This window comes from Microbacterium sp. JB110, from assembly GCF_003335195.1.
Lineage (GTDB): Bacteria > Actinomycetota > Actinomycetes > Actinomycetales > Microbacteriaceae > Microbacterium.
This window is the reverse complement of the sequence record NZ_QPGM01000009.1, coordinates 1-56148: the sequence shown is the minus strand read 5'-3', so window position 1 is coordinate 56148 and position 56148 is coordinate 1. Positions and strand designations below refer to the sequence as shown.

The window sequence follows — 56148 nt, the reverse complement described above, 5'->3', positions numbered from 1 at the left end:
AGCTCGACGAGTGCGACTGCTTCCTTATCTCGGTTCCCAAGTTGCCGAAGGCAGCCCGGATCAGGCACGGTGGCGGACCGTTCTCTACCTTGGATGTCTCGCGCGCCGGAGAAGGGCTTGGCCAGCTCGATCTATGGGTCGTCGACGGTTACCTGCACTCCGTTGACTACATGACCTACGACGATCACGAGATGCTGCCTGACCTCGAAGATGACACTCTCGAGCCGCTCTACTGAGCCGTTTAGGCGAGCCTGCAAGCACGAAGTCGTTCGCGGCTGCTCAGCCAGTCAAGGACCTGGCGTGGACGTGTGTTGATCTTGTTCGCGATCTGATCGAGTTCGTCTTGAGTGAAGCGGTACAGGTCGGCGTTCTTCGCCAGGTACTGGCGTAGGAGCCGGTTGGTGTTCTCGTTCGAGCCTCGTTGCCACGGTGAGCGAGGATCGCAGAAGTAGACGTGGATGCCGAGGTCGTGGGCGAGTTGTTCGTGCTCTGACATCTCTCGACCTCGATCCCAAGTGATCGACCTCAACAGTGATTTCGGCATGCCGCGGAGGTTCTGGACGAGCGCGGCGCGGACGTCTGGGCCCTTGATGCCATCGAGCTTGACGAGGCGAACGATCCTGGTGGTGCGTTCCACGAGGGTTGCCACGGCGCTGGGGCGTCGCCCCATGACGAGGTCCCCTTCCCAATGCCCTACCTCGGTCCGGGTCTCGATCTGCTCTGGTCGATCATGGATAGAGACCATGTTCCGCAGCCGGCCCCGCCCGTGCCCGGTACGACGCGCTTTCCTCGAGGTGCGCATGCCGCGCCCCGACCGCAGATGCGTCTTCAGCGTCGAGGGGAGCGACAGGCGCGAGCTGATGTAGAGGGTCCGGTAGATAGCCTCGTGCGAGATCCGTACTCCCTGTGCTGAAGCCGGAGTCAGTCGGAGCCATGCCGCGATCTGCTGCGGCGACCAATCCGCCATCAGCTTCTCCTGCACGATGCTCCGCAGGTCATCGTGCGTTTCCAGCTTGCACGGCTTCGGACGCCTCGCGTTCTCCCACGCTCGTCGATCGGCTGCCGCAGCCCGGTACTGCGTAGGTCCACCGTTACGGGCGATCTCCCGCGAGACCGAGGAAGCAGACCGGCGCAGGCGAGTCGCGATAGCGCGCGCGGAATCACCGGCCGCGAGTCCGCGGGAGATTTCCTCTCGTTCAGTGAGCGACAGTCTCAGCGGTGCCCGTGAACGCGCTGCCGGGCGGATCCCGCCGGTCACTGCCAGGAGCCGACGCACCGCCTCACGGTTGCAGCACACAGCCCGGGCGATAACCCGGACCGGCTCGCCCGCGCGCCATCGTTCCCATACCGCGTCCTGCTGTTCGAGACTCAACACCATGCCCGGGCCTCCTCGCCGATCTATCCGCATGCTTCCACCACTGGGTGGTGCGTTGACCGGTTGAGACCGCCATCGATTGCGGTGGGCGTGGTTCGCGGCAGTGTCCACCGCCCGAGCTCGTCGAGGCTCTCCTGCGATGGACGACCATCGCTAATGGTCGCCGACAGAAGCGTGCACATGGGCGCGCTGGCCTTGGCGTCCGACGAGGCTGAGGTACTCGACCGGGCCGGCGCTGGTGGCCCCGAACCAATGGGGCGTTCGGGTGTCGAACTCGGCAGCTTGACCAGCTTGCAAGACCAGGTCTTGGTCGCCCAGCACCAGGCGGAGGGTGCCGTTCAATACGTAGGCCCAATCGAACCCTTCATGGGAGCGCAGGTCAGGGGCCGTATCGTCGCTGCCCCTGGGGAGGACGAACTTGTATGCCTGGATGCCTCCGGGGCGACGCGTGAGCGGGATGATGACCGACCCGTCGCTGCAGGACATGGGACGGAGGTCGATTCGGGGGTTGGCGGTGCGAGGCGCATCGACGAGGGAATCGAGGGTGACGCCGTAATAGCGGGCCAACGGGAGCAGTTGTTCCAAGGTCGGCCGCCGCAGTCCCGCCTCCAGCCGGGAGAGGGTGCTTGTGGAGATCCCGGTCTCCTCAGCGAGCGTGGTGAGCGTGACGTCGCGGCGCAGACGAAGGTGCTTCAGGCGTGGCCCCACCGTGTCGAGGGTCTGATCGGAGTGTTCGCTCATGCCCCTAGTTTGCCATTTGGCAAGAAAGATTGCCAATCTGGCTAGTTTGGGTGAACCTGGGTGCAGACATCACGGACGAGCAGAAGGACAGCGCAATGGGCTCCGCACAGGACCAGACATACGAGGCCGCGATCACCGGCGGTGGATCGGCACGGCTGAGCGCCGCGTACCGCGGCATGGTGCACGCATCATGAACGAGTTCGACAAGGACTACTGGGAGGATCAGTGGGCCCCCGCCCCCTCGGGCCGCAGCCGCCCGCTCCCCGTCAACCCCTATCTGACAGGCGAGACCGCGCATCTTCCCGTCGGCACAGTCTTGGATGCGGGCTGCGGAACCGGAACCGAAGCGCTCTGGCTGGCCGAGCAGGGCTGGGACGTCACGGCCGCCGACATCTCCGCGACCGCGCTGGCGGAGGCACGGGTTCGTGCTGCTGCGGCTGGTGCGGGCGAGCGCGTCGACTGGGTGGAAACCGACCTGTCGCAGTGGGCGCCGAATCGCACCTGGGACCTCGTGGTCACCAACTACGCTCACGCGGAGATCGGGCAGCTTCCGTTCTATCGGCGTATCGCTTCCTGGGTCGCCCCTGGCGGGACGCTCCTCATCGTCGGACATCTCCACGGCCACCAGCACGACGTTCACCACGGGCACGACCAGCCTGAGGGAGCGACAGCGACGCTGGAGGGGATCACGAGCTTGTTCCCCGCTTCGGAATGGCGGATCGACTCCGCCTATGAGCACACCCGCACTGTCCACGCCGGCGGTTCACCGGTGCAATTGCATGACGTGATCGTCCGCGTCCACCGACCTACCTGACTCGTCCCCCTCTTCGCGCGTCGAGGTGTTTCGACCTCGGCGCTGCTTCGACCTGCCTGCGATCAGCGTCGGGCAAAGCACTCCCTGAAAGGAAACACATCCCGCCATGACTTCCACCATTCACACCGGTGCGGAAGACGCCGCTTCAGTCATCAACGATCCACGACGCAGACGTGCCATCCTGTGGGCCATCTGCATCGCCTTGATGGCCGTTGTCGCCTCAGTTTCCGGCCTCAACGTCGCTCAGCCGCAGCTGGCGACGACCTTCGATGCGTCCCAAGGACAGGTGCTGTGGATCATCAACACCTACACACTCACGCTTGCGGCCCTCCTCCTCCCACTGGGAGCGCTGGGCGACAGGCTCGGTCGCAAGCCGGTGCTCATCGTGGGGCTGGCGGCGTTCGGGATCGCGAACATCGCCGCCGCCGTCGCACCGGTGATGGAGGTCATGATCGCCGCGCGTCTGCTCAGCGGAATCGGTGCGGCGATGATCATGCCGGTCACTCTGTCGGTGATCACCTCCTCGTTCCCGGACAAGGAACGGTCCCGAGCGATCGGAGTGTGGAGTGCAGTCGCCGGGGGCGGCGGCATCCTGGGAATGTACCTCTCCGCCGTGCTGGTCGATATCGCGTCTTGGCGATGGCTGTTCGCACTCCCCGTCGTGCTCACCGTCGCGGCGCTGCTGATCGGCGCTCGCGCAGTTCCGAACGCTCGTGACAAAGCCCCCGGCCGGTTCGATGCTCTGGGAGCGCTGACCTCGATCATCGCTGCTGTCGGTTTCACCTTCGCCCTGCACGAAGCACCGTCGCTCGGCTGGGCCGACCCGATCGTACTGATCCCGCTCATCGCCGCAGCACTCGCTGCCGCCGGATTCATCCTGTGGGAGCTGCACACCCCGTTCCCGCTGCTGGACGTCCGGACATTCCGCAACCGGGGGCTCTCCTCGGGCACCACGCTCCTGCTCGTCTGGTTCGGCGTTCTGGGCGGGGTATCCCTGGTGCTGTACCCCTTCTTCCAGGTCGTCCTCGGATGGAGCGGGCTCCTCTCCACGCTCGCCATGATGCCCCTGGCGCTGCTGATGATGCTCGCCTCCGGACTCGCCCCTCGTCTGGCAGCGCGCATCGGAGCCCGGGCCTCCATGGTGATCGGACTCACCATCGCCACTGCCGGGCTCGCGCTCATGGCCGGGCTCGTCTCCGCCGACGGCGGGTACATCAGCGTGCTCCCTGGACTCATCGCGATGGGACTCGGTGCGGGGCTGGCGATGACACCCGCTACCGAAGCGATCACCTCATCACTTGCCCGTGAGCAGCAGGGCGTCGCCTCGGCCCTGAACGACCTTTCCCGAGAGCTCGGAGCAGCCCTGGGCATCGCACTGCTGGGCGGAGTGCTGGTGGCCGGATATCGGAGCGCAATCGCCGGACTCCTTTCAGGCGTGCCCGAGGAGTTCGCGGCGACAGCGCGCGAAGGCATCGCCAACGCCACCGCGATCAGCCAGGACGCCGGGGCTCACGCGGAGCAGATTCTCGCCGCCGCGAACGACGCATTCATCGCCGGCTGGCAGCAAGCGATGTGGGTCGGCGTCGCCGTCATGACCGTCCTCACGATCTTCGTGCTCTTCCGCGGCCCCAACTCCTTCACGCCCACCGAGCCATTGAACGAAACCGACGACGAGGCTCCGAACCGCTCTGATGCCCGCAGCGTTCACCGTGAAGGCTGAGCAGCCCCGCCGACGAAAGGATCCCCGCTCATGACCACCGCAGGTTCTGCGCCGGCTTCGCGAAGCCCGGAACTCCGCCGCCTGAATGGTCCGCAATGAGCAAGCACACACAGATCCTCAAGTCTCCGCGAAATCCTCTGCTGGCAGCTGAGGAAATGCGGAGGACTTGAGGATCTGTCGGGTGACCGGCGCTCAGTGCGCCATCGCGGCGAGGGCCTCCTCGTCGAGGGTGGCGAGCGAGCGCGTGTCCTGGAAGTCGCGCACGCCGTGGATGCCCTGCTCACGGCCGTAACCCGACTGCTTCACACCGCCGAACGGTGCGCGCAGGTCCAGGCGGGTGGCGCCGTGGTCGTTGAACCAGACGTAGCCGCACTCGAGCTGCGAGCCGATGCGCTGCGCCGTCTCGGGGCTCGACGTCCACACACTGCCGCACAGGCCGCCCCACGAGTCGTTCGCGCTCGCGACGGCCTCGTCCTCGGTGTCGAACGGGATGATCGGGATCACCGGTCCGAACTGCTCCTCCGTGACGACGCGGAGCGACGGATCCGGATCGATCACGAGCGCAGGGCGCAGGAAGTTGCCGCCCTCCAGTTCGCCGCCCGGCAGCTCGCCGTACTCGCGCACCTCGGCGCCCGAATCCTTCGCCTCACGGATGAGACCCTCGACGAACTCCTTCTGGGCTGGCTGATGCAGCGGGCCCATCGTGGTTCCCTCGCCGAGGCCGTAGCCCAGCACGGTCTTCTGCAGTCGCGCCTCGAGGCCCGCGACGACGTCGTCCAGGCGCGAGCGGTGCACGTAGATGCGCTTGGCGTTCATGCAGATCTGGCCGGTGGTGTCGTAGACACCGGCGAACAGGCGGTCGAGGTGCGTGTCCGACAGGTCTGCGTCCTCTGTGACGATGGCCGCGTCGTTTCCACCGAGCTCGAGCGTCACGCGCGTGAGCGACTTCGAGGCCATCTCCATCATCTTCCTGCCGCCGCCGACCGACCCGGTGAAACACACCTTCGCGATGTCGGTGTTCTGAATCAGAGCGGACATGTTCTCGTCCTTGCCCGTGACGACCTGCAGCACACCGGCCGGCAGTCGCTCGGCGACGCGCTGCACGACGCGTGTGGTCGCCAGCGGCGCCGAGGGCGGCGGCTTCACGATCGCGGTATTGCCCGCCAGGAGAGCGTGCGGAAGGGCCGCGGCGAGGATCGCGATCGGCCAGTTGAACGGCACGATCACGGTGACCACACCGAGCGACTGATAGCCGACCTGCGTCGTGACGGGGATGCCGGGCGCCGGCTCCAGCGTCTCGACCGCGTCGACCTTGTCGGCCTCCGTGAGCGCGAGATTCCAACGCAGCTCGAACACGAAGGCATCGGCCCACGCCTCGCCGACGACCTTGCCGTTCTCCTGCGAGAGGATCGCGGCGTCATCGTCTCGGTGCTCGCCGAGCGTCGCGACGGCGTCAGCCATCTGCTTCGCGCGCTCCTGCGGCGTGAGAGCGGACCACGCGGGATACGCTGCCCTGCCCGCGGCGACCGCGTCGTCGACGTCGGCGGGAGACGCGGAAGCGGCCTCGCCCACGACCCGACCGGGCTTGGCGGGGTCGGCGATCCGCAGCACGTCGTCTGTGGAGCGCTCCTCGCCGTTGATGAACAGTGCCGTCTTCACGGCGTTCGAATCCGTCATGGATTCCTCTCCTTCGTTGTTCGGCGCAGCGTCTTCGCCGCGCGATGTGAGTTGGCGTGCCTCCCGAGCCGTCGCCTGCTGCGGCCCGAAACACGCCTGCTTCGATTCTGTTACGAAACGCACCTCTCGTGGGCCACCCATCCGGATTCGATGATCTCTGCCGCGTCGGACGCGACGCTCACGCCGTCCTGATACGTGGGACGCCATATCGCTAGCGCGCTCTGGGCGGCAGAAGGGAGCAGCGAAGCGGAGAAGGCCTCCACGCCCCAGCGGCCGGAGTAGCCGGCGTCGAGCGCACCGCGCACGACGCCGGCGATGTCGACGGAGCCGCGACTGAGCAGCCCTCGCCCCGACTGGCCGAGCTCGATGTACGCCAGCCGCGGCAGCGCCATCCGGATCGCTTCGGCCGTGTCGGCCTCTTCGATCGCCATGTGGAACGTGTCGAGGTGGATCGCCAGGTGCTCCGAACCGCTCTCCTCGACGTAGGCCATCGCCTGCTCCGCCGTGTTGACCATCGCGGTCTCGTATCGGTTGAGCACCTCCAGCGTCATGGTGATGCCGCGCTCGAATGCCTCCTCTGCGGCGAGCCCGACGGCCGCGGCCGAGCGCCGCCATGCGTCGCGCGGGGCGGCGTGCTCCGCGCGACCGAACAGACCGTACGGAACGCCGCCCAGCCGGTCTGACCCGAGCCCGGCCGCGAGCTCGATCGCGTCGCGCAGCGCCCGCGCCCCGGCTTCGCGGACCCATGGGTCCACGCTCGACACGTCGGCTTCCGGCGACTGCCCCGCCATCGGAATCGCGGTGAGCCCTCGCCGGTCGCACGCGTCGCGCAGCGCGCCGACATCGATGCTGCGCGCGTCCAGCGGCGGCAGCACGATGCGTCGGTAGCCGAAGCCCGCGAGCGAGTCGAGCAGCGCGCCGAGCTGCGGCGACGCGACGTCGGGCAGCGCGGCGTTGACGTGGAAGGCCACGTCGAGCTGCTCAGGGATCACCGTGGCCGACATGTCAGAACACCGGCAGGTCGAGACGCTGCTTGAACACCGAGTAACCGTCCTCGACGTTCACCACCGTGCCGTTGATGACGCGTGACTCGTCGGAGCCGAGGAACGCCACCACGTCGGCGATCTCGTCGGGGTCGGTGAGCCTGCCGCGCAGCTGCTCGGAGGCGAACGTCTGCTTGAGCTCATCGCTGAACTGGTTGATGATCGGCGTGGCCACGCGTCCCGGAGTGATGGCGACGGCCCGGATGCCGTGCTCGGCGAGCTCGTACGCCGCCGAGCGGGTGAAGGAGATCACCGCTGCCTTCGCGGCGCTGTACGTGAATGACAGCTCGGCGGCATCCTGCCCGTACACCGACGACGTGCTGATGATCACGCCGCCGCGGCCCTGCTTCGCCATCTGCCGGCCAGCTGCCACGATGCCGTAGTAGACGCCGTCCTGGTCGACTCGGATCATGCGGTGGTAGTCGGCCTCGATGTCGTGCTCGAGCAGCGGCGTGCCGCCGGCGATGCCCGCGTTGTTGAAGATGATGTCGACGCCGCCGAACGCGTCGACGGCGGCCTGCACCATCCGCTCGACCTCGGCGAAGTCCGACACGTCGACGGCGTGTGCGACGGCAGAGCCTTCGAAGCCTGCCGCATCGACCTCGTCGACGACCGACTGCGCCGCGGCGAGATCGAGATCGGCGACGAGCACCTTCGCGCCGTCGTGCACGTACCGCAGCACGCTCGCACGCCCGATTCCGCCGGCACCGCCGGTGATGATGGCTGACTTGCCGGAAAGCTTCATGGTTCTCCTTGGATGTGTTCGGTGTCGGTCGGCGCTCGGCCGGGGTCAGAAGGCAGTGTGCGACAGTGCGGCCGCGCCGCCGTCGATCGTGAGGGTCGCGCCGGTGATGAACGACGATGCGGGGGAGACCAGGAAGAGCATCGGGCCCTGGACCTCGTCGGTCGTCCCCATCCGGCCCATCGGGATCGTCGACTCCCACTCGCGCTCGAAGTCCGGGTCGATCTCGACGCGGCCGTCGCCGATCCGCGTGCCCTTGATCGGCCCTGGCGCGATCGCGTTGACCCGGATGCTCCGGGGCGCGAGCTCGAGGGACACCTGGCGGACGAAGTTGAGGATGGCGGCCTTCGTGGTGACGTACCCGTACGACACCATCGGATCCGTGCGCATGCCCGCGGTGGAGGAGGTGACGAGGATGCGGCCACCCGGTTCGAGCAGACGCGCGGCCGCGCGCACCGTCTCGAACGTGCCGGTGAGATTGGTCGCGATGACCTCGCTCCACTCCTCGTCGGAGTAAGAGGCCAGCTCCCCGCCCGACCGGTAGCTCGGTCCGCCCGAGATGCCCGCGTTCGCGACGATCACCGTGGGGCGGCCGACCTCGCGCACGATACGGTCCAGCACCTCGTCGACCGCACCGCGGCGGGTCTGGTCGACGGCGTACGCGTGGGCCGTGCCGCCTGCCGCGATGATGCCGTCGGCCACGGCGGCGGTGCGCTCGGCGCTGCGCCCCAGCACGACGACGGTCGCGCCGGCCGCGGCGTACGCTTCGGCGGCCGCCTGCCCGAAGCCGCTCGAGGCCCCGGTGACGACGGCGATGTCGCCCGTCATGTCGAACAGCGAGTGGATGCCCTCTCGTGTGATGGTGCTCATTCGTTCACTCCCAGTGTCGGTTCGAAGTCGGCCACGTTGCTCGGATCGATCAGCTCTGCCGGGATCTCGATGAAGTTCTCCTCGGGAAGCGCCGCATTCGTGCGGTACTCCTCCATGTGCGTGATCATCTCGTCGACGACCGAAGGCCAGTCCTGAGCTGCTGAAGCGTACATCGGGCTCCCCGCCTCGATCTTCTCCGCCGTCTCGGCGAGCGCATCGACGCCGGTGACGAAGATGTCGTCGCGTCCCGCTTCCTCGATGGCCTGGGTTACACCGAGCGCAGCATCGTCCCACCCGGCCCAGACGCCGTCGAGGCCGTCGGGGTTGGCCTGCAGGTAGTCGGTGACGAAGTTCAGCGCTTCCGTGCGCCCCGTTCCGGGATCCAGTGCCTGTTTCATCTCGCCGCCGGCGATGTTCGCACCGGCGTCTTCGAGCATGTCGAAGGCGAGCTGGCTGCGTTTCTGGATGCCGATATGCGGGTCATGGCCGATCACCATGACGTCCTTCCCATCGAGCCCGCCCATCGCCTCGTCCAAGCCCCCGACCGTGATCTCGGCGAGCTGCTGCTGATCGAACGTGATGTTCGTGATGAGATCCGGATTCGCCTCCACGCCGCCGTCGATCGAGAAGATCGGGACATCGGCGTCCTGTGCCGCCTGCACGATCGGAGTGATCTGTCGCGGGTCGGGGAACCCGGCGAGGATGGCGTCTGCGCCCTGCGTGATCGCGGCCTGCACGTCGCTGTTGAGCTTGTCGTAGTCGAAGGTGCTGGTGTACAGGGTCACCTCCCAGCCCTCCAACTCGTTTCCCTTCTCGACGAAGTCGTCGAGGGTGAGCTTGCCGCCGGGCACGGCGTATCCCGCGGTGAACGCGGCGACGGTGAAGACTCCGTCATCCCCCATTCCGTCGGACTTCCCGGCGGCGCCTTCTGCCGCGGAATCGTCGGACGTGCCCATTCCCGTGTCGACGCTGCAGCCTGCGGCGGCTGCCAGAGCGATCAGTCCGATGCCGGCGACGCCGGCGCGGAGGGTCGAGGATCGTGTGCGCAACGTGAAACTCCCTTGTGTCGTGCTGCTTCGGTTGTGGCTCGCTCCGGATGGGGCGGATCGCCCGCCCCATCCGGGTCATTCGGTGATGCCGAGCGTGGGCTCGAAGTCGTCGGCGTTCGAGGGGTCGATGATCTCCGGCTCGAGCTCGACGAAGGTCTCCTCCGGAAGCGCAGCGGAATCGGCGTAGTCGGAGAGGTAGCCGATGAGGTCGTCGACGACCGAGATCCAGTCCTGCGACGCCGTGGCGTACATCGGGCTGCCCTCGCGGATCTTCTCGACCGTCTGCGCGAGAGCATCGACGCCGGTGACGTGGACATCGTCCTGGCCGGACTCCTCGATCGCCTGCACCGCTCCGAGCGCGGCGTCGTCCCATCCGGCCCAGACGCCGTCGAGGCCGTCGGGATTGGCCTGCAGGTAGTCGGTGACGAAGTTGAGCGCCTCGGTGCGGCTCGTGCCGGGGTCGAGCACCTGCTTCATCTCTCCGCCCACGACGGTGGCGCCCTCCTGCTCCAGGGCCTCGACGGCCATGGTGCTGCGCGTGTGGATGCCGACGTGCGGATCGTGACCGATCACCATCACGTTCTTGCCCTCGATGCCGCCCATCGCGTCGCCGAGCGCGGCAAGCGTCTGATCGGCCATCGCCTGCTGTCCGAAGGTCTCGTCGACGACGAAGTCGGGGTTGGCCTCGACGCCGCCGTCGATCGAGAAGATCGGGATGTCCGCGTCCTGCGCCGACTGCACGATCGGAGCGATCTGTCGCGGGTCGGGGAACCCGGCCATGACCGCGTCGGCGCCCTGCGCGATCGCGGCCTGCACGTCGCTGTTGAGCTTGTCGTAGTCGAACGCGCTGGTGTAGAGGGTGACGTCCCAGCCGTCTGCTTCGGCCTTCTCGACGAAGTCGTCCATGGCGAGCTTGCCTGCCGGCGTGCCGTAGCCGGCAGTGAACGCCGCGACCGTGAACGTGCCGTCGTCGCCGAGGCCGTCGGTCTTGTCCGAGTCGCTGCTCGAACCGCCGCCGCCCATGCCGGTGTCGACGGAGCAGCCGGCGAGGGCGACAGCGGCGAGAACGCCGACGCCGACCGCCGCGAGGCGGGGGAAGAGGTGTGAAGTGCGCATCGTGATACTCCCTTGTGTCTGTGATGCTGTGTTCTCAGTGCCACCGGATGTCGCGGCGGCGGTGGGGCTAGGACCCGGACTTCTTCTTCATGCTCGACAGCAGCACCGCGGCGATGATGATCGCCCCGATCAGCACCTGCTGGATGTAGGTGTTCACGCCGACGAGGTTCAGACCGTTCTGCACGACGCCGATGATGAGCACGCCGATGATCGTGCCGCCGACGTTCGCGCGCCCCGAGCGCAGCAGCGTCATGCCGAGGAAGGTGGCGGCGACGGCGTACATCATCATGCTCTCGGCGCCGCCCGAGCCCGCCGAGCCGAGTCGGCTGACCAGGATCACGCCGGCGAGCGCCGACAGGGCGCCGGCCGAGACGAAGGCGAGCATTCGGGTGGGGCGCACGGAGACGCCGGAGAGGCGCGCGACCTCGGCGTTGCCGCCGATCGCGTACCACTTGCGTCCGAGCGTCGTGAAGCGCAGCACCAGCCAGATCAGCACGGCGACGATGAGCGCGTAGAACACCGGGAACGGCACGCCGTTCAGTCGCGCCTGTCCGATGATGCCGAACTCCTCCGGCCAGCCGTACAGCGTCGTGCCGTCGGTGACGATGAGCGTGAGCCCTGCGGAGGTGGTCATCATCGCGAGCGTCGTGATGAACGGCGAGATGCCGAAGTACGCCACGAGGGTGCCGTTGACGAGCCCGATGCCTGCGCCGACCGCGATCGCGACGATGATCGCGAGCGGGATGGGGGTGCCGCCGATCATCAGCGCCGCGGCGGTCGCGCCGGACAGCGTCGCCGTCGTGCCGACCGAGAGGTCGAAGTCGCCGACCACCATCACGATCGTCTGCGCAACCGCGATGATCGCCAGGATCGCGATCTGGTAGGTGATGTTGGTGATGTTGGCCGGTGTCAGGAACACACCACCGCCGATCACCGTGAACACGATCACGAGCACGCCGAGGGCGATGATCGTGCTGCTCTGCCAGACCCAACCGGGAACGCCTCGCCTTACAGGTGCGGCCGCCTCCACTTTGAGGGCTTCTGTCTGCGCCATGTCAGGCGCTCCTTCCGTATGCGTGAGTGAGGACGAGCTCCTCGTCGGCTGCGGCGGCGTCGATGTCGCCGGCGATGCGCCCCTCGTGCATGACGAGGACGCGGTCGCTGAGCCCGATCAGCTCGGGGATCTCGCTGCTGACGAAGACGACCGTCGTGCCGGATGCCGCAAGGCTCCGGATGAGGCGGTAGATCTCGACCTTGGTGCCGACGTCGATGCCTCGGGTCGGCTCGTCCATCAGCAGCACCTTCGGCTCCCGCGCCAGCATCTTCGCCAGCACGATCTTCTGCTGATTGCCGCCGGAGAGATGTCCGACGGGCTGGCGGGAGCTGGAGGCCTTCACCTGCAGCTGCTCCATGCCGGCGCGGGCGAGATCCCGGATGCGCCGGTAGGAGACGATCCCACCGGGGGATACCCCGCGCAGATTCGGTACGGCGATGTTCTCCTCGATGCCGCTCGACAGGATCACGCCCTGGCTGCGCCGCTCCTCCGGGACGAGGGCGATGCCCGCGGCGAGTGCCTTGCCGACGCCCCGTCCGCTGTACGGCCTGCCCTCGACCGAGACGCGGCCTCCCGTGCGCTTCTGAGCTCCGGCGAGCAGTCGCATCAGTTCGCTGCGGCCCGAGCCTGCGAGCCCGCCGATGCCGACGACCTCGCCGCGGCGTGCGGTGAACGACGCGCCCTGGACCCGCTTGCCGCTGAGACCGTCGACGGCCAGCACGACTTCGTCGGTCGCCGTGCCGCGCTCGGGGTAGACGTCGTTCTGTTCGCGCCCGACCATATAGGTGATGACGCGGTCGATCGACGACTCGGCGACATCCTGGGTCACGATCGTGCGGCCGTTGCGCATCACCGTGAGCCGGTCGCAGACCTCGAAGACCTCTTCCAGTCGGTGCGAGACGTAGACGATCGCGACGCCGTCGGCGCGCAGCCTCCGGATGACGGCGAACAGGTCCTCGATCTCGGTGTCGGTGAGCGACGCCGTCGGCTCGTCGAGGATCAGCACGCGCGCGTCGAGCGACAGCGCGCGGGCGACGGACACCATCGTCTGCTGCACGGGGGAGAGATCGCCGGCGAGGGCGCGCAGCGGAATGCGCTGGCCGAGTCGGTCGAGCTGCCGCTGCGCCTCGCGCCGCATCTCGCCCCAGTTCACGACGCCGCCCGCAGACGGTGCGCCCTTGGCGAGTGCGATGTTCTCGGCGACGGTGATCGTCTCGATGATCGACAGCTCCTGGTACAGGGCCACGACGCCGGCGCGGTTCGCCGCCTTCACATCCGAGAAGTCGGCGCGCTCGCCGCCGACGCGCACCTCGCCGTCGTCCTGGCCGTGCACTCCGGTGACGACCTTGATCAGCGTCGACTTGCCTGCGCCGTTCTCGCCGAGGAGGGCATGCACTTCGCCTGCGCGCACCTCGAGGTCGACGCCGCCGAGGGCCTGCACGCCGTCGAAGTGCTTCGTGACGCCGTGCACGTCGAGCGCGAGTTCCGCCGTCTCGGCGGTCGCGGTGCTCATCGCGTGTCCTCTGCGAGGCGATTGCACCGGATGATGACCTTCGGGTGCTTTCCCAAGACGTGCATCCGGAATGCGTCGGCGGCGTCGTCGATGTCGAACACCGACTGGGCGAACTCGTCGAGCTCGAGATGCGGCAGCAGTTGCACGGCGCGTGGGAAGGCGTAGGGCGAGACGAAGACGCCGGTGAGGGTGAGCTCCTTCAGATACAGGTAGTCCGAGAGGTTCAGCGGCATCTCGTAGCTCTCGGGATACATCGCGCCGTAGACGACGATCGCGCCGTGGGCGGCGATGTCGAGCAGACTCCGCACGGCGTGCGGAGAGCCGGATGCGTCGATGACGACGTCGTAGCCGTTGCCCGAGGTGATCTCGTCCGCCCGTGCGGCCTGGTCTTCGCCGATCGGGTCGATCACGTGCTGCGCGCCGTGGCGCAGCGCCATCTCGCGCCGTTCGGCGATCGGCTCGATGAGGGTCAGCGCCGTAGCGCCGGAGCGCGCGAGCACCTGCAGCGCCAGCTGCCCGATCGGACCGCCGCCGCAGATCGCGACACGGTCGCCCACACGCACTCGTGCCTTGTCTGCGATGCGCACCGCGACCGACGTCGGCTCCAGCAGGCACCCGTGCAGCAGCGACACCTCATCCGGGAGCTTCTGCACCTGCGACTCGTGCCAGGTGAGGGTCTCGGCCATGCCAGGTCGGTTGTACTCCTGGATGTTCTCGCAGAACTGCTGGCTGCCGGCCAGGCACGCGCGGCAGGTGCCGCAGAAGCGCAGGAAGTTGCCCGAGACGCGGTCGCCGACCCGCAGTCCCTTGCGGGTGGCGCGCTCGCCGAGGGCCTCGACGACGCCGGAGATCTCGTGGCCGAGCGGGATGGGCACGTCGGTGCCGAAGAAGCCCTCGGCGAGGTGCGGGTCGGAGCCGCAGATCGCCGCGTACGCGACGCGGATGCGCACGTCCTCCGGACCGAGCTCCGGCTCGGGCAGGTCGACGATGCCGATCGTGCCCCGCTCATCCGGATTCTCGGCTCGCAGACTGCCGATCTTGGTGACGGCGACGGTCTTCATCAGCTCGTCTCCTGCGTCTGGACTGCACGGCGCAGTGCGTCGACCGTGTGGACGAGGCCGTAGCCGTGCTTGTTGCGCAGCTCCTCGTCGTCGCCGAAGCCGGCGTACACCTGCGGGATGCCGAGTCGCTCGAAGGAGTTCAGGCTCACGCCGTTGTCGGTGACGACGTCGGAGATCCGGGTGGCGAGGCCGCCGTATGTGAGGTGGTCCTCGAGCACGACGAAGCGGCCGTCGGTCTCCGAGGCCGAGCGGATGACCAGCTCCGCGTCGATGGGCTTGAGGGTCCACATGTCGACCACGCGAACGCTCACGCCTTCCTTCGCCAGCTCGTCGGCTGCGTCGAGTGCCTGCGCCACTGTGGTGCCGTGGGTGAAGAGGGTGACGTCGCTGCCGTCGCGGGCGACGATGCCCCTGCCGATCCGGATGTCGTGCTCGCCCGGCGCGTAGAGGACCTTGTCCTTCTTCCCGACGGCGAGGCGGATGTAGATCGGTCCCGACATCTCCATCGACTGGCGCAGCACCTCGCCCACCATGACGGGGTCGCCGATCGACGTCACGGTCATGTTGGTCAGCGAGGCCATCAGGCTGAGGTCCTCGACGGCGTAGTGGGTGGAGCCGCCGTTTCCGACGAGGCCGCCGTGGGTGCCGATGATCTTCACCGGCAGGTTCGGGTAGCACACGTCGGAGCGCACCTGCTCGAGCGCGCGCATCGAGAGGAAGGGGAGCATGCCGGAGACGACGGAGATGTTGCCGTCGTAGGCGAGGCCCGCGGCGATGCCGACGCACGCCTGCTCAGCGAGTCCGACGTCGATGAAGCGATCGGGGAAGGTGTCGCGGAACTCGACGAGGGTCGCGCCGATGTCGGGGGTGAGGACCCACAGATTGTCGCGCTTCGCGCCCTCGGCGGCGAGGGTCTCGCCGATCACGGAGCGGGCCGACAGCATGTCGCCGAAGGTGAATGTTTCGGGCATCAGGCGTTCTCCTTCGTGCGGGAGGCGTCGAGCGCCGTCAGTGCACGCTCGAGGTCGGTGGGGTTGAGCGAGCCGGCGTGCCAGGCGAGGTTGCGCTCCATGAAGTCGACGCCCTTGCCCTTGACGGTCTCGCAGATGAGAACCGTGGGTACGTCGCTGTCGGCGTCGGGGAGGTCGTCGATCGCGCTGACGAGCTGGGACATGTCGTGACCGTCGATCTCCACGACGTTCCAGCCGAATGCGCGCCACTTGTCGGGGTAGGGCTCGAACATGACGCGCTCCTCGGCGAAGCTCGTCATCATCTGGCGGTTGCGGTCGACGATGGCGACGAGATTGCCGAGTCGGTTGCTGCGGCCGGCCATCACCGCCTCCCACACCGAACCCTCGCCGGTCTCGCCGTCGCCGAGCAGCGTGATCACGCGGTGCTTCTCGCCGCGGCCGCGGGCGCTGAGCGCCATGCCGACCGCGAGCGGCAGGCCGTGGCCGAGCGATCCGGTGGAGGCCTCCACGCCGGGCAGCTGCACCTTGCAGGGGTGCATGCCGTAGGCGCTGTCGAGCTGGCCGTAAGTGGCGACGATGTCGTCGTACTCGAAGAAGCCGCGGATCGCCATGGCGATGTACATGCACACGGCGGCGTGGCCCTTGCTCAGCAGGAAGCGGTCGCGGTTCGGGTTGCTGATGTCGTCGGGGTCGACGCGCAGGCCGTGGTGGAACAGAGCGGTCAGGATGTCGGCGACCGACATGTCGCCGCCGATGTGCACTGCGCCCTCGTAGGTGCCGCAGAGCTCGAGCAGCTTGCGGCGGAGTTCGTAGGCCAGATCCTCCAGCTCCGCGACCGAGTGGTGCTCGCCAGGATCGATTCCGGCTGTGGTCATGCGTGTGTCTCCTCGCCTTCGAGGTCGATGGCAGCCCGCGGGTCGCCCTCGACGTTCGCACTGTCTGTTGGGGCCGACGGTGGCCCGTGAAGGAGACGGTAGCAGTATCTGGTTTAGGTGTAAACATGAATAGACGTAAACGTGTTGAAATGCATCGCGAGTCCGATGCGCACCACGTCCTGATGCGACAATGGGGCGGGTACCGCGGCCTGCCGCCGCCTGAGGGGAGCGAGATGACCGACGTCAACGTCAGCACCGAGGCGGACGCGGCCTCTCGTGGAGTTCCTGCCGGAGCGGTCACCGAGCCCCTCGATGACGTCATCTCGCCCGACCTGTTCGTGCCGCGCTTGGTCGCTCTGCTGTCGAATGCACTGGTGTGGCGCGAATCGCACCAGCTGCGGCGCGCGGTCGGCCTCGGCACCAATGACTGGCGAGTCCTCTCGGCGTTGGCGATACGGCCAGGGCAGCCGTCGAACGAGGTGTCGGACTTCCTCAGCGTGAACAAAGCAGTCGTGTCGAAGAGCGTGAACACTCTGCTCGACCACGAACTGATCGTCGTCGGCGACGGACCGCGCGGCTCCCGCCCGCTGTACCTGAACGAGGCGGGCGCCGAGATGCACGCCAGAATGAAGCCGATCTCTACGAGTGGTGAGGAGATCATCCTCGCCGGGCTGAGCGCCGACGAGGTGCGCACGGCGACGGAGACCCTGCAGGGCATGCTCGACCGCATCCGCGCGGCGTCGTAGTCGGCGGCGGGGCGGCGTGCGGCCGGTTCCGGTGTGCCGAACTGCTCTTCCCCGTACTTCTTGGGGTCTCGGGTGTGCCGAATTGCGCTTAGATCTGGGCGGTGGCGCAATTTCGGGCACTGGAGCGGGCGAGCAAAGCGAGCGCTCGATGGTTGTGGGGCCTTGCCCGAGTGTCGGATGGAGTGAAGAGGAGCAGGATGGATCCATGAAGAAGCTCATCAACGCTCCGGAGAACGTCATCGACGACTACATCGCGGGGCTGGTCTCGTCGCGGCCGCATCTGGCGCGTCTCGACGATGCGCCGGTGGTGGTGCGCAGCGATGATCAGCGCAAGCCGGATGATCGCGTCGCGATCGTCTCGGGAGGCGGTTCCGGGCACGAACCGGCGCATGCGGGGTACGTCGGTCGCGGGATGCTCGACGCCGCCGTGCTCGGGCCGGTGTTCACGTCGCCCTCCGTCGATGACGTGTACGCGGCGATCCACGCCGTCGCGACGGATGCCGGTGTGCTGCTGATCATCAAGAACTACACCGGCGACGTGCTCAACTTCTCGCTGGCCGCGGAGATGGCGCGTGCCGACGGCATCCGGGTCGAACGGGTCATCGTCGCCGACGACGCAGCACTGGGTGACTCGGCGGGTGCCGGCAGGCGAGGGCTCACCGCGACGGTGCTGGCGCACAAAGCGGCGGGTGCGGTGGCGCAGCGGGGTGCGGATCTCGATGGGGTGAAGGGTGCAGCCGAGCGTGTACTGGCGCGGGCGGCGACGATGGGCGTCGCGCTCGGTGCGTGCACTGTGCCAGGCAGTGCTCGAGCGAACTTCGAACTCGACGAGAACGAGGTCGAATGGGGGTTGGGCATCCACGGCGAGCCCGGGCGGAACCGAGGCGAGGCGCTCGGTTCCGCCGAGACCGCAGAGGCTCTCGTCGAACAGGTGTGGGCTGCGATCGACGGTGCACCCGGCGACGAGATCGTCGTGCTCGTGAACTCGCTGGGCGGTACTCCCGACCTCGAGATCCGCATCCTGCAGGGCGACGTGCTGCGCGCGCTGGAGGCCCGCGGAGCACGCGTGCGGCTGACATGGGCGGGGCACTTCCTGACATCGCTCGAGATGCCTGGGGCGTCGGTGACCGTCGCCGCCGTGGACGACGAACTCGTCGAGCTGCTGAGTGATGAGGCGGTCGTCGCGGCCTTTCCGCACCGCACCGCTGAGCACGTCGGGGCGCGCTCGCGGCCGTCGGGCGCACCGGTGGCCGAGGAGGCTCCGGGTGGCGAACCGACGCAGATCGGCGAGCGGATGTTCCGGATCGCCTCGCGGGTGTGCCGCGCGGCGATCGAGGCGGAGACGGAGCTGACCGACCTCGATCGCAGGGTCGGCGACGGGGATATGGGGACGAACCTCGCCAGGGGCGCACGCGCGATCCTCGACGCTGAACGACCGCTGTCGGCGAGCCCGGATGCTGCGTCGTTCCTGCGCGCCGCATCCGGAATCGCCCGTCGCGTCGTGGGCGGCACATCCGGTCCCCTGTACGCCGCAATGCTGCTGGGCATGGGGGAGGAGATCGCGCGCTCGGGTGACGCGGGCGGCGCGTTCGCACACGGGGCTGAGCGGCTGATGGCGATCGGCGGGGCGAAACCGGGGGATCGGACGATGGTCGACGCGCTCGCGCCTGCTGCTGAGGCATTCCGATCGGGTGGTGGCCTGACTCAAGCAGCCGAAGCGGCGCGGGTCGGCGCTGAGGCGACGGCCCAGGAAGCGGCGCACCTCGGTAGGAGCAGCTACCTCGGCGACCGCGCGATCGGCGTTCCGGACCCCGGCGCCGTCGCGATCGCGAAGCTGCTGGAGTCGCTCGCTGCGGAGTGATGGTGGGATTCTGGGCTTCGCCATCGAGCTCGCGTAGGTTCGTCGTCATGGGCGACAAACCGATTCTTCCCGGCTTCCACCCCGATCCGTCGATCTGCCGAGCGGGGGATGAGTACTTCATCGCGAACTCGTCGTTCGAGTACGTGCCGGGCGTCCCGATCCACCGCTCTGCCGATCTCGTGACGTGGGAGCTGGTCGGGCACGCGTTGCCCGATGCGGAGGAGATCGCTGCGCCCGAGGGTGCTGCGGGTGCGAGCAGCGGCGTCTTCGCGCCGACGCTGCGCCACCACGACGGTCGGTTCTGGCTGACGACCACGGCCATCGGGCGCATTCGGGAGGGGCAGCTCATCACGCATGCCGAGCATCCGGATGGCCCGTGGTCGGCCCCGGTGCGGGTGCCCGACACGATCGGCATCGATCCGGACCTCGCCTGGGACGATGAGGGCCGGTGCCTGCTGACCTGGCGCAGCATGAGCCCGCCGGGCATCCGCCAGGTCGAGATCGATCCGGCAACGGGAGAGCAGTTCGGTGACACGCGGATGCTGTGGCCGGGCGGCGGGGCTCTTGCCGAGACCGAGGGCCCCCACCTCATCCGGCGCGGGGACTGGTGGTATCTGGTCGTCGCCGAAGGAGGCACAGGGCTGGGGCACGGTGTTTCCGTCGCCCGTGCCCGCGATCCGCGCGGACCGTTCCAGGAGCATCCGGCCAACCCGATCTTCTCGCACCGCAGCACGGGTCATCCGGTGCAGGCGGCAGGGCATGCGGATCTCGTGGAGCGGCCGGACGGCACATGGGCGATGGTGTTCCTCGGCATCCGTCAGAACGGCTCGTTCCCTCGTTTCCACGTGAACGGGCGAGAGACCTTCCTCGCGGGGGTCGAGTGGGTCGACGACTGGCCGGTGGTCGATGAGGGTGCGCTCGCCGAGACGACGGAGCCGATGGGCTTCGTCGAGCGATTCGAGTCGTTGGGTCTGCGCTGGGTGTCGCCGAGCGTTGCGCCGGAGTCGTTTGCGCGTGCCGATGGCGGACTTGTGCTCGCCGCGGGACGCGACGCCTCCTCGGGCGAGCAGACCCGCGTGCTGTGCGCTAGAGTCACCGTGCACGAGTGGGATGCGACTGCGGCGGTCGACGACGACGCATGCCTGTCCGTGCGGATCGACGCGGGGCACTGGTGCGGCGCGGAGGTCGTCGGTGGGGTGCTGAGAGCGCGTGCGGTGTCTGCCCCGTTCGACCAGGTGTTCGCCGAGACGCAGCTCCCTGATGGTGCTCGCCTCGCGCTGCGGGCCCGCGCCGTCGACGGGCACCACTCCAATGGACTCGGGCCCGACACGATTTCGGTCGGCTACGAGCAGGCAGGTGAGTTCACCGCGATCGCCGCGATCGACGGGCGGTACGTCTCGACCGAGCTCGCCGGAGGCTTCACGGGCCGGATGATCGGGATCGAGGCACTGGGCGGCGAAGTGCGGGTGCGGGAAGTGGTGTTCGCGCCGCGTTGAGAGACGCGCGCCGTTCGCGCTGGAAGCGCACCTGGTCGCGGCCGCTGGCACGGGGCAGTTGTCCCCGAGAATGTCGGACCCCCTTCCTGGACTTGGAGCATGCAAGGGAACCTGATCCCACTCGCCGAGGCGCTCGAGCATCTCGCGTCGGCCGGCGGCGAGCGTGCGGTCGGGGAACTGTCGTCAGCGGAGCTGGTGGCGGTGAACGGGGCCTTCTCGACCGACCGGTATCGATCGAAACGGCCCGCCGAGCAGCGGTCGACGCGCAGACGGTGCCGTCGGTGTTCGGCTCGAAGAGCGAGATCCTCGATCTGGGGCGCAGGCAGCGGTACCTCACACCGGCGCAGAAGCTTGCGATCGCGGAACGCGACGGCGGGTGTGCCCGGTGCGGAGCTCCGCCGGGGTTCACCTCGGTGCACCACATCCGATGGTGGGCAGCGCACGGCGGAAGGACTGACCTCGGCAACGGCGTGCTGCTTTGCACCGAATGTCATCACGTGATTCACGACGACGGCTGGAGCGTCGAGATTCGCGACACCGGCACGCGCGCGACGGCGTGGTTCACGCCGCCCGCAAGCGCCGACCCTACCCGCACGCCCCAGCGCGGCCTCAGTGCACATCTCGACCTGGCGGCCTGAGTCGTCACCTCGGGCCTGGCGCCCTATTCGATACCTGTGAGCACGGACGCCAGCGCAAGCGCACTGGCCGTGATTCCGATGGCGGCGATGACCGTCATCGCGATCGTCAAGACCGTCCAGCGCACAGGAGGCAGCATGTGGACGACGAGCGCTCCGAGCGGCAGGAGCACGACGATGCCGCTGATGACACCGGGCATCGGGCTCCACGAGAGCAGGCTCAGCATGATATGGATCGCGCCATTGACCATCAGTGCATAGGCGACACACACCAGGCCTTCGGTGCTCCAGCGTGGTCGGATCGCCACGGCGATGACGGCGATCGCGAGTACAGCGGCCGTGACGATGGCGAGCACGACGGCGAACTCGGCCTGGTCGCCGTGCAAAGAGCGTCCCGGGAGCCAGGGGTGTGCGGCAATCCAGCCGGTCATGTCGCGCAGCCACTCCTCGACATTGTGCAGCACCACGGCTCCGGCCGTCGCCGCCCACAGCAGCACCAGACGCCGGTCGCTGACCTTCTCGGCCGCCCTGTCGCCAGCGGCGTCGGCGAGTACTTGGTTCATGATCGTCCCTTACGACTGTATTAGAGGGTAGTACGACTGTATGCTGGGCTCATGACGGATGCAAGGGGCGGTAAGCGCAGACTGGCTGAGGCGCTCACACACGTCGTGGCCCGTGAAGGGATCGCGGGTGTCAGCGTGCGCGCGGTCGCGGCCGAGGCGGGAGTAAGCGGTGGAACGGTGCAGCATTACTTCTCCACCCGCGCCGAGATGATCCGGTACGCCATGGAGTGGACGTCGGTTCAGGTGGAGCAACGCCTTGCCGGGGTGCCTCGCTGGGGAGAGGTATGGGAGTGGACACGAGAGATCCTGCTCGAGTTGCTGCCGCTGGACGCTGACCGGCGTCGCGAACACGCGGTCTGGCTCGCGTTCGTCGCCCACGCCAGGACCGATCCGGCACTCGCGGAGCTGAAGCGACTGACGAACGTGATGATGCGCGAGCTCTACTCGCGCATCATCCGCGCGCGGCGAGGTCTTCCCGTGCACACCGAGGGCACCGCGCCCTCCGATCCCGAAGTTGACGCCGACACGCTACTTCTGCAGTCCCTGCTGGACGGCCTCTCGCTGCAGCTCGTGGACCTGAAAGCGGACGATGCTGCGCGAGAAGGCCCGGAGCTTCTCGATCGATACCTCGCCCTGGCCGTCGACCGGCCCGCCAAGCGGGAGAACACGTGAACACCGCAAGGAGACCGGAGGCTCCGCCACTCCGCTATCACCACCCGGGCACGATCGTGTGACTCGGGGCTGATGCTGGTTCAGGTGACAGTTTCGGTCTGGGCCCCGGGAATCGTGGGCGTGTTCCTCACGGTGCACGGCACTTGTTGTTGCTATCCCAACGTCTTCCGACGTTGCGACGGTGTGCAGGAATGATCTGCGTCAGGCGAACGCCTGGAAGGGGTCCTCTACTGGGGCGCTGGTGAGGCTGTTGGCGTAGGTCGACAGGGTGTACACGCCAACGCCCAGCACGACATTCAGAGCTTGCAGGCGATCGTGGTCGGCCGCCGTGTCCGAGCGGCTGCGCGCCCAGTGGGTACAGGCCATCGGTCCGACCAGGATGCGTGTGACCTGGAGGTCGACCTGCGGCGCCTCGTGCCTGAACACGCAGTTCGACTCGACGTGGCCAGTTGGATCGGACCTTGAACGCTCGTGCGCGGGTCACGTTCCGCATAGCGAAAATGGTGCTCCACGAGCGCGGCTAGGCCCCTCAAGGTGCTGGTCGAGCTTCGCTTGCACCTCTCGGAGGCGACATCTTTCGGCCGGCGGAGGGGGCGAAGAGTCGTTGCCCGTCCCTCTCGATCAGCCAGTAGATGGTGCCCGATCCTTGAGTGTCGTGGGAGAGCTCCTGTTCGATATCGCCGGGCTGCCGTACGAATTCGCTCGAATGTGTGTTGGAGAACCTGCAATTGAGGAAGATCGACACGGCTCGGCGGTCGGCGGATCTTGGGTGCGAGGCGCAGCGATCTACCGATCCCTCAGCAAGGCCAACACCCGGTTCGGGGTGAAACGCTCAGCGATGGCACGGAGACTTCAGGGAGACATCTGCGCGGTGCCGAACGCGCGATCCGCCGGTCACGCACTGATCCGGGCTGCGAGACCGTCGAGGACGAGTTCGAGCCCGTGGCTGAAATCACTGTCCTCCGACTCTGGCTCGGCAGAGTCGAGGACTGCAGAGGCCAGCATCGCCGCGGTGTGGGGGAAGTTGGCGGAGTCGATGAGTTCGCCCAGCACCCGGCTGTACTCCCGCTCGCCGTCGGCCTGCGGCTGCCCGGGTGGGCGACCCTCGGCGAGTTCCTCGTTCAGCAGGGCGGACTGCCGGACGAAACCGCTCAGCAGGGTGAGCGCCCCCAACTTGTCACCCCAGTCGAGCCTGGTGTCGGCGAGGTGGTCGAAGCCGTGCTCGAGCCACGCGATCTGGTGTGGTCCGGAGGGGGTGCGGTAGATCGGGACGCGGGGAATCCAGGGGCGTCTGCGGTAGAGGTCACGGAGTTCGCCTGCCCAACGACGCAGCCCGTCGCGCCAAGCGATACCCGCCGGTGCAAGGGACGGTGGTTCGCTCGCGGCGTCGACCATCAGTTGGAGGAGCTCCTGCTTCGAGCCGACGTGGCGGTACAGCGACATGGCGGTCACGCCCAACTCGTCGGCCACCCGGGGGAGGGCTGCTCCATCCAGGCCGTCGTTATCGGCCAGGCGTACCGCGGTCGAGACGACGGTGTCGACGTCCAGTCGCGAGGGACGACCCCGTCGTGCGGGTGTCGTCGGGAGTCGCCAGAGGCGGCCGATGAACGTGTCTCCAGACGGGTCGTCCATGCTCCTGGATCCTGTTGAGTGGTGGTGCTCCAGTGTAGCGGACACGCTAAACTATATGCCATATAGTTTAGCGTGTACACTAGATCTATGACCAGTCACAGTCTCTCCAATCGAACAGTCGCAAGCGGGCGCGTCCACGACGTCGACGCGCTGCGAGGCATCGCCCTGCTCGGGATCCTCGTCGTCAACATCACTTTCATGGCCTCGGCCTATCCGGGCAACTTGGTCGACGATCCTGCGTTCTCCACACCGATCGACGACATGGCCCGGGTCACGGTCGCCGCACTCTTCTCGATGAAGTTCTACCTGCTCTTCTCCTTCCTGTTCGGCTACAGCTTCGTTCTCCAACTGGAATCCGCACGGCGCGCGGGGCGGGCATTCGTGCCACGGATGCTGCGCCGGCTGGGCGGGTTGTTCGTGCTCGGTGCGCTGAGCCTGATCCTGTTCAGCGGTGACATCCTGAGCACGTACGCCGTGGTGGGGCTGGTCCTGCTGGCGATGCACCGGGTGCGTGATGTGGTGGCGCTGCGCACGGCCGCGGTGATCTTCGCCGTCGTACTGGCGTCCTTCATCATCAGCGCCCTCTTCTTGGACCGGTCGGCGTTCGTCCCAGGGCATGCGGAGGCGATGGCGACCGCCGAGGCGCAGACGCAGACGATGCTCGGCTCTTTCAGTGGACTGGTGCGGCAGAATCTCGACGGCCTGGAGTTCATGCTGATCCAGTCCGCGTCGCTGCAGGGTCCGATGGCGCTGGCCATGTTCCTGCTCGGGATGGTCGCTGCCCGTCGTCGCCTATTCGCGGACCTGGCCGAGCGCACGTCTTTGTTGCGCCGTGTCCAATTCGTCGGCTACCCGGTTGGTCTCGCCGGCGGGTTTGCCTACGCCGCCCTCGGGGCGCACGCCGACACGATGGCTGCGGGTATCAGTGTGGCCACCTCCCCGTTCCTCGCTGCGGCGTACGTGGCCTCCCTGCTCAGACTGCTGCACTCGCCCCGCCTGCCATGGCTGCGCCGAGCGCTCGCTCCGGCCGGGCGGCTGGCGTTGACCAACTACCTCGCTCACGCAGTGATCGGATTCGTGTTGTTCACTGGCGTCGGCCTCGGACTGGCCGGTCGGGTCTCACCCCCGCTGCTGGTGTTGCTGGCGGTCGTCGTGTTCGTGGCCCAGGCCGTCGTCAGTGCGTGGTGGCTGCAACGGCGCCGCTACGGCCCGGCGGAGTATCTGCTGCGGGTGGTCACGCACGGGGGGCGGCCGGTGCGACGTACGGAACCCGGAACGAAGTGAGCAGGTTCAACGCCGTCGAACTGCGGGCATCAAGCGACTATCAGACGAACATGCAAAGACATTGCTGGCCTGGTTCGAGCGTCGCGTGTGAGTGGCAGACTCAGGCGCTGGAGGCGCGCGGCTTCACCTTCGCTACGATCGACGGTCGCGGCAGGAAGATCCGGATCGGCGGACTGCGCTTCAGCTGGCTCGATCTGGCCGTGATCGCCGCCACGGCGGCCCTGATCGTCGCCGCCTACACGGCCGGCGCGCAGTGGCCGATCCACCGCAGCTGAGTCCAGCCCGTTCCGGTGTGCCGAACTGCTCCACCCGGCGGAGGCGCGGCCGATCGGGTGTGACGAACTGCGCCAGAGCTCTGGCGGAACCGCGATCTGGGGCACCCGAACCGGGGAGATCATCCGAAAGACGGATGCCACAATCGCACAGCCGATCGACGATGGGGGTATGGGTCAGAAAGTTGAGTCGGGGGACGGGCGCCCGCTGGAACCTGTGCGCGGATGGGAGAAGCTGTGGCGGTCGTCATTCGGCGCCGACATCGACGGCGCGCGCTACGACATCGACCTGAACTTCTTCGACTTCGACGAGAAGGTGCGTCTCTTCGTCGGCGGGCGGCTGAGCGAGACGCGCGACGCGCCCGCGAAGTTCCCCGTCCGGGATGGCTCCGTCAGCGTCGCGTTCGGGATGTACGGTGTGCGGCGGGCACAGATCGAGCGCGCGTCGGGTGATGTCATCCGGCTGGAACCGAACTCCGGCACGCTGGAGCACTGGCGCCGAGAGACCGATCGTCGCTATCCGGTCGCCAGCGGCATCGTCTCGATGCTGTCGTGGCTGGTTCTCGCGCTCGGCCTGCTGGTCGGCGTCACCGAGCTGCTCGACCTCGCCGGCCCGTACTTCGGCCTCGAAGACGGCTCACCGGTGACGGTGCCCGAACCCTTCAACGGCGTCATCGGCGGGCTCGGCATCGTCGCGGCGCTGGACCGCGCCCTCATGCTCCGGCACCACTGGCTGCTCGACTGAGTCCTACGCGAGCGACGGCTTCAGCAGTGCCTTCGTCTTCACCGTGCGACGGGTGGCGACCGCGATCATGGTGACCACGAATGCCAGCACCGCCCAGACGACGAGAGAGATCGCCGCCGAGCCAGCGCCCGTCGACTCGGCGATGATCGCGAGCATGCCATCGAACGCCGGAACCGTGGGGAGGACGTCGCGCACCGCGGTCAGCGCATTCGGAATCGTCGAGACGATGCTGATCGCGACGGTGAGCGCCCCGACGATGCCCGCGATCCAGCGCCCGACGCCGCCGAACACCGCGACGAGCGCCTGGTGGATCGCCGCGAACGCGACGCCGGCGAGCACCGACATACCCAGCAGACCCCAGAAGACGCCGGAATCGTAGCCCGCGACGATCTGCACGATGCCCGCGACGAGAGCGCCCTGCACGGCGCCGATCGCGGCGGCCGGGAGCAGGGACCCGGCGGCGAGGAACGCCGAGGGCCGGCGGGAGGTCAGCGCCTGCGCAGAGACTGCGCGCAGGACGAAGAACGTTGCGAGCGCCCCGAACCAGAGCACGGCGACGACGAGCAGCGGAATCGACGCCGCGCCGAACAGACTGGTGCCGGATGATGCGGTCACCGGATTCGCGACAACGCTCGCGAGATCCTCCGCCTCCTGATCGCCGTAGGACGGAACGGAGTCGACCGCCTCGCCGAGGCCGTCCGCGAGTTCGCCCGCACCGTCTTCCAGCTCGCCGATGCCGTCACCGAGCGAGACGACGCCGTCGGCGACCTGCGTCGCACCGTCCTCGAGCTGGGGCACGTTCGCGGCCGCCTGGCCGAGGCCCGTGGTGAGCTGGCCGACGCCGTCGGCGAGTCCGGATGCGCCATCGGCGAGGGCGCTTGCGCCTCCGGCGAGCTGGTCGGTGCCGTCGGCGAGCTGGGAGGCGCCCGCGGCGAGTTGGCCGGCGCCGTCGGCGAGCTGCGGGATGCCGTCACCGAGCTGCCGCGTTCCGCCGGCGAGCTGCTGGGCGCCGGTGACCGCATCGCCGAGCTGATCGGCGATCGTGCCGGGTGCCGTGTCGTTGATGCCGGTCAGCCCCTGCTGCACGCCTGCTGCCGCCTGCGCGGTCGGCTCGGCGTTCGCGGTGAGCTGGTCCAGCTGGTCGCAGAAGGCGGGAGCAGCCGCGAGGGCGCATTGCTGCGACAGCGCCGCGAGTCCGTCTGCGATGCCGCGCGTTCCCTCTGCCGCGCCGGCGGATGCCTGGGCGAGCTCATTCGGTACGAGATCCGTGCTCCGGATGCCGTCCACGGCGGTCTGCAGACCGCTGGCGAGCTGCTGCGCGCCGCCGACGAGCCCAGGGTCGCCAGCCACGCCGTTCACACCGGCGTCGAGCTGGTCGAGCCCGCCCTTCAGGCCTGCGGCGCCGTCGGCGAGGCCGTTCGCTCCGTCCGTGAGCGCCGGCACGCCATCGGCGAGATCCTGCGCGCCGCCAGCCAGTTCCTGCGCGCCCGCCGACGCGGAACCCGCGCCGTCGGCGAGCTGGTCGAGGCCGTTCCCGAGCTGACCGACCCCGTCGGCGACCTGATCGGCGCCGTCGGCGAGGTCACCTGCGCCGTCCTGTGCTTCCCCCGCGCCGTCTGCCAGCTGCTGCGCGCCGTCCGCGGCGTCTCCGAGCTGATCACCCATGGTGCTGAAGCCCACGAGCAGGTTCGACAGCACGCCCTCGGAGAGAGTGTCGCCCATCGAACCGGTCGCGACGTCGGCGAGCTGGCTCGTGATCGCCTGGTCGACGATGAGCGCATCCGGTGCGGTCTCGACGTCGATCCTGGCCTGCTCGGGCGTCGTGCCGTCGCCTGACAGGTTCTCGGCGGGCGACATCGCAGCTGCCGAGAAGTTCTCTGGAATGGTCACCACGGCCTGGTAGGTGCCGTCGGCGAGCCCGTTCGCTGCGTCGTCGTCGTTCGAGACCACCCAGGTGAGGTTGCTGCTGTCCTCGTCGTCGGCTCCTTCGACCAGGCCGGCGGCCAGCTCGCGCCCGAGCGGCGTGTACTGGCCGTCGACGGTGACCGGCTCGTCGTCGTTCACGACCGCGGCGGTCATATTCTCGAGTCGATCGGTGGGGCTGTGCAGCGCGGCGATCAGCACCCCGCCGATGACGACGGGCAGCAGCAGGAGCCCGATAACGGTGAGCCAGGTGATGGGCGTGCGCGCGCGTGCGCGTTCGAGAACGGTCATGCGTTCACCTCGGAACGGATCGTGGTGTGCGTGAGCGGGTCGGGCCATCCGGCGCTCGCCAGAACGGAACGCGCGGCGCGCTCGTCGGCCGCGGTGACGAGAACGGCGACCGGATGTGCCGGATCGGCCGAGTGGGCGGCGTCGCGGAGCGCGGCGGCGAGCTGATCCCGGTCGGAGTCGCCGAGTCGGTCGATGCCGTCGAGCACGACGAGCGGCGGCGAGCCGCGCAGCGCCTGCTTCGTCGCGTCGGCCGGAGGCGCACTGTCATCGAACAGCGCCACGCCCACGTGCGAGCGCACCCACGAGGCGCGCCCTGGCATCAGATGCCCGGCGACACGCAGACGACCCTGCGACGCAGTGCGTCCTGCGATGGCTACGGCCACGGCCCGCGCGGCCCGTTCATCCGGAGTCTGCAGGATCATCGCCTCACCAGGCTCGAGGCGCAGGCTCAAGCCGTCGACGAGCACCCGGTCGCCCGCTGAGATGCGCAGCCCATCGGCGGCGATCACCGCCGTCGAACCGGGCTCGGGCCAGTCGGCGAGCTGACGCTCGCGCTCGACCGCCTCGCCTTCGACGTCGAAGTGGGGCAGCAGGCGCTCCAGCCAGCGGGGCATCCACCAGGCGTGCCGCCCGAGAAGGGCCATCACAGCGGGCACGAGCGTCATCCGGATGAGGAAGGCGTCGATGGCGATGCCGACGGCGAGTGCCAGCGCGATCGGCTTGATGTTCGAATCGCCCTCGGGTACGAATGCGGCGAACACGGCGAACATGATGATCGCGGCGGCCGTGACCACGCGCGCCGAGGCGGCGTAGCCGGTGCGCACCGACTCGACGGCGAGGCGGTTCGCCGCCTGCTTGCTCGCCTTGTCGGTGATGGGCCCCAAGCGGCGCGCGGCGTGCACATAGTCCTCGCGCATGCGGGAGACGAGGAACACCTCGTAGTCCATCGCGAGTCCGAACAGCACGCCCATGGCGACGATCGGCATGAACGCGATCACCGGGCCGGTGTTGGCGACGTGCAGCAGATCGGCGCCCCACCCCCACTCGAACACCATCGTCACGACGCCGAATGCGGCCAGGATCGACAGCAGGTATCCCAGCGCGGCCTTCAGCGGAACCCAGATCGAACGGAACACGATCATCAGCAGGATGAAGGACAGCCCGACGACGAAGATGCCGAACGGCAGCAGCGCCTCGCCGAGCTGGTCGGAGATGTCGATCGATACGGCCGTGAATCCGGTGACCTTCAGATCGATGCCGTACTCGTCGAGCCACTCGTCGTGATGCGATCTCAGCTCGCGGACGAGGTCGGCGGTCTCGGGATCCGACGGGCCGGTCTCCGGCACGATCTGCACGATGCCGGTGTCGATCGTCTCGTTGGGCGTCGCCAGCGGGATCTCGGCGACGCCGTCGATCCTCTCGACCTCGTCGGCGAGATCCTCCATCACACCGACGGGGTCGTCGTTGGTGATGATCGAACCGGTCAGAATCAGCGGGCCGTTGAAACCCTCGCCGAAGTGCTCACCGGTGAGGTCGTACGCCTGGCGGGCATCGGAATCCTCGGGAAGCGACCCCGCGTTCGGCAGGGCGAGGGCGAGCTGCGCTGCCGGAATGGCGACGATGCCGAGGCCGAACACGATCGTGACGGTCGTGACGACCGGATGGCGGGTGACGAGTCCGACCCAGCGACGGGCGAATCCGACCCTCTCCTTCGTGCTCCTGCGCGGCTTCTTCGGGGTACGTGGAGGGCGGCCGGCGGCCCTGCTGCCGACGAAGCCGAGGAACGCGGGTGTCAGCGTGATCGAGATCGCGACGGCGACGGCGACGGCGACGGCGGCGGCGATGCCCATCGTGGTGAGGAAAGGAATGCCGGCGAAGCCGAGACCGATGAGCGCGATCAGCACCGTGACACCGGCGAATACGACAGCAGAGCCCGCGGTGCCGGTCGCCCGGGCAGCGGATTCCTCCGGCGGAACGCCCTCGCGCACCTGATCCTGATGTCGTGCGCCGATGAACAGGGAGTAGTCGATGCCGACCGCGAGACCGAGCATCAGCGCGAGCAGCGGCGTGGTGGAGCTGATCGTCGCGAGCCCTGTAGCCGCCACGATGCCCAGCATGGAGACGCCGACGCCGAGCAACGCGACGCCGAGGGGAACGCCGGCCATGGCGACGGCGCGGAACGCGACGATGAGGACGATCAGCGCGACGATGACACCGAACGCCTCCGTGATTGTGACGGCCGGCAGCTCCGTGGCGAACAGGTCGCCTCCGAGCGCGCTCTGCGCGCCATCCGGAAGCTCGGCACTCATCTCGGCGAAAGCAGCCTCGATGCGATCCTTCGCATCATCCGGGATCGTGGTGACCTCGCCGTCGAGCTGCACCTGGATGATGGCGGCCGTGCCGTCCTCGGAGATCGTGCCGTCGACGCTGTCGTCGTAGGGCGAGGTCGCCGCCGACACCTCGTCGAGGTCGGCGACGGCGTCCACGAAGCCCTCGATCGGATCGCGGTACGCCTCGTCGGTGGCGCTGCCGCCGTCTGCCGCGACGACGATGCCCTGGGCGCTCGTGCCTGCGACCTCCGGGAACGTGCGCTCGAGCTGCTGCAGGCCCTCCTGCGCCTCGGTGCCGGGGATGGAGAAGGAGTCGTCGAAGCCCTTTCCCAGCCCGAGTGCGCCTCCGCCGATGACGAGCAGCAGGAGCAGCCATGTGGTCAGCACGCGCCATGGATGGCGGAACGACCAGCGACCGAGGGAGTACAGCAGGGTGGACACACGCGCCTCCGAGCGGATGAGAAACGGTTTCGATACAACGGTGTATCCGATACGTAAGTGTATCGTAGTTGGCGTGCGGCCCGTCTAGGCTGGGCGTCGCGTGAGAGAGGGTTATCAATGAGCGCAGAACCGACGCGAAGTCGCGAGAACACCAGGGCCAGGCTGCTCGAGGCTGCGTCCGAGGTGTTCGCCGAGGTCGGCATCGGAGGCACGTCCGTCGAGGCGATCTGCGAGCGGGCGGGCTTCACTCGCGGGGCGTTCTACTCGAACTTCGAGACCAAGGACCAGCTGTTCCTCGAGCTCTCCGACTCCGCGGGGCGTCGTCAGCTCGAACGGGTCAGGCAGCGGATCTCGGAGCTCGAGCACGACCCCACGTTCGCCGAGGACGATGATTTCGACTCGCTGCTGCGCGTGCTCGACACACTCGGTGCCACGCGCGACGACATGATTCTGATGGCCGAGAGTGAGATCCGGGCGATGCGCGACGAGGCTTTCGGCGCGGCGCTGCTGGCGCAGAACGAGCGCTTCATCGCCGAAGTGACGGCGATCGTCGAGCGAGTCGCCCGCGTGCGCAGGCTGACGCTGCGGGTCGATGCGGCCACCGCCGCGCGGCTGCTGATGGCGGCGTGGGAGTCGACGGCGCGGTCATCAGCGATCGCTCGCACCCCGGAGGACGAACGCAACCGCGCCTGTCACGAGACCGTGGCCACGACGGCGCGGGCGCTGATCGCGTAGCGCAGCCGATCCGCTGGGCCGGCGTGCTGTCCCTGTGTGATGACAGGCCGAGACGATGCACAGAACGACGGCGTTGTGCTCGTCTGACGGCTGAACGAAGCAGGCCGGAGGCAGCCCGCCGAATACCGAACTGCTGCGGCGCTTCAAGCGGTGAGAACCGCGTATGCCATTCGGATGCGCTCGTGCCACCAGGTGGTGCGTTCCGCGGACGCGGCGTGCTCGGCGAGCAGCTCCGGGTCGGGTGCGACGCGGTGGACGGGAATGGACCCTCCGGCGGGGATGAGCCGGGGGGAGGCGACGTCGGCCGCGAGGAGCGCTGCCGTTCCGAGCCCGCAGTCGAAGTCCAGGTCGGGCAGCGCCGCAGCGAGGGCGGCGCCCTGCGCGAGGCCGACGCTGGTGTCGAGCGCTGACGACACCACAGCCGGAAGACCGGCGTCGGCGACGATGTTCAGCGCGCGGCGCACGCCGCCGAGGGGCTGCGCCTTGACGATCAGGATGTCGGCCGCGCCCGCACGCGCCACGGCGAGCGGGTCGTCGGCCTTGCGCACCGACTCGTCGGCGGCGATCGGGATGTCCCAGTCGACGAGCCGACGCCGGATCTCGACGAGTTCGTCGATCGTGGCGCACGGCTGCTCGATGTACTCCAAGTCGAACTCGCTCATCGCGTGCGCGGCGTGCTCGGCTTCGTCGACGTTCCATCCTGCGTTCGCGTCGATCCGGATGCGCCCTTCCGGGCCGAGCGCCGACCGCACGGCGCGCACGCGGGCGACGTCGTCGGCAAGCGACTGCCCGCGCTCGGCGACCTTGACCTTTGCGGTGCGGCATCCGTCGAACCTGGCCAGGACATCCGGAACCTGCGCCGGATCGACAGCCGGGACGGTGGCGTTCACCGGAATGCGCTCACGACGCGGCTCCGGCTGCGGCTGCCACGCGAAATCGAGCGCCGCGGCGAGCCACATCGAGGCCTCTTCCGCGTCGTATTCGAGGAAGGGGGAGAACTCGGCCCATCCTTCCGGGCCTTGGACGAGCGCGGCCTCGCGGCGGGTGACTCCGCGGAACGGTGTCGTCATCGGCAGCGACACGACACGGGTGGCGGCGAGCACCTCGGCGACGTCGGGGAGCGCGGCGGAATCGGTCGGAGGAGTCATCTCCCGAATCTAGGTCATGACCGCCCGCCGCGTCTGCCCCTGGAAGCGGATGCATCAGGTGACGCTGTATCGCCAGGAGTGTCCTGTGCGAGGCAGGATGGAAGCATGAGGTTCTGGATCGGGGCGCGCGGCGCGGACATGAGGTCGGAGGGCCGCGGGATCACGGCCGTGACGGCGGGCGAGGCGGACTCCCCGCTTGCGGGAGGCGCGTTCGCCGATCTCGGCGTGGCCGTCGAGGCGCCGTCGCCGACATGGCTCGCTCCGCACCCGCAGCACGAGGTCGTGTACGCCGCGCTCGAGGGTGCAGGCCAGATCGCCGCGTACCGTCGCACGGGCGACGCGACGCTCGATCTGCTGGGTGCCCCGGTCGAGGTCGGAGACGGGGTGTGCCACATCGCGGTTGCGCCGGACGGATCGCGTCTGGTCGCCTCCTGCTACGGGGACGGCCGCGTCGTGCACGTGCCGCTGCGCGGCGACGGCTCGCTCGGCGAGCCCTCGCATGGCAGGGCGGCCGACGACCCGTATGCCCCAGGAGGCATGAGTCCGGACTGGGCGAGCACCGGCGTGGACTTCGGCGCAGCGAGCGCGGCGGAGCGGACTGCAGTCGAAGCCGCACGGACGGAGGTCGGAGCAGGCGCGGAGGAGACCCCGAGCGGGTTCCTGATCCCCGGCGCCGAGGATATGAAGGGACTGCTCGCAGAGGCCCCGCACGAACCGAGTGCCGCGGAGCGGCTGGCGCAGCAGCGCGCGCAGGACGAAGCGGATGCGCTCTCCGGCATATCCGGCAGCGAGGTCCCGGCGAGCGACGCCGACCGGACCGGAACAGCCGATGCCGAGACCGCCGCGCGCCCTTCGCGCGCCCACTCTGCGACGTTCCTCCCCGACGGCCGCGTCGCGACGACGGACCTCGGCTACGACCTGGTCCGCATCTGGCGGGTCACGCCATCCGGTCTCGTCCCCGACCATGAGATCGTGCTGCCCTTCGGTGTCGGGCCTCGGCACATGGTGATGCACCCCAGCGGACATCTGCACGTGATCACGGAGTTCTCGTGCGAGGTGTGGACGTTCGCCGAGGGGCCTGACGCGCGCTGGCGCGTGGTCGCCTCTGTGCCGACGGGCGCGTTCGACGGCGACACCGGCGCCGAGCTGACGCCCGGTCACGGCAAGATGTTCCTGTACGCGGGCCTGCGCGGCAGCGACACCATCCAGGTGCTCCGCGTCGGCGGCGAGGGCGAGCGGCTCGAACCGGTCGCGCTGGTCGACTCCGGCATCACGGTGCCGCGTCACCACGTGGTCGTGCGCGACACGCTGCTGGTCGCCGGCCAGAACTCCGAGGAGATCGCGTCGCTGTCGCTCGACGAGCGCACCGGTGTGCCAGGCCGCGTGCGTCACCGGCTTGAGACTCCCCGCCCGCAGCACATCCTGCCGGTGCGATAGGCCCATCCGGCACGCTCGGGACCGGCGCACTGCTTCGACATCCGCATCGCGCCCTGAGCATCCGGCTGGCGACGCGGGCGTCCGCACGCCAGCTAACGTAGACAGGACAGTGCGGTCCGCAGCAGGGACCGCACGCAGGAGCAGGAGGTTCTCACACATGGCGCGGACGCGTTTCCCGAGGAACGTCTATCGAGACGGCGACGAGCCGGACCCTCGATTCAGCCTCGCGAACGAGCGCACGTTCCTGGCGTGGCTGCGCACCTCCCTCGCACTGTTCGCCGCCGCCGTGGCGCTCGAGGCGCTGCAGCTGCCGATCCAGCCCGCATGGCGTCTCGCGGCCGCCGCAGTCTTCCTGATCCTCGGCCTCGTCGCCGCGGCGCAGGCGTGGATCGGGTGGAGCTCGACTGAGCGTGCCCTGCGCCACAACAGCCCCTTGCCCGGCCTGTCGATCGGCGGAATCATCGTCATCGGCGTCATCGTGGGGGCGGCGCTGGTGTTCATCGGGAGCCTCGTGTGAGCGTTCCGTACGACCCGGGGCTGCAGCCGGAGCGCACGCTGCTGTCGTGGCGGCGCACGTGCCTGTCGTTCGCGGTGGGCAGCGTCATCCTCGCTCGCTACACCGTCGAGGCATTCGGCGTGTTCGGTGTGCTGCTGGGGCTGGCGGCCGCCGGCCTGGCCGTCGCGGCGTACTTCTCGGCGGCGTATGAGTACCGGCGCGTGCACGACTCCCTGCACACGCACGGCCACACCGGCGGCGACGGCAGACCGATGCTGCTGGCAACCCTGGCGGTGCTCGCTATCGGCGCGGCCGTTGCCTTCTTCCTCGTGATTGCGATGGTGAATCTATGACGGAGTTCGTCTCCCTGCCGGGCGGTGCGTTCCGGATGGGCTCTGAGCGGTTCTATCCGGAGGAGGGCCCGCAGCATGATGCGTGGATCGAGGCATTCCGGATCGCCGTGCATGCCGTGACCAACCGCGATTTCGCACGCTTCGTCGATGAGACCGGCTACGTCACGATCGCCGAGCGGCCGATCGATCCCGACGCGTTCCCCGGCGCAGCGGAGGTCGAACCCGGCTCGCTCGTGTTCACCCCGACCGACGGCCCCGTCGACCTGCGCGACTGGCGCCAGTGGTGGCGCTGGGAGACCGGCGCGAACTGGCGTCATCCTCGCGGACCCGAGAGCGACATCGCAGGTCTTGAAGATCATCCGGTCGTCCAGGTCTCCTATGACGACGCCCTCGCCTACGCGGAGTGGGCCGGCGCGCGTCTGCCCACCGAGGCGGAGTGGGAATTCGCCGCCCGCGGCGGCCTCGACGGGGCGACCTTCGTCTGGGGCGAGGAGCCCAACGACGGCACGCGCGCGAACTCGTGGCAGGGCCGCTTTCCGTATCAGAATGACGGGGCATCCGGATGGGTCTACACGGCACCTGTCGGATCGTTCCCTGCGAACGGGTACGGCCTGTACGAGATGACGGGCAACTCGTGGGAATGGACCTCCTCGGAGTGGACCCCGCGCCACGATCCGGCAGGGCACGCACCGCCGCAGGTGACCGCGGAAGGGCGCCAGAACCTGCTGGGCGGCTCCGGCCCGTCACCGGACGCGGATGAGGGCGCTGCATCCAGCGGCTGCGGCGGGGGAGACGGGTGCACGTGCTCGCCGTCGTCGTCGGCCGCACGAGGAGACCAGCCGGCGCCGATGGGCGTGAAGAACCGCGTGCTCAAGGGCGGCTCGCACCTGTGTGCCCCGGAGTACTGCCTGCGTTACCGCCCCGCGGCCCGCTCGTCGCAGTCCGACGACTCGGCGACCACCCACATCGGCTTCCGCCTCGCCCGCGACGCCTGAATCATTCCGTCTGTGGGTGATCTCCGCGGGTAGGAGGTCGGGCACAGCGACGGAGATCGCCCACGAACGGTGCGGGGTAGCCTGGCGTCATGCCGCAGACAGATACTCCGGTGCGCCTCGGCGTGCAGGTCCAGCCTCAGCATCACTCCGACTACGCCGGGATCCGCGATGCCGCGCGCCGGCTCGAGGGCATGGGTGTCGACATCCTGTTCAACTGGGATCATTTCTACCCGCTCTCCGGAGACCCTGACGGCACGCACTTCGAGTCGTGGACGAACCTGGCCGCATGGGCCGAGCAGACCGAACGCGTCGAGATCGGCGCGCTGGTGAACTGCAACTCGTACCGCAACCCCGACCTGCAGGCAGACATGGCCCGTACGGTCGACCACATCTCCGCGAAGGGCGGCGATGGCCGGTTCATCTTCGGCACGGGGTCAGGTTGGTTCGAGCGCGACTACGACGAGTACGGCTATGAATTCGGCACGGCCGGCTCGCGCCTCGACGCGCTCGCCGAGGCGCTGCCGCGCATCGAGGCGCGGTGGGCGAAGCTGAACCCGAAGCCGACCCGCGACATCCCGATGCTGATCGGCGGAGCCGGCGAGAAGAAGACCCTGCGTCTGGTCGCCCGTCACGCCGACATCTGGCACAGCTTCGTCGGTGCCGACGACCTGCAGCGCAAGCTCGACATCATTGCGCGCTGGGCCGACACCGACGGTGGCGACGTATCGGAGCTCGTGCTGTCGAACCAGATCCGCCAGGATGACGACCACACCGAGGCGCTCTATGACGCCGGTGTGCGTCTGTTCACCATCCCGATCGGCGGTCCGGAACTCGACTTCACCGCGGTTGAGCGCGCCCTCGCCTGGCGCGACAGCAAGAACTGACGCCTCAGGACCGAATAGTCACAGAACGCTATAATGCGGATTGTGACTATGACGGCTGCGGAGCTCATTCGGGATGCTCGCGAGAAGGCGGGACTGACCCAGGGCGAGTTCGCCGAGCGCGCCGGTGTGACGCAGAGCGTGGTCAGCGCGTACGAGCGCGGTCGGCGCGAACCCTCCTACCGCACGCTGGTCGACTTCCTGTGGGCGGCAGGCGCCGAACTCGACGTCGAGATCGCGTATCGACCGACGCCGACGCTTGCGTTCGTCCGGTCGAAGAAGGCTGAGCTGGAGCGGGCGCTCGGTGCCCTGGGGGCAGCGAGCGTTCGGGTCTTCGGAAGTGTTGCGCGCGGTGACGCCGGGCCGAACAGCGATGTCGATCTTCTTGTGACGCTGGGGCCGAACGCGTCGCTTCTGGACCTGGTCGGCATGAGGCAGGACGCCGGCGACGTCCTCGGCATACCGGTGGACGTCGTGCCGGACGACAGCCTGAAGGACGACGCCCGGGACAACGTGCTTGCCGAGGCGGTTCCTCTGTGAGTCCGCGGAGGCAACGAGAGCGGCTCGACGACATTCTTCAGAGCTGCGACGCGATCGAACGCTACCTCACGGCAGATCCTCGGCTGCAAGAAGGCCCCATACTTCGATGCCGTGCGGGCACGGATCATCTTCATTGGCGAAGCCGTGAAGCATCTCACTGCTGAGACGAAGGCGTCGGCACCGCACCTGCGTTGGAGGCGGATCAGCGGGATGCGCGATGTGGCGGTCCATGAGTACTTCGATACTGCCCACGCAGTCGTGCTTCAGACGTCGCGCGAGGACATCCCGGAACTCAAGGCCGCGGTCGAGCTCATGCTGCGAGGCCACGGCCTCGACGACGAAGACCGCCGGCCAGGTCGTTGACGGGCGTCCTCGCGCATCGCTCACAACCGACGACCTGCGGGTGCTCTGCTGGACCGGCGGAACGCGAGTCTTTCTTCGGGACGCGGGCCGCGTCACGAAGTGCGGATGCAGTTCGCGTTGCGAAGCCCGCACTTGCCGCGGCGTAGGGTGGGGGCGTGGCAAGCGACAACGTCTCCGACCTGTTCGATCCGGATGCCTGGGTGCTCGCACCCGGGGCCGAGGACTACCGCGACATCACGTCGCACGTGTCCCCGAATGGGCACATCGCGCGGATCGCTTTCGATCGCCCCGAGGTGCGCAATGCGTTCCGGCCGAGCACCGTCGATGAGCTGTATCGCGCGCTCGAGATCGCGCGCACCGATCCGAAGATCGGCGCCGTGCTGCTCACCGGCAACGGTCCGAGCCCGAAGGACGGCGGCTGGGCGTTCTGCTCGGGAGGCGATCAGCGCATCAGGGGGCGCGACGGCTACAAGTACTCCGACGACGACACCGCCGTGACCGACCCCGCCCGCGCCGGCAGACTGCACATCCTCGAAGTGCAGCGGCTCATCCGGTTCATGCCGAAGGTCGTCATCGCGGTGGTCTCCGGATGGGCGGCAGGCGGCGGCCACTCGTTGCACGCCGTGTGCGACCTCACGATCGCATCGCGCGAGCACGGCCGCTTCAAACAGACCGATGCGGATGTCGGTTCGTTCGACGCCGGCTACGGCTCGGCGTACTACGCGAAGCAGATCGGCCAGAAGCTCGCGCGCGAAGTGTTCTTCCTCGCCGAGGAGTACTCGGCGCAGCGCGCCTACGAGATGGGCGCAGTGAACCGGGTCGTCGACCACGACGACCTCGAGCGCGAGGCGATCGGGATGGCCAGGACGATCCTCACCAAGTCGCCCACGGCCATCCGGATGTTGAAGTACGCCTTCAACGCTGCGGACGACGGTATGGTCGGAATGCAGCTCTTCGCCGGCGAGACCACCCGGCTCGCATACGGCACTGATGAAGCGGTCGAAGGCCGCGACTCGTTTCTTCAGAAGCGGGAGCCCGATTGGTCGGGCTTCCCGTACCACTACTGATTCGGCCGACGGAGGCGACACAGAGTGTCACGCAGATCGGAGTACGACGATACGAACGAGCGCCCCGAGGGGTGCTCACGATGAGGCTGAAGCGCGCAGAGGGAAGCGAACCGCGCGACGTGCTGAGGGCCCTCCGCGGCGCCGTTCTCGGCGCAGGTCCCGCCGTCGCGCTGGGGGAGGTCGACGGGCTTCCCGCCTCCGTTCCCGCAGGCACGGCCGTCGTGCTCACGACATCCGGATCGACCGGCACACCGAAGTCCGTCCTGCTGTCGCGTTCGGCGCTGACCTCTTCCGCGATGGCGACAGCCGCGCGCATCGGGACGGGGCACTGGCTCCTGCCGCTCGCAGGCGGATACATCGGAGGCATCCAGGTCATGGTGCGCGCGCTCGTCGCGGGGCGCGACCCCGCCGTCCTCTCCGGATCGTTCACCCCCGCGGGCTTCGTGCATGCCGCAACGGGCATGCGCTCCTACGAGGCAGGGGAACGGGTGCCGACGTTCACGTCGCTGGTGCCCGCGCAGCTGCAGGTGCTGGTGCAGGCAGCGGAGGAAGCACCCGACGTGCGCAGGGCGCTGGAGTCGTTCGACACGATCCTCGTCGGAGGGCAGTCCGTGCCCGCGACTCTGCGCGAGCGGGCCGCGGCGGTCGGTGCCAACGTGGTGCGCACCTACGGATCGACGGAGACGAGCGGTGGCTGCGTCTATAACGGTGTGCCGCTGGGAGAGACGAGCATCGACGTGATCGACGGCGAGATCCGGATCTCCGGCCCGACGCTCGCCGACGGCTACCTGGGTGACCCGGAGCGCACAGCGGATGCGTTCGCCACCGACTATGACGGCAACCGCTGGTACCGCACGGGCGACGCAGGAACCATCGACGACGGCGTGCTGACCGTGACGGGACGACTGGACAACGTGATCGTCTCCGGCGGCATCAACGTCTCCCTCGACCGCGTCGAGCGCGCAGTGCACGACGTGCCGGGGCTCGAGGACGCCGTGATCGTCGGCGCTCCGCACGACAAGTGGGGCGAGACGCCCGTGCTGGTCGTCGCGGCTCCGGACGGCGCCGAGCGACTGCTCGAGTCGGCTCGGCAGGCCGTCGAGCAGACTGTTGGGAAGCCCGCACGGCCCACCCGCGTGGTCGACGTGCGGACGATCCCACGCCTGGCGAGCGGCAAGCCGGACAGGCGCGCGCTGGCAGACCTGGCGAATCGGTAGTCGAGTGGCCGACGAGCTCGGTCGCGGAGCGCTGACGTACTCGTCGATCGGTGCGACCATCGAAGGGCACGTGCCAGGGGGGTTCCGTGCCGTCGAGCGAGTACGTGTCATCGGCGACGGCCCTACAAGCTTCCATGAGGCTGTGGCGGCGACGATGAACTGGGGAATCCAGCGGGCCTCCGGCGTGCGTGTGCGCGCCGCCGAGCGTCCGCTGCGTTCGGGTGATGACGTCGTGATGCGCGTGCCGCTTTGGCCGCGCGACGTACCGTGCAGGGTCGTCTGCGTCATCGATGAGCCTCGCCGCGCCGGCTTCGCCTATGGCACGCTTCCTGGTCATCCGGAGCGCGGCGAGGAAGCGTTCGTCGTCGAACTCGACGAGGACGGGAGTGTGCGACTGCGCATCCGCTCGTTCTCCCGCCCGGCCAGCCTGATCTTCTGGATCGGATACCCGGTCGTGCGGCTCATGCAGGAGATCTACACACGTCGTTACGAACGGGCACTGACCGGGAGTAAAGGCTCGCGGACGTAGAATCCTCTTCGTGGCAAGAGCGAAGCAGCAGCGACACCTCAGTGGGAACCCGGCCAAGCGCGGCAGCGCGGAAGCTCCGCCGCCGAAGCCGGTGACCCTCGGCGACTGGATCGGTGCTGCGCGCCTGCGTACGCTGCCGCTGGGGATCGCGCCGGTGCTGATCGGCACGGGCGCGGCAGTGCGCGCCGACGCCGACCACCTCTTCCACTGGGTGATCGCGCTGACCTGCCTCGCGGTCGCCGTCGCGCTGCAGATCGGCGTGAACTTCGCCAACGACTACAGCGACGGCATACGGGGCACGGACGACAACCGGATCGGGCCCGCGCGCCTCACCGCGAGCGGCCGAGTGTCTCCGAGAGCGGTGCTCGTGGCGGCGCTGATCTTCTTCGCCATCGCCGCCGTGGCGGGCCTGGCGATCACGATCCGCACGCAGCAGTGGTGGCTCATCGCCGTGGGTGCGGTGTGCATCATCGCCGCATGGTTCTACACGGGCGGCAAGCGCCCGTACGGATACAACGCGCTCGGCGAGATCTTCGTGTTCGTCTTCTTCGGACTCGTCGCCACGCTCGGGACGACGTGGGTGCAGGCGCTGAGCCTGCCGCAGGAAGCGTGGTTCGGGGCCGTCGCCGCAGGCTTCCTGGCGTGCGCCGTGCTGCTTGCGAACAACCTGCGCGACATCGATCAGGATCGCGTCGTCGGCAAGCGCACCCTCACGGTGCTGATCGGCCGGCTCGGCACGAAGATCCTCTACACGGTGTTCGTCGCGTTCGCGTTCGCGATCCTGGTGTGGATGGCGTTCATCGCGTACCCCGCAGCGTGGATCGGCCTGCTGTCGCTGCTCCTGCTCGGCCCGGCGCTTGTCATCGTGTGGACGTACGGCAAACCGGGCGAGCTCGTGCCCGCACTGGCGCTGACGTCGCTCGGCTCACTCGCCTACGCCGCCATCCTCGCCTTCGCGTTCGTCATCTGACGCTCGGCGCGCGTGCGCGACCAGCGCCATCCGGAGCTCTGACCGCATCCGGATGCGCCCGACGGCTCGTCAGGGGCGTTCGTCGCCGCCTGCGGCCTCGTTGGCCGCGTCTTCGAACGCGTCCTCTTCCTCGCGCTCGCGCTCGGCGCGGGTCTTCGCTGCGCGCTGTTCGCGACGCTCGGCCATGCCGGTCGTGACGTCGGTGAGAGGTTTGCGCAGGAAGATGATCGACAGGCTCAGCCCGATCAGCGCGGAGAAGATCGCCGCGAGCCACCACAGGTTCTGGAAGATCGGCATCAGCATCATGAGGCCGAACGGCACCAGGAAGAAAGCGATGCGGGCGATGGCGTAGAGGACGAACTTCACGCCCCCATGCTACGAACTGCGCCTGTGTGACAGCACGACGCCCGTTGCGGTGGGCGCAGGGCCCGCCCGCAACGGGCGCCGAGCCGGGTCAGAGCACCGCGGAGAGGAAGTCCTTGGTGCGCTGCTCCTGGGGCTTGGTGAAGATGTCGTCAGGGGCACCCTCTTCGACGATGCGGCCGCCGTCGAACATCAGCACACGGTTCGACACGTCGCGCGCGAACTGCATCTCGTGCGTCACGATCAGCATCGTCACATCGGTCGTTCTGGCGATCTCGCGCAGAATGTTCAGCACCTCGCCCACGACCTCAGGGTCGAGTGCGCTGGTGACCTCGTCGAGGAGCAGGATCTCGGGCTCCATCGCGAGTGCCCGCGCGATGGCGACGCGCTGCTGCTGGCCGCCCGACAGGGACAACGGATGGGCGTCGGCCTTGTCGGGAAGCCCCACCTGCTCGAGGAGCTCGTGCGCATGCTTCGTCGCCTCGGCCTTGGACTGACCGAGAACGTGCACCGGCGCCTCGATGATGTTCTGGATCACCGTCATGTTCGGGAACAGATTGAACTGCTGGAACACCATGCCGATCCGCTTGCGCATCTCGTTGCGGTGCTTCTCCTTCAGCGCCACCCGTTTGCCGTCCCGCTGGGTGTGCGTGAGAGGCTGCCCGTCGACCAGGATGTACCCGTCGGTGAGCTCCTCGAGCGTCATCAGCAGGCGCAGGATCGTCGTCTTGCCAGAGCCGGACGGCCCGATCAGCGTCACACGGTCGCCCTTGCGCACCGCGAAGTCGAGCTGGTCGAGAACCGTGTGGTCGCCGAAGCGTTTGGTGACGCGGTCGAAGCGGATCGACGGAACGTCTCCGTCGGCCAGCTGAATCGCACCGGTGTGCGTTGTGACGGGTGCGTCTGACCCCTGGTCATGATGTGAAGGCAAGGCGCTTCTCCAATCGGGTGACGAGCAGCGAGGTCGGGTAGCTGGCGATCAGGAAGAGGAGCCCGGCAATGGTGACGACCTCGATGGAACGGAAGTGAGAGCCGCCGTAGGCCATGGCGGAACCGAGCATGTCGACCACGGCGATCGCGGTCAGGAAGGGCGTCTCCTTGAACATCGAGATGACGTAGTTCCCCAGTGCAGGTGCGGTGGCGCGCACAGCCTGCGGGATGATCACCGCTGTCCACGTGCGTCCTCGCGGCATCGACAGCGCGGTGGTCGCCTCCCACTGCCCGCGCGGGATCGAGTCGATTCCTGCGCGGTAGACCTCAGACATGAAGGTGGCGTAGTGCACACCGAACACCACGATGCCGATCAGTATCGGGTCGAGGCTGGTGAAGGCGAAGTAGATGAACAGCAGCTGGATGATGATAGGCGTCATCCGGATGAAGTCCGCCACGAAGGTGATGATGGCGGCGACCGGGCGCGGCACTGAGCGGCGCAGCAGGGCGATCAGGAGGCCGAGCAGGGCAGCGATGATGCTGCCGATGATGGTCACCAGGAGCGTCACGGTGACGAACTTCAGCAGCATGTCGGGCAAAGCCGCCCAGACGTGGTCCCATCTCCAGAGGGTCGAGTCGATCATGCGGCGACCCCCTTTGCGTCGGGGATGGAGAAGACGCCCGTGGTGCTCAGTCCGAGCTTGCGCTTGGCACGCCGCTCCAAGGCGTTCATACCGGTGGAGAGGATGTAGGCGAGGATGAAGTAGGTCACCAGCGCAATCGAATAGGTGAAGAAGACGTCTCCAGTCTCCTGGCGCAGGTCATTGAACCTCGCGGTGAGGTCGACGATGGAGATCAGGTAGACGACGGCCGTGCCTTTGAGGAGCTGAATGAGCAGGTTGTTCAGCGACGGGATCATCAGCGCCCAAGCCTGCGGAAAGATGACTCGCCACATCCGCTGCGCGCGGCCCATGCTGAGAGCCGTCGTCGCCTCCCACTGCCCGCGCGGCACCGAGTTGATCGATCCGCGCACCACCTCAGCACCGTATGCGCCGTAGTTGAGACCGAGGCCGAGCACACCGCAGACCACGGCAGGGAGCTGAACGTACATCGGCGGCAGCGGCAGCACGAAGAAGAAGAAGAACAGCTGCACCAGCAGAGACGTGCCGCGGAAGAACTCGATGACGAAGCGCGCGATGCCACGCAGCACGATGTTGTCGAGCCGGGCAGTCAGGCCCAGCACGACGGCGACCACGAGCGCGAGCAGCGCGCTGCCCAAGGTCAACTGGACGGTGATCAGCAGGCCGTCCAGAAGCTGAGGCAGCGCGCGCCCGAGCGTGTCGAAGTTCTCGCTCAAGAGAGTCCGATCAGCCGTTCGTTACTGCACGTCTTCGAGGTCACCCGAGCAGAGCTGCTCCGTGGTGAGATCAGCCGGCGGCAGGTTCTCTGCGCTGAAGCCGAACGGCTCCACCAGGTCGAGATAGGCCTGCTCGTCACTCGTGATCTTCGCGAGCTCCTCGTTGTATGCGTCCAGCAGTTCGGTGTCGCCGGGACGGAACACCGTCGCGCCGGAGCCGATCTGCTTGATGCCGTCGATCTCCTGCACGAACGGACCTGTGGTCTCTAGCGCGTCGTTGTCCTCTGTCATCCAGTCCAGCGACACCGCTGTGAGAGCGAAGGCGTCGGCGCGACCGGTTTCGACGGTCTCCAGACCGTTCTGCGCGCTGTCGACAGGAACGATGTTGTCGTAGCCGCCGAGCTGCTCGACGTAGCCGTCCTCGATTGCGCCGGTCTGGAGCGCGAGCGTGACGTCGCCGCCCGAGTCGAGCGCAGAGTCGAGGTCGCTGAGCCCCTTCGGATTGCCTGCGGGGACGGCGAGCGTCGTGGTGTACATGATCTCGGGGTCGCTGAATGCTGCTTCCTCGCAGCGCTCCGGCGTGATCGACATGCCAGCGCTCACCGCGTCCCACCGGCCGGCGTTCAGACCGGGGATCAGGCTGTCCCAGTCCACCTGCTCGACCTCGATGTTGTCGATTCCGAGGTTGCTGAAGATCTGCTCGTGAATCGCGATGGTGGCTCCGGTGGGCTCATCGGCGTCGAGCCAGGAGTACGGCTGCTCACCGTTGATGGCGAGCGTGATGGTGCCCTCTTCCCGCAGCGTGTCGAGGGTGCTCCCGCCACCTTCGCCACCTTCGGAGTTCTCGGGCGCTGTTGACGTGCATCCGGCCAAGCCGAGCGCAACGATCCCGAGTCCGGCGAGCCCGGCGGTCGTGATACTGCGTCGAATCATCGTGATTCCTCTCCAGGTGTGGGCGGCGCGAGCGAGTGCGCGCGCCGCTACAGGACGAGCCCCACGATTCCACACTGTCAATTTCAAATCAATCTAATTGTCTTCGTGTAGACAATCAGACACAATCGGTGCGGTGCGAGAATTGGACGCATGCGAGAACTGCTGAGCGAGAGGAGGGGCGAGGTGCCCAAGCCCCAGGCTGCTGGTGCTCAGCGCTCCATGGTCGCCCTCGAGCGGATGTCCACCGTCCACATGGTCGCCGTCGAGCTGCGCAAGGCGATCCTCACCGGTGATCTGCCCACGGGCGGACCCATCGGCGAGGTCGAGATCGCCGCTCAGCTCGGGGTCAGCCGGGGGCCCCTGCGAGAGGCGGCCCAGCGGCTCGTGCAGGAAGGCCTTCTCGTCTCGCATCCCGGCCGTGGCATGCGCGTGCGCCGGATCGCCCCGGATGAGGTGGCCGATCTGTACGAAGCGCGGCTCGCAGTCGAAGCACACGCGGCGCGTCGCCTTGCGCAGCGTCCGGAGCGGGTGCAGACAGCGGAACTGGAGGCCTGCCTGGCCAGGCTGGTCGCCGTCAGCGAGGGGGACGAAGCCGTACCGATCGGCGATGCCGACATCTCCTTCCACCGTGAGCTGGTGAGACTGGTCGGCAGCCCGCGGCTTTCCTCGCGCATCGATACGCTGCTCGCCGAGACGCGCATCGCGAGTCTGAGCGCGAGCAACGGCTATCAGGTGCGGCGCTCCGTCTCACCGACCTATCGTGAGCTGATCGACGCGATCGCCTCGGGCGACGGTGAGGCCGCCGCCGATGCGCTCTCGCGCCAGTTCGAGGAAGCCATCGCCCGTCTCACCGGCAAGGACGCGCAGACCGAGACCGTTGAGACCACCCTCGGGCACCCTCCGGCGACATTCCCTCGCCTTGACTCTCCCTGACCAGCACCTTCCCGTCACCAACGGGCCCTTCCAGCCGACATGCGCCGCTGCGGTCGCTGATCCGGACAGCAACGGTGCCTCTCGTGGGCTCCGCGGACGCTCACTTCGCCCGCACATAGGTGCGCGGCGTAGGCTGGAGGTATGGCCCGACTTCTCTTGATCGGCGCGGTCGCCGCGGTCGTATTCACGGTGATCAGCATCATCGACTGCGCTGTGCAGCCCGCGACGCGCCACCGCGGTGCGCCGAAAGCGGCGTGGGTCGTGATCACCTGCGTTCCGGTCATCGGCGGCATCCTGTGGTGGATCATCGGTCGTTCCCGCGGCTCTGCCGAGACCTTCACGGTGCCCGACGCCCCGGACGACGACCCCACATTCCTGCGCGAAGCCGCTGCGAAGGAATCCGACGAGCGGATCCGTCAGCTCGAAGAGGAACTTCGCCAGCTCGACGAGGAAGAGGACGACGAGGGCGAAGCCGATGGCGAGGACGACGGCGAGGATGACGACTCGCCGAAGGGGCGCGGGGACGACTCCGACGAGTCCGGGGACGCCGATTCACGCGGAGCGGGCGACGGGCCGAACGGCCGCCCGGATGCCCGCGGCTGAGTCACCGGACACAGGAACCGGCAGGATGGGTCCCAGCCCGGCCACCGGCGCGGCTGGCGCGGTGCTGGAAGCGTTCGTGGCACTCGGCGGGCGGCACGTCGTGGTCAGCCCAGGGTCGAGGTCGCAGGCGCTTGCGCTCGCGGCGGCCGAACTGGAGCGGCAGGGCACGATCCGGATGCACGTGCGCGTCGACGAGCGCGCCGCGGCGTTCCTGGCGCTCGGCATCGGGCGCGAGTCGGGCGTTCCTGCCGCGCTGGTGTGCACATCCGGCACCGCCGTGGCGAACTATCTGCCTGCGGTACTCGAGGCGCACCACGCAGGAGTGCCGCTGCTGCTGCTGACCGCCGACCGTCCCCCGGAGCTGCGCCGAGTCGGCGCGAATCAGGCCACCGACCAGGTCGGCATCTTCGGCGGGGCGGTGCGACTGATGGCGGATGCTCCGGTTCCGGATGGGCAAGACGGCGAGGCAGATCAGTTCCGATCGCTTGCGGTCGATGCGTTCCGTGCGGCCGTGAGCGGTGCATCCGCTGGCCGGGACAGTGACGGGGGGCGTGACCTCGCGAGCTCGAGCCGCGAGACGTCGACCGCCGCGCCGGCTTCGAGCCTGTGCGTCGCCGGTCCGGCCCACCTCAATCTGCCGTTCCGGGAGCCGTTGGCCGGCCCATTGCCTGCCGGTTTCGGGGAGTTCGTCGACGCCGAGGCCGTGCGTTCAGAGGCCGAGGCGAAGCCGACGGTCGCGATCGCTCCGACAGTGCTCGACCGCGGCCCGCGCACTGTCGTGCTCGCCGGTGCTGACGCGGGGGCAGAGGCGATCGCGTGTGCCGAGGAAGGCGACTGGCCCCTGCTGGCGGAGGTGGTCAGCGGTGCGCGGCGCGGCCCGCGTCCGGTCGCCGGATACCGGGTCGCGCTGCGGCAGAGCGACCTGGGCGCGAGGATCGAGCGCGTCATCGTGTTCGGGCACCCGACGCTGAACCGCGAGGAGACGGCGCTGCTCTCGCGCGGCGATGTCGAAGTCGTCGCCGTCAGGCGCGGAGGCGAGCCGCTCGATCTGAACGGTGCGACCCGTCAGGCATCCGGAATCGCCGTCGGGCCGGGTGAGGAAGACGACGCCTGGGCCGCTGCATGGGCCCGCTGGTCGGCGGAGCACGATGCCGTTGCCGGCAGCACCGCACCCGCCGCGACGATCTCCGAGGCCGCCGACACCATCGATCGCGAGCAGCTCGTCGCCGCGGTGTGGCGGGCCAGCGGCCCGGAAGATCGCCTCATGTTCGGCTCGAGCCGCCTCGTCCGCGTGGCCGACGACACCCTGCCGCCCCGCGACATCCGGGTGCACGCGAATCGAGGCCTCGCCGGCATCGACGGCACGATCGCGACCGGGCTCGGCATCGCGCTCGCCAGCCAGGACGGGCATGCCCCCGATGCCGCGAACGGCGCCGAGGCGGAGCAGAGGAGTGCGGCAGTCGGCGGCGTCACCCGTGTGCTGCTCGGCGACCTGGCGTTCCTGCACGACGTCGGTGCGCTCCTGATTCCGGAAGGCGAGCAGCCGCCGCGCATGCAGGTGATCGTCGGAAACGACGGCGGAGGCTCGATCTTCGACGGGCTCGAGGTCGCGCAGTTCGCGGGACCGGCGGCCATGGACCGCGTGCAGTACACGCCTCAGGCGGTGTCGCTCCAGCACCTCGCGGCCGCCTACGGCTGGGCATACGCGCGCGCCGACTCGCCCGCCGCGCTCACCGCGGCACTGGCGCAGACCGACGGCATGCGACTGATCGAGGTGCCGCTTCCGCGGTGACCCCCATCCGCCCGATTCTTCATTTCTGGCACATCTCCGGGTGGGCGCACCACCGGAGATGTGCCAGAAATGAAGAGTTGTGATGGACGCGTGATGGAAAGCGACAGAATGGACGCATGACTTCGCAGCGCCGCATCGTGATCGCCCCGGACAGCTTCAAAGGGACGGCAACGGCCCCCGAGGTGGTCGACGCGCTCGCCGCCGGGCTGGGCGACGGTGTCGAGATCATCCGGATGCCCATGGCCGACGGGGGAGAGGGCACCCTCGACGCGATCGCGCAGACCGTGCAGGGGGCTCGCCGCACTCCGGTGAAGGTGACCGGACCCGCGGTGTTCCCGGTCGATGCCGAATGGGTGTGGCTGCCGCCCGCCGACGACGCGCCCCAGGGCACCGGCGTGATCGAGCTCGCCTCGACATCCGGAATCGAACTGCTCTCGGGTGAGCTGCGCCCATGGCAGGCGTCGACCCTGGGCTTCGGGCAGGCGATCGCGAAGGCGCTCGACCACGGGGTGTCGCGACTCGTGCTCGGCATCGGCTCGAGCGCATCGACCGACGGCGGCGTCGGCATGCTCACCGCGCTGGGCGCGCGCTTCACCGACGAGTTCGACATGGCAGTCGCTCCGGGAGCGGAAGGCCTCAGCGACATCCGGAAGGTCGATCTCAGCCGCCTGCGCGCGCTCCCGGATGCCGGGGTGCAGGTGCTCACCGACGTGACCAATCCGCTGCTCGGGGCGAGCGGCGCCGCCGCGGTGTTCGGGGCGCAGAAGGGACTGACCGACCCCGCGCCCGTCGACGCGGCGCTGGCGAACCTCGTCGAGCGGATGCGCGCCGCGCAGGGCGAGGCGGCATCCGTCGCACAAGAGGCCGATCCGGATGAGCCTGGCGCGGGAGCCGCGGGAGGGGCAGGCTATGGTCTGCTGGCATGGGGCGCCGATCTGACCAACGGCGCCGAGCGCGTGGCCGAGCTGATCGGGCTGCGCGAGGCGATCGTGGGAGCCGACCTGGTGATCACAGGCGAGGGGTCCTTCGACGGACAGTCCGCCGCGGGCAAGGTGCCCTCGCACGTGGCCGCGTCGGCGCGTGAGGCCGGCGTGCCTGTCGCCCTCGTCGCCGGCCGCATCGCGGACGACGCGGACACGTCGGCGTTCGCCGGCGCCGCGAGTCTCACCGACCTGGCGGGCTCATCCGATGCCGCCATGGCCGACCCGGCGCGCTGGCTCACCGAGGCCGCTCGCGCACTGGTGTCCTGACCTCGAGCCATGTGGCCGAACCGTGCGTCGCCGCCGGACGGCGCGCATTCGGCAACACGATGCGCACAACCCAACACGCATTGCGTCGTGGCGTGTGTGGGGATGCGCAATCTGTTGTGTTGCGCGCGGCCGCACCGGGCGCCGCCGCTATGCCAGGGCGTCGACGATGGGGCGGAACTTGACGCGAGTCTCGTCGAGCTCCGATTCCGGTACGCTGCCTGAGACGATGCCGCCGCCGGCGTGGGCGGTGACACGGCGCGTCGCGTTCGCGCCGCGCGACCAGTCGGCGGCGGCCGGGTCGTCGCCCTCGTCGTCTCCGGTCGAGGTCGTGTCGCCGGCACCGCCGAACTGCGCGCACCGCAGCGCGATCGCCCACTCGCCGTCGCCGTTGCCGTCGATCCAGCCGACGGGTCCGGCATAGCGGCCGCGGTCGAACGGTTCGACGTCGCGGATGATGCGCATCGCGACGTCGCGCGGCGTGCCGCCGACCGCAGCGGTCGGATGCAGCGCGCGCACGAGGTTCAGCGCGGACGCGCCGTTCGACAGCGTGCCGGTGACGTCGGTGGCAAGGTGCCACAGGTTCGGCAGCCGGAGCAGCGAGGGCGTCTCCGACGCTTCGAGAGTCGCCGTGTACGGGCGCAGCGCCTCGAGCACGCTCGCGATGGCGAACGCATGCTCCTCGACGTTCTTGTCGCTCTTGGCGAGCTCGACCGAGAGCGCCGTGTCCTCGTCGGCGTCGGCACCTCGCGGGATCGTTCCGGCGAGGACGCGTGCGGTGACGGTGCCGCCCGACACCGTCACGAGCGTCTCCGGGCTCGCACCGATCAGCCCGTCGACCGCGAAGGTCCAGGTGTCGGGGTAGCCGTGAGCGAGTTCGCTGACGAGGCGTCGGAGGTCGGCGCCTGCGGGAACGGTGCCGGAGATGTCGCGCGCGATCACGACCTTCTCGGCTTCGCCGTCGGCGATCCTGCCCAGCACATCGCGCACCGCGTCGCTGTGCGCCGCAGGGTCCATCCGGCCAGGGCCCAGGGTCGCCGACCATTGCGGACCGTAGCCGACCTCGTCGACATCCGGAACGTCTGCGCCCTCAGCTCGGGTGATCCGTGTGATCCAGTGCCTGCCGCCTCGCCGACCGATCACGGTCGAGGGGACGATCAGCGTGCTCGGCGCATCGGAGGCCTCGTCGAAGGCGAAGGCGCCGAACGCCACCAAGCCCGTGCCCGGCAGCTGCACCTCGTCGTCGACGTCGGTGGCCTGCACGATCGCGTGCCAGATGTCGGTGAGAGCCTCCAACCGGCTGTCCTCGCCGATGTCGAGGCGGAGCAGCTCTGGTCCGGCCCCGACGATGCCGTCGCCGCGCCTGATCCACGCGAGGGGGTCTCCGGCGGAGGCGTGCAGCAGCGGGTCGTCCAGCGGCGGGACCTCGCGCGTCGTCGCGACGAGCTTCGGCAGGGAGAGTCGCTCATCAGTCGTCACGAGACCACCATATTCCGGCCCGCTGAAAGCCTGCCGCCTGCCGTCGAGATGCGCACTTCGTCGACAGAACCCCGTCCAGACGTGCGCATCTCGGTGAGAAGTGCGCATCTCGGCCGCCGGGGTCGAGCGCGTAGGCTCGGGGTATGTCGGTTCCCCCACCAGGTACGAAGGTGTCCTTCCAATGGCGAAAGTGGGACGGCTCACCGCACTGGGAGCACGAGTGCGTGTACCTCGGCAGTGACAGGTGGGGCGACTGGCTCGGCCAGCGCGTCGGGTGGCGCTCATTCCGTCCTGGGCGAGACATGCTGCTCACGTCGGCGAGCGTCGCGCTGATGCCGGAAGGTCGGACCGACTACGTGCTCACTGTGAACGCCGCACCCCAGCGCACCCGCATCTACATCGACATCGCGTGGGACGTGCGCTGGCACGACGGCAGGCCGACCGCGATCGATATGGACCTCGACGTGGTGCGCCGCGTCGACGGCACCGTCTTCATCGATGACGAGGACGAGTGGGAGGAGCATCGCGAGCTGTACGGCTACCCCGCCGACGTGATCTCGGCGCTCGAGCGGACTGCGGGCGACCTCGAGAGCCGCGTCGCCGCATACGAGCCGCCCTTCGACGACGCCGCGCCGGACCGCTGGTTGAACGTGCTCGGCGAGCTGCCCGAGGTGCCGCGGTCGCGCCCCACGCATCAACCCGGTTAGTCTCGAACGGATGAACGCTGAGCCAAACCGCGCGGATCTCGGCAAGGACCCCCAGCGCGTGAGCGGAATGTTCGACCAGGTGGCCGACCGGTACGACGCGACCAACGTCGCGATGACCTTCGGGCTCGACGCGGCATGGCGTCGCGCCACCACGCGAGCCGTCGACCCGCAGCCGGGCCAGCGCATCCTCGACATCGCGGCGGGCACGGCGAAATCGTCGGCATCGCTCGCTCGTGAAGGCGCGCACGTCGTCGCGGCCGACTTCTCATCCGGCATGCTCGCCGAGGGCAGGCGCAGGCACGGCGACGTCAGGAACCTCGAGTTCGTGCACGCCGACGCCACCGATCTGCCGTTCGAGGACGACTCCTTCGATGCCGTCACGATGTCGTACGGCCTGCGCAACGTCGACGACCCGAAGCGAGCCCTCGCCGAGTTCCTGCGCGTGACCAAACCGGGCGGCCGTGTCGTGATCAACGAGTTCTCCACCCCGCCGAACCGGCTCATCCGGGGCTTCTACCGGGTCTACAATTCGCGTGTGCTGCCCATCGTCGCGCGCCTCGTCGGTTCGAACGGCGGCGCCTACGACTACCTGAACGAGTCGATCGCGGCGTGGCCGGACCAGCGGGCGCTCGCCGGATGGATGCGCGAGGCCGGATGGACGGACGTCGCCTACCGCAACCTCACCTTCGGTCTCGTGGCGCTGCACAGGGCGGCCAAGCCGGAGTGACGGCGCACACCATCCTCCGGATGTACGTCGCGGCCGCTCAGATCAGCCTACGGGCGGATCTCGCACGGGTCGGCGCCTTGTAGGCTGGCATGGTGACTTCGGGCCCCCAGGTTTCGGGCTCGCGCCTGGCGAGCCGTTTCGGTCTCAACGACCGTGTTTTCGCGACCCCAGCCGCGCGCCGCCTCGTCGGAAAGATCGAGGCGGGCCTCGAGCGCGTCGAGGAGCAGCTCGCCGGCGATCTGCACTCCACCGACGAGCTCGTCGATGCGACCGCTCGCTACCTGTACGAGGCAGGTGGCAAGCGGGTGCGCCCGATGCTCGCGATGCTCTCGTCCCAGCTCGGCGACGGCGCGACGGACGGCGTCGTCAAGGCCGCACGAGCGCTCGAGCTGACCCACCTCGGATCGCTGTACCACGACGATGTCATGGACGAGGCGGACCGCCGTCGCGGCGTCGCCAGCGCCCACGCCGTGTGGGGCAACAGCATCGCGATCCTCACCGGAGACGTGCTGTTCTCGCGCGCCAGCGTGCTGATGGCCGAGCTCGGCCCCGAGGCCATGAAGCTGCAGGCGGAGACGTTCGAACGACTCGTGCTCGGTCAGATGCACGAGACCATCGGGGCGGGCGAGACGGACGACCCGATCGAGTTCTACATCCGGGTGCTCAGTGACAAGACCGGCTCGCTGATCGCCGCGGCGGCACATGCAGGGGCGCTGTTCTCCGGTGCGGACGGACGGTTCCATCAGCCGCTGCGGACCTTCGGCGAGAAGGTCGGCGTCGCGTTCCAGCTCATGGACGACGTGATCGACCTGTCAGCCGACCCCGCCGAAACCGGCAAGGTTCCAGGCACCGACCTGCGCGCCGGAGTGCCGACGATGCCCTATCTGCTGCTGGGCGAGGCGGACCCTGCGCTGAAGGCGCGCATCGACGACGGCGTCGCGCGGATCGCCGACGGGGCCGCCCCCGCGATCCTCGACGACTGCGTCGAGATCCTGCGCGACCACATCGTCACGGCGCGCACGCGTGAGCTGGCCACCTCGTGGGCGAACGAGGCGACCGCCGCATTGGAGCCGCTGCCCCGCGGCGGCGTGCGCGAGGCCCTGACCCGGTTCGCCGGCACGCTCGTCGACCGCGACAGCTGAATCTTCCTCACCGCCGCAGCGGTGACATCGCAAGTGAGAGGACATCCATGACCAAGCTGAGGCTGGCAATCGTCGGAGCGGGTCCCGCGGGAATCTACGCGGCAGACATCCTGCTCAAGCTGGAGCGCTCGTTCGACGTGTCGATCGACCTGTTCGAGCACCTGCCGGCCCCGTACGGTCTCGTCCGCTACGGCGTCGCCCCCGACCACCCGCGCATCAAAGGCGTGATCAATGCGCTGCGCGGCGTGCTCGACCGCGGAGACATCCGCCTCTTCGGCAACGTCCGCTTCGGCGAAGACGTCACACTCGATGACCTGAAGCGCCACTACAACGCGGTCATCTTCGCCACCGGTGCCGTGCGCGACGCCTCGTTGGACATTCAGGGCATCGACGCCGACGGCTCGCACGGCGCCGCGGATTTCGTGAGCTGGTTCGACGGGCATCCGGATGTCCCGCGCACCTGGGAGCTGAACGCGGAATCCGTCGGTGTGCTCGGCAACGGCAACGTCGCTCTGGACGTCTCGCGCATCCTCGCCAAGCACGCCGAGGACCTGCTGCCGACCGAGGTGCCGCAGAACGTCTACGAGGCGCTCGAGTCATCGCCCGTCACCGACGTGCACGTGTTCGGGCGCCGCGGCCCCGCGCAGGTGAAGTTCACGCCGCTCGAGCTTCGCGAACTCGGCGAGCTGCGCGACGTCGACATGGTCGTCTACGACGAGGACTTCGACTACGACGAGGCCTCACGCGCTGCGATCGAGTCGAACAAGCAGGTCAAGGTGATCGACCGCGTGCTGCAGTCGTGGCGACAGCGCCCTGGCGCGAACAATGCGGGCGGAGAAGCTTCGCGCCGGCTGCACCTGCACTTCTGGGCCAATCCGGTGGAGCTGAAGACCGACCAGGAGGGGCGTCTCACCTCACTCGTGTACGAGCGCACAAGTCCGGATGGGCATGGCGGCATCGAGGGCACGGGGGAGCTGCGAGAGGTGCCGATGGGACAGTTCTACCGGGCCGTCGGCTACTTCGGCTCGCCGCTGGACGGTGTGCCGTTCGACTCGCGCCACGGCGTGATCCCGAACCACGAGGGCCAGGTGCTCTCGGAGGACTCGAATGCCATCATGCCCGGCATGTACGCGACCGGATGGATCAAGCGCGGCCCTGTGGGCCTGATCGGCCACACCAAGTCCGACGCGATGGAGACCGTGCAGCACCTGGTCAACGACCAGGGCTCGTGGTGGCACCCCGAGGCGCCGGAGGAGACGGCGATCCCTGAGCTGCTCGCCTCGCGCGGTGTGAAGTGGACCGACCTCGGCGGCTGGCACCGCCTCGACGAGCACGAGGTCGGCCTCGGAGAACCGCAGGGCCGCGATCGCGTCAAGGTCGTGCCACGTGACGAGATGGTGCGCATCTCGCGCGGCGAGTAGCCTCCGCGGCGCCCACCCGCGGCGCGGGCGTTCGGACCGCCGTTCGTTTGTGCGCTTGTCGGCGTTGAGCGGTGGTATCGCCGACGACGGCGCAAACGAGGCGGGTCGCCCCCGCGCGGGCGCAGGCCGTGGCGTACGGGCGCGTCGGCGTGGCGGCGCCGTTCGTCTGTGCGCTCGTCGGCGTCGGGCGGCGGCATCGCCGACGGCGGCGCAAACGAGGTGACACGACATGCGAAACGCGCCCGCCCACGGTGAGGGGACGGGCGCGTTC

At 68.5% G+C, this 56148-nt stretch carries 57 protein-coding genes and 1 pseudogene (1 of these 58 only partly in view); 33 read left to right on the top strand and 25 right to left on the bottom strand.

Annotation, left to right across the window (positions count from 1 at the left end; translation table 11 throughout):
* On the top strand, positions 1 to 236 hold the 3' portion of the coding sequence (locus tag CIK77_RS14730) for a hypothetical protein (protein ID WP_087054955.1). Its footprint begins 85 nt before the window's first position; only the last 236 of its 321 coding nucleotides appear in the window; its start codon lies off the left edge, out of view; the stop codon is at positions 234 to 236.
* 5 nt (positions 237 to 241) lie between these two features.
* Here CIK77_RS14730 and CIK77_RS14725 read toward each other — a convergent pair whose 3' ends face one another.
* Both CIK77_RS14725 and CIK77_RS14720 read right to left on the bottom strand, forming a co-directional pair.
* Complete coding sequence (locus CIK77_RS14725; protein WP_087054967.1) at positions 242 to 1378, bottom strand: IS30 family transposase; 1137 nt, start codon at positions 1376 to 1378, stop codon at positions 242 to 244.
* A gap of 150 nt (positions 1379 to 1528) precedes the next feature.
* Positions 1529 to 2116 (bottom strand): helix-turn-helix domain-containing protein, encoded by a 588-nt coding sequence (locus tag CIK77_RS14720; RefSeq protein ID WP_087054968.1) that lies wholly within the window; start codon positions 2114 to 2116, stop codon positions 1529 to 1531.
* 50 nt (positions 2117 to 2166) lie between these two features.
* Here CIK77_RS14720 and CIK77_RS17745 point away from each other — a divergent pair, with 50 nt between their 5' ends.
* The 3 genes from CIK77_RS17745 (at position 2167) to CIK77_RS14710 (ending at position 4650) form a co-directional block, all read left to right on the top strand.
* Positions 2167 to 2310: a hypothetical protein gene (locus CIK77_RS17745; protein WP_170934127.1), complete on the top strand. Its 144-nt coding sequence runs from the start codon at positions 2167 to 2169 to the stop codon at positions 2308 to 2310.
* Complete coding sequence (locus tag CIK77_RS14715; protein ID WP_087054969.1) at positions 2307 to 2930, top strand: class I SAM-dependent methyltransferase; 624 nt, start codon at positions 2307 to 2309, stop codon at positions 2928 to 2930. Before CIK77_RS17745 ends, CIK77_RS14715 begins: the two co-directional genes overlap by 4 nt.
* Positions 2931 to 3036: 106 nt before the next feature.
* Positions 3037 to 4650: an MFS transporter gene (locus CIK77_RS14710; RefSeq protein ID WP_087054970.1), complete on the top strand. Its 1614-nt coding sequence runs from the start codon at positions 3037 to 3039 to the stop codon at positions 4648 to 4650.
* Positions 4651 to 4842: 192 nt separating this feature from the next.
* Here CIK77_RS14710 and CIK77_RS14705 read toward each other — a convergent pair whose 3' ends face one another.
* The 11 genes from CIK77_RS14705 to CIK77_RS14655 form a co-directional block, all read right to left on the bottom strand.
* On the bottom strand, positions 4843 to 6327 hold the full coding sequence (locus CIK77_RS14705; protein ID WP_087054971.1) for an aldehyde dehydrogenase family protein: 1485 nt from the start codon (positions 6325 to 6327) through the stop codon (positions 4843 to 4845).
* A 110-nt stretch (positions 6328 to 6437) separates the two neighbouring features.
* The gene (locus tag CIK77_RS14700) at positions 6438 to 7331 is read right to left on the bottom strand and encodes a sugar phosphate isomerase/epimerase family protein (RefSeq protein WP_087054972.1); all 894 of its coding nucleotides are present in this window, start codon (positions 7329 to 7331) and stop codon (positions 6438 to 6440) included.
* 1 nt (position 7332) lies between these two features.
* Complete coding sequence (locus CIK77_RS14695; RefSeq protein ID WP_087054973.1) at positions 7333 to 8115, bottom strand: SDR family NAD(P)-dependent oxidoreductase; 783 nt, start codon at positions 8113 to 8115, stop codon at positions 7333 to 7335.
* A 45-nt stretch (positions 8116 to 8160) separates the two neighbouring features.
* Entirely contained in the window at positions 8161 to 8982 is an 822-nt protein-coding gene (locus CIK77_RS14690) for an SDR family NAD(P)-dependent oxidoreductase (protein ID WP_087054974.1), read from the bottom strand.
* The gene (locus CIK77_RS14685) at positions 8979 to 10031 is read right to left on the bottom strand and encodes a sugar ABC transporter substrate-binding protein (protein WP_087054975.1); all 1053 of its coding nucleotides are present in this window, start codon (positions 10029 to 10031) and stop codon (positions 8979 to 8981) included. Before CIK77_RS14685 ends, CIK77_RS14690 begins: the two co-directional genes overlap by 4 nt.
* Before the next feature lie 75 nt (positions 10032 to 10106).
* A complete protein-coding gene (locus CIK77_RS14680) occupies positions 10107 to 11147 on the bottom strand; it encodes a sugar ABC transporter substrate-binding protein (protein ID WP_087054976.1) in 1041 nt (346 codons plus the stop codon).
* A gap of 67 nt (positions 11148 to 11214) precedes the next feature.
* On the bottom strand, positions 11215 to 12201 hold the full coding sequence (locus tag CIK77_RS14675) for an ABC transporter permease (RefSeq protein WP_087054977.1): 987 nt from the start codon (positions 12199 to 12201) through the stop codon (positions 11215 to 11217).
* A gap of 1 nt (position 12202) precedes the next feature.
* Entirely contained in the window at positions 12203 to 13714 is a 1512-nt protein-coding gene (locus tag CIK77_RS14670) for a sugar ABC transporter ATP-binding protein (protein WP_087054978.1), read from the bottom strand.
* Complete coding sequence (locus CIK77_RS14665) at positions 13711 to 14775, bottom strand: zinc-dependent alcohol dehydrogenase (RefSeq protein ID WP_087054979.1); 1065 nt, start codon at positions 14773 to 14775, stop codon at positions 13711 to 13713. The genes CIK77_RS14670 and CIK77_RS14665 overlap by 4 nt, the downstream gene beginning before the upstream one ends.
* Positions 14775 to 15746, bottom strand: coding sequence for a transketolase family protein (locus tag CIK77_RS14660; protein ID WP_087054980.1), 972 nt, complete (start codon positions 15744 to 15746; stop codon positions 14775 to 14777). Before CIK77_RS14660 ends, CIK77_RS14665 begins: the two co-directional genes overlap by 1 nt.
* A complete protein-coding gene (locus CIK77_RS14655; RefSeq protein ID WP_087054981.1) occupies positions 15746 to 16621 on the bottom strand; it encodes a transketolase in 876 nt (291 codons plus the stop codon). Before CIK77_RS14655 ends, CIK77_RS14660 begins: the two co-directional genes overlap by 1 nt.
* 149 nt (positions 16622 to 16770) lie before the next feature.
* On the opposite strand from CIK77_RS14655, the gene CIK77_RS14650 reads away from it, so the two are divergent.
* The 5 genes and pseudogenes from CIK77_RS14650 to CIK77_RS18200 all read left to right on the top strand — a co-directional run bounded on the left by CIK77_RS14650 (position 16771) and on the right by CIK77_RS18200 (position 21362).
* Positions 16771 to 17367, top strand: a complete 597-nt coding sequence (locus tag CIK77_RS14650) for a MarR family winged helix-turn-helix transcriptional regulator (protein WP_087054982.1) — start codon at positions 16771 to 16773, stop codon at positions 17365 to 17367.
* A 205-nt stretch (positions 17368 to 17572) separates the two neighbouring features.
* Positions 17573 to 19228, top strand: a complete 1656-nt coding sequence (locus CIK77_RS14645; protein ID WP_087054983.1) for a dihydroxyacetone kinase family protein — start codon at positions 17573 to 17575, stop codon at positions 19226 to 19228.
* Positions 19229 to 19275: 47 nt separating this feature from the next.
* Positions 19276 to 20724 carry a glycoside hydrolase family 43 protein gene (locus CIK77_RS14640; RefSeq protein WP_087054984.1) on the top strand — a complete coding sequence of 483 codons (1449 nt, stop codon included), beginning with the start codon at positions 19276 to 19278 and terminating at the stop codon, positions 20722 to 20724.
* Positions 20725 to 20996: 272 nt separating this feature from the next.
* Positions 20997 to 21221, top strand: a pseudogene (locus CIK77_RS18375) (HNH endonuclease); the annotation flags it as partial.
* Entirely contained in the window at positions 21222 to 21362 is a 141-nt protein-coding gene (locus CIK77_RS18200) for a hypothetical protein (protein ID WP_258861483.1), read from the top strand.
* Between the two features lie 23 nt (positions 21363 to 21385).
* Here CIK77_RS18200 and CIK77_RS14630 read toward each other — a convergent pair whose 3' ends face one another.
* A complete protein-coding gene (locus CIK77_RS14630; protein ID WP_087054986.1) occupies positions 21386 to 21922 on the bottom strand; it encodes an HXXEE domain-containing protein in 537 nt (178 codons plus the stop codon).
* Positions 21923 to 21973: 51 nt separating this feature from the next.
* Between CIK77_RS14630 and CIK77_RS14625 the strand changes: the two genes are divergently transcribed.
* Positions 21974 to 22594, top strand: coding sequence for a TetR/AcrR family transcriptional regulator (locus CIK77_RS14625; RefSeq protein WP_087054987.1), 621 nt, complete (start codon positions 21974 to 21976; stop codon positions 22592 to 22594).
* A gap of 201 nt (positions 22595 to 22795) precedes the next feature.
* On the opposite strand, the gene CIK77_RS17735 is transcribed toward CIK77_RS14625, so the two are convergent.
* Both CIK77_RS17735 and CIK77_RS14615 read right to left on the bottom strand, forming a co-directional pair.
* Positions 22796 to 23020 (bottom strand): hypothetical protein, encoded by a 225-nt coding sequence (locus CIK77_RS17735; protein ID WP_087054988.1) that lies wholly within the window; start codon positions 23018 to 23020, stop codon positions 22796 to 22798.
* 468 nt (positions 23021 to 23488) lie between these two features.
* Positions 23489 to 24226 (bottom strand): TetR/AcrR family transcriptional regulator, encoded by a 738-nt coding sequence (locus CIK77_RS14615; protein ID WP_087054989.1) that lies wholly within the window; start codon positions 24224 to 24226, stop codon positions 23489 to 23491.
* Between the two features lie 198 nt (positions 24227 to 24424).
* Here CIK77_RS14615 and CIK77_RS14610 point away from each other — a divergent pair, with 198 nt between their 5' ends.
* The 3 genes from CIK77_RS14610 to CIK77_RS14600 all read left to right on the top strand — a co-directional run bounded on the left by CIK77_RS14610 (position 24425) and on the right by CIK77_RS14600 (position 26527).
* On the top strand, positions 24425 to 25510 hold the full coding sequence (locus CIK77_RS14610) for a DUF418 domain-containing protein (protein ID WP_249268588.1): 1086 nt from the start codon (positions 24425 to 24427) through the stop codon (positions 25508 to 25510).
* Entirely contained in the window at positions 25507 to 25785 is a 279-nt protein-coding gene (locus CIK77_RS14605) for a hypothetical protein (RefSeq protein WP_087054991.1), read from the top strand. The genes CIK77_RS14610 and CIK77_RS14605 overlap by 4 nt, the downstream gene beginning before the upstream one ends.
* A gap of 169 nt (positions 25786 to 25954) precedes the next feature.
* Entirely contained in the window at positions 25955 to 26527 is a 573-nt protein-coding gene (locus tag CIK77_RS14600; protein WP_087054992.1) for a hypothetical protein, read from the top strand.
* Positions 26528 to 26530: 3 nt separating this feature from the next.
* Here the strand turns inward: CIK77_RS14600 and CIK77_RS14595 are convergent, their stop codons facing one another.
* On the bottom strand, positions 26531 to 28741 hold the full coding sequence (locus tag CIK77_RS14595) for a YhgE/Pip domain-containing protein (protein ID WP_087054993.1): 2211 nt from the start codon (positions 28739 to 28741) through the stop codon (positions 26531 to 26533).
* Positions 28738 to 31512, bottom strand: a complete 2775-nt coding sequence (locus CIK77_RS14590) for an MMPL family transporter (RefSeq protein WP_087054994.1) — start codon at positions 31510 to 31512, stop codon at positions 28738 to 28740. Before CIK77_RS14590 ends, CIK77_RS14595 begins: the two co-directional genes overlap by 4 nt.
* A gap of 117 nt (positions 31513 to 31629) precedes the next feature.
* Between CIK77_RS14590 and CIK77_RS14585 the strand changes: the two genes are divergently transcribed.
* A complete protein-coding gene (locus CIK77_RS14585; RefSeq protein ID WP_087054995.1) occupies positions 31630 to 32247 on the top strand; it encodes a TetR/AcrR family transcriptional regulator in 618 nt (205 codons plus the stop codon).
* A gap of 143 nt (positions 32248 to 32390) precedes the next feature.
* On the opposite strand, the gene CIK77_RS14580 is transcribed toward CIK77_RS14585, so the two are convergent.
* Complete coding sequence (locus tag CIK77_RS14580; protein WP_087054996.1) at positions 32391 to 33395, bottom strand: o-succinylbenzoate synthase; 1005 nt, start codon at positions 33393 to 33395, stop codon at positions 32391 to 32393.
* Between the two features lie 105 nt (positions 33396 to 33500).
* Here CIK77_RS14580 and CIK77_RS14570 point away from each other — a divergent pair, with 105 nt between their 5' ends.
* From CIK77_RS14570 to CIK77_RS14520, 11 genes are all read left to right on the top strand, one after another.
* Positions 33501 to 34832 (top strand): lactonase family protein, encoded by a 1332-nt coding sequence (locus CIK77_RS14570; RefSeq protein WP_249268589.1) that lies wholly within the window; start codon positions 33501 to 33503, stop codon positions 34830 to 34832.
* Positions 34833 to 34989: 157 nt separating this feature from the next.
* The gene (locus CIK77_RS14565; RefSeq protein WP_087054997.1) at positions 34990 to 35349 is read left to right on the top strand and encodes a YidH family protein; all 360 of its coding nucleotides are present in this window, start codon (positions 34990 to 34992) and stop codon (positions 35347 to 35349) included.
* Complete coding sequence (locus tag CIK77_RS14560; protein ID WP_087054998.1) at positions 35346 to 35681, top strand: DUF202 domain-containing protein; 336 nt, start codon at positions 35346 to 35348, stop codon at positions 35679 to 35681. Before CIK77_RS14565 ends, CIK77_RS14560 begins: the two co-directional genes overlap by 4 nt.
* On the top strand, positions 35678 to 36676 hold the full coding sequence (locus CIK77_RS14555; protein WP_087054999.1) for a formylglycine-generating enzyme family protein: 999 nt from the start codon (positions 35678 to 35680) through the stop codon (positions 36674 to 36676). Before CIK77_RS14560 ends, CIK77_RS14555 begins: the two co-directional genes overlap by 4 nt.
* An 89-nt stretch (positions 36677 to 36765) precedes the next feature.
* Positions 36766 to 37560 (top strand): LLM class F420-dependent oxidoreductase, encoded by a 795-nt coding sequence (locus CIK77_RS14550; RefSeq protein ID WP_087055000.1) that lies wholly within the window; start codon positions 36766 to 36768, stop codon positions 37558 to 37560.
* Between the two features lie 48 nt (positions 37561 to 37608).
* Positions 37609 to 38097: a nucleotidyltransferase domain-containing protein gene (locus CIK77_RS14545; RefSeq protein WP_249268597.1), complete on the top strand. Its 489-nt coding sequence runs from the start codon at positions 37609 to 37611 to the stop codon at positions 38095 to 38097.
* 111 nt (positions 38098 to 38208) lie between these two features.
* Positions 38209 to 38460: a HepT-like ribonuclease domain-containing protein gene (locus CIK77_RS14540; RefSeq protein WP_332841617.1), complete on the top strand. Its 252-nt coding sequence runs from the start codon at positions 38209 to 38211 to the stop codon at positions 38458 to 38460.
* Between the two features lie 155 nt (positions 38461 to 38615).
* Positions 38616 to 39527: a 1,4-dihydroxy-2-naphthoyl-CoA synthase gene (locus CIK77_RS14535; protein WP_087055003.1), complete on the top strand. Its 912-nt coding sequence runs from the start codon at positions 38616 to 38618 to the stop codon at positions 39525 to 39527.
* A gap of 80 nt (positions 39528 to 39607) precedes the next feature.
* Positions 39608 to 40744, top strand: coding sequence for an AMP-binding protein (locus CIK77_RS14530; protein WP_087055081.1), 1137 nt, complete (start codon positions 39608 to 39610; stop codon positions 40742 to 40744).
* Between the two features lie 4 nt (positions 40745 to 40748).
* The gene (locus CIK77_RS14525; protein WP_170934130.1) at positions 40749 to 41273 is read left to right on the top strand and encodes a DUF1990 family protein; all 525 of its coding nucleotides are present in this window, start codon (positions 40749 to 40751) and stop codon (positions 41271 to 41273) included.
* A 10-nt stretch (positions 41274 to 41283) separates the two neighbouring features.
* Positions 41284 to 42243, top strand: coding sequence for a 1,4-dihydroxy-2-naphthoate polyprenyltransferase (locus CIK77_RS14520; RefSeq protein WP_249268591.1), 960 nt, complete (start codon positions 41284 to 41286; stop codon positions 42241 to 42243).
* 69 nt (positions 42244 to 42312) lie between these two features.
* Here CIK77_RS14520 and CIK77_RS14515 read toward each other — a convergent pair whose 3' ends face one another.
* From CIK77_RS14515 to CIK77_RS14495, 5 genes are all read right to left on the bottom strand, one after another.
* Positions 42313 to 42609: a DUF4229 domain-containing protein gene (locus tag CIK77_RS14515; RefSeq protein ID WP_087055006.1), complete on the bottom strand. Its 297-nt coding sequence runs from the start codon at positions 42607 to 42609 to the stop codon at positions 42313 to 42315.
* An 88-nt stretch (positions 42610 to 42697) separates the two neighbouring features.
* Positions 42698 to 43474 carry an ectoine/hydroxyectoine ABC transporter ATP-binding protein EhuA gene (gene ehuA, locus CIK77_RS14510; protein ID WP_170934141.1) on the bottom strand — a complete coding sequence of 259 codons (777 nt, stop codon included), beginning with the start codon at positions 43472 to 43474 and terminating at the stop codon, positions 42698 to 42700.
* A 46-nt stretch (positions 43475 to 43520) separates the two neighbouring features.
* Complete coding sequence (gene ehuD / locus CIK77_RS14505) at positions 43521 to 44180, bottom strand: ectoine/hydroxyectoine ABC transporter permease subunit EhuD (RefSeq protein ID WP_087055007.1); 660 nt, start codon at positions 44178 to 44180, stop codon at positions 43521 to 43523.
* Positions 44177 to 44893 (bottom strand): ectoine/hydroxyectoine ABC transporter permease subunit EhuC, encoded by a 717-nt coding sequence (gene ehuC / locus CIK77_RS14500; RefSeq protein ID WP_087055008.1) that lies wholly within the window; start codon positions 44891 to 44893, stop codon positions 44177 to 44179. Before ehuC ends, ehuD begins: the two co-directional genes overlap by 4 nt.
* 21 nt (positions 44894 to 44914) lie before the next feature.
* Positions 44915 to 45826 (bottom strand): transporter substrate-binding domain-containing protein, encoded by a 912-nt coding sequence (locus CIK77_RS14495; RefSeq protein ID WP_087055009.1) that lies wholly within the window; start codon positions 45824 to 45826, stop codon positions 44915 to 44917.
* A gap of 150 nt (positions 45827 to 45976) precedes the next feature.
* Between CIK77_RS14495 and CIK77_RS14490 the strand changes: the two genes are divergently transcribed.
* The 4 genes from CIK77_RS14490 (at position 45977) to CIK77_RS14475 (ending at position 50404) form a co-directional block, all read left to right on the top strand.
* On the top strand, positions 45977 to 46759 hold the full coding sequence (locus tag CIK77_RS14490; RefSeq protein WP_087055010.1) for a GntR family transcriptional regulator: 783 nt from the start codon (positions 45977 to 45979) through the stop codon (positions 46757 to 46759).
* A gap of 141 nt (positions 46760 to 46900) precedes the next feature.
* Positions 46901 to 47362, top strand: coding sequence for a PLD nuclease N-terminal domain-containing protein (locus CIK77_RS14485; RefSeq protein WP_087055011.1), 462 nt, complete (start codon positions 46901 to 46903; stop codon positions 47360 to 47362).
* Positions 47363 to 47387: 25 nt separating this feature from the next.
* Positions 47388 to 49154, top strand: a complete 1767-nt coding sequence (gene menD, locus CIK77_RS14480; protein ID WP_087055012.1) for a 2-succinyl-5-enolpyruvyl-6-hydroxy-3-cyclohexene-1-carboxylic-acid synthase — start codon at positions 47388 to 47390, stop codon at positions 49152 to 49154.
* A gap of 116 nt (positions 49155 to 49270) precedes the next feature.
* Positions 49271 to 50404, top strand: a complete 1134-nt coding sequence (locus CIK77_RS14475; protein ID WP_087055013.1) for a glycerate kinase — start codon at positions 49271 to 49273, stop codon at positions 50402 to 50404.
* A 147-nt stretch (positions 50405 to 50551) separates the two neighbouring features.
* Here the strand turns inward: CIK77_RS14475 and CIK77_RS14470 are convergent, their stop codons facing one another.
* On the bottom strand, positions 50552 to 51880 hold the full coding sequence (locus CIK77_RS14470; protein ID WP_249268592.1) for an isochorismate synthase: 1329 nt from the start codon (positions 51878 to 51880) through the stop codon (positions 50552 to 50554).
* A gap of 143 nt (positions 51881 to 52023) precedes the next feature.
* Between CIK77_RS14470 and CIK77_RS14465 the strand changes: the two genes are divergently transcribed.
* The 4 genes from CIK77_RS14465 to CIK77_RS14450 all read left to right on the top strand — a co-directional run bounded on the left by CIK77_RS14465 (position 52024) and on the right by CIK77_RS14450 (position 55877).
* Positions 52024 to 52587, top strand: coding sequence for a DUF402 domain-containing protein (locus CIK77_RS14465; RefSeq protein ID WP_087055015.1), 564 nt, complete (start codon positions 52024 to 52026; stop codon positions 52585 to 52587).
* 10 nt (positions 52588 to 52597) lie between these two features.
* On the top strand, positions 52598 to 53314 hold the full coding sequence (ubiE, locus tag CIK77_RS14460; protein WP_087055016.1) for a bifunctional demethylmenaquinone methyltransferase/2-methoxy-6-polyprenyl-1,4-benzoquinol methylase UbiE: 717 nt from the start codon (positions 52598 to 52600) through the stop codon (positions 53312 to 53314).
* A gap of 92 nt (positions 53315 to 53406) precedes the next feature.
* A complete protein-coding gene (locus CIK77_RS14455) occupies positions 53407 to 54456 on the top strand; it encodes a polyprenyl synthetase family protein (protein WP_442923150.1) in 1050 nt (349 codons plus the stop codon).
* Positions 54457 to 54503: 47 nt separating this feature from the next.
* Complete coding sequence (locus CIK77_RS14450; protein ID WP_087055018.1) at positions 54504 to 55877, top strand: FAD-dependent oxidoreductase; 1374 nt, start codon at positions 54504 to 54506, stop codon at positions 55875 to 55877.
* Positions 55878 to 56148: the final 271 nt, after the last annotated feature.

Coding starts and splice junctions, on each gene's coding strand:
- CIK77_RS14630 (WP_087054986.1), bottom strand. CDS start 21,922: ATGAACCAAGTACTCGCCGACGCCGCTGGCGACAGGGCGGCCGAGAAG.
- CIK77_RS14705 (WP_087054971.1), bottom strand. CDS start 6,327: ATGACGGATTCGAACGCCGTGAAGACGGCACTGTTCATCAACGGCGAG.
- CIK77_RS14665 (WP_087054979.1), bottom strand. CDS start 14,775: ATGAAGACCGTCGCCGTCACCAAGATCGGCAGTCTGCGAGCCGAGAAT.
- CIK77_RS14585 (WP_087054995.1), top strand. CDS start 31,630: ATGAGCGCAGAACCGACGCGAAGTCGCGAGAACACCAGGGCCAGGCTG.
- CIK77_RS14720 (WP_087054968.1), bottom strand. CDS start 2,116: ATGAGCGAACACTCCGATCAGACCCTCGACACGGTGGGGCCACGCCTG.
- CIK77_RS14655 (WP_087054981.1), bottom strand. CDS start 16,621: ATGACCACAGCCGGAATCGATCCTGGCGAGCACCACTCGGTCGCGGAG.
- CIK77_RS14495 (WP_087055009.1), bottom strand. CDS start 45,826: ATGATTCGACGCAGTATCACGACCGCCGGGCTCGCCGGACTCGGGATC.
- CIK77_RS14565 (WP_087054997.1), top strand. CDS start 34,990: ATGGCGCGGACGCGTTTCCCGAGGAACGTCTATCGAGACGGCGACGAG.
- CIK77_RS14550 (WP_087055000.1), top strand. CDS start 36,766: ATGCCGCAGACAGATACTCCGGTGCGCCTCGGCGTGCAGGTCCAGCCT.
- CIK77_RS14640 (WP_087054984.1), top strand. CDS start 19,276: ATGGGCGACAAACCGATTCTTCCCGGCTTCCACCCCGATCCGTCGATC.
- CIK77_RS14580 (WP_087054996.1), bottom strand. CDS start 33,395: ATGACTCCTCCGACCGATTCCGCCGCGCTCCCCGACGTCGCCGAGGTG.
- CIK77_RS14450 (WP_087055018.1), top strand. CDS start 54,504: ATGACCAAGCTGAGGCTGGCAATCGTCGGAGCGGGTCCCGCGGGAATC.
- menD (WP_087055012.1), top strand. CDS start 47,388: ATGGGTCCCAGCCCGGCCACCGGCGCGGCTGGCGCGGTGCTGGAAGCG.
- CIK77_RS14680 (WP_087054976.1), bottom strand. CDS start 11,147: ATGCGCACTTCACACCTCTTCCCCCGCCTCGCGGCGGTCGGCGTCGGC.
- CIK77_RS14725 (WP_087054967.1), bottom strand. CDS start 1,378: ATGGTGTTGAGTCTCGAACAGCAGGACGCGGTATGGGAACGATGGCGC.
- CIK77_RS14670 (WP_087054978.1), bottom strand. CDS start 13,714: ATGAGCACCGCGACCGCCGAGACGGCGGAACTCGCGCTCGACGTGCAC.
- CIK77_RS14595 (WP_087054993.1), bottom strand. CDS start 28,741: ATGACCGTTCTCGAACGCGCACGCGCGCGCACGCCCATCACCTGGCTC.
- CIK77_RS14650 (WP_087054982.1), top strand. CDS start 16,771: ATGCATCGCGAGTCCGATGCGCACCACGTCCTGATGCGACAATGGGGC.
- CIK77_RS14475 (WP_087055013.1), top strand. CDS start 49,271: ATGACTTCGCAGCGCCGCATCGTGATCGCCCCGGACAGCTTCAAAGGG.
- CIK77_RS14675 (WP_087054977.1), bottom strand. CDS start 12,201: ATGGCGCAGACAGAAGCCCTCAAAGTGGAGGCGGCCGCACCTGTAAGG.
- CIK77_RS14660 (WP_087054980.1), bottom strand. CDS start 15,746: ATGCCCGAAACATTCACCTTCGGCGACATGCTGTCGGCCCGCTCCGTG.
- ubiE (WP_087055016.1), top strand. CDS start 52,598: ATGAACGCTGAGCCAAACCGCGCGGATCTCGGCAAGGACCCCCAGCGC.
- CIK77_RS14695 (WP_087054973.1), bottom strand. CDS start 8,115: ATGAAGCTTTCCGGCAAGTCAGCCATCATCACCGGCGGTGCCGGCGGA.
- CIK77_RS14710 (WP_087054970.1), top strand. CDS start 3,037: ATGACTTCCACCATTCACACCGGTGCGGAAGACGCCGCTTCAGTCATC.
- CIK77_RS14545 (WP_249268597.1), top strand. CDS start 37,609: ATGACGGCTGCGGAGCTCATTCGGGATGCTCGCGAGAAGGCGGGACTG.
- CIK77_RS14615 (WP_087054989.1), bottom strand. CDS start 24,226: ATGGACGACCCGTCTGGAGACACGTTCATCGGCCGCCTCTGGCGACTC.
- CIK77_RS14715 (WP_087054969.1), top strand. CDS start 2,307: ATGAACGAGTTCGACAAGGACTACTGGGAGGATCAGTGGGCCCCCGCC.
- CIK77_RS14690 (WP_087054974.1), bottom strand. CDS start 8,982: ATGAGCACCATCACACGAGAGGGCATCCACTCGCTGTTCGACATGACG.
- CIK77_RS14700 (WP_087054972.1), bottom strand. CDS start 7,331: ATGTCGGCCACGGTGATCCCTGAGCAGCTCGACGTGGCCTTCCACGTC.
- CIK77_RS14485 (WP_087055011.1), top strand. CDS start 46,901: ATGGCCCGACTTCTCTTGATCGGCGCGGTCGCCGCGGTCGTATTCACG.
- CIK77_RS14490 (WP_087055010.1), top strand. CDS start 45,977: ATGCGAGAACTGCTGAGCGAGAGGAGGGGCGAGGTGCCCAAGCCCCAG.
- ehuD (WP_087055007.1), bottom strand. CDS start 44,180: ATGATCGACTCGACCCTCTGGAGATGGGACCACGTCTGGGCGGCTTTG.
- CIK77_RS14465 (WP_087055015.1), top strand. CDS start 52,024: ATGTCGGTTCCCCCACCAGGTACGAAGGTGTCCTTCCAATGGCGAAAG.
- CIK77_RS14600 (WP_087054992.1), top strand. CDS start 25,955: ATGGGTCAGAAAGTTGAGTCGGGGGACGGGCGCCCGCTGGAACCTGTG.
- CIK77_RS14555 (WP_087054999.1), top strand. CDS start 35,678: ATGACGGAGTTCGTCTCCCTGCCGGGCGGTGCGTTCCGGATGGGCTCT.
- CIK77_RS14530 (WP_087055081.1), top strand. CDS start 39,608: ATGAGGCTGAAGCGCGCAGAGGGAAGCGAACCGCGCGACGTGCTGAGG.
- CIK77_RS14645 (WP_087054983.1), top strand. CDS start 17,573: ATGAAGAAGCTCATCAACGCTCCGGAGAACGTCATCGACGACTACATC.
- CIK77_RS14625 (WP_087054987.1), top strand. CDS start 21,974: ATGACGGATGCAAGGGGCGGTAAGCGCAGACTGGCTGAGGCGCTCACA.
- CIK77_RS14570 (WP_249268589.1), top strand. CDS start 33,501: ATGAGGTTCTGGATCGGGGCGCGCGGCGCGGACATGAGGTCGGAGGGC.
- CIK77_RS14610 (WP_249268588.1), top strand. CDS start 24,425: ATGGCCTCGGCCTATCCGGGCAACTTGGTCGACGATCCTGCGTTCTCC.